This is a genomic window from Streptomyces sp. NPDC002835, from assembly GCF_053591995.1.
This window is the reverse complement of sequence record NZ_JBSFUW010000006.1, coordinates 226,500-284,004: the sequence shown is the minus strand read 5'-3', so window position 1 is coordinate 284,004 and position 57,505 is coordinate 226,500. Positions and strand designations below refer to the sequence as shown.

51 protein-coding genes and 1 pseudogene (2 of these 52 only partly in view) are annotated in these 57,505 nt (G+C 71.5%); 45 read left to right on the top strand and 7 right to left on the bottom strand.

Annotated features, from left to right (window positions below; genetic code table 11):
• From secD to ACWD01_RS09650, 4 genes are all read left to right on the top strand, one after another.
• Positions 1-613, top strand: the end of a protein-coding gene (gene secD, locus ACWD01_RS09665; RefSeq protein ID WP_451159852.1) for a protein translocase subunit SecD. 1,178 nt of this gene lie to the left of the window's left edge; 613 of the gene's 1,791 nt are visible here — the last part of the coding sequence; its start codon lies off the left edge, out of view; its stop codon occupies positions 611-613.
• A gap of 1 nt (position 614) precedes the next feature.
• Entirely contained in the window at positions 615-1,721 is a 1,107-nt protein-coding gene (gene secF / locus ACWD01_RS09660; protein WP_451159850.1) for a protein translocase subunit SecF, read from the top strand.
• Complete coding sequence (locus ACWD01_RS09655) at positions 1,718-2,263, top strand: adenine phosphoribosyltransferase (RefSeq protein ID WP_451159848.1); 546 nt, start codon at positions 1,718-1,720, stop codon at positions 2,261-2,263. Before secF ends, ACWD01_RS09655 begins: the two co-directional genes overlap by 4 nt.
• 339 nt (positions 2,264-2,602) lie before the next feature.
• Positions 2,603-4,963, top strand: a complete 2,361-nt coding sequence (locus tag ACWD01_RS09650) for a RelA/SpoT family protein (protein ID WP_451159884.1) — start codon at positions 2,603-2,605, stop codon at positions 4,961-4,963.
• A 78-nt stretch (positions 4,964-5,041) separates the two neighbouring features.
• Here the strand turns inward: ACWD01_RS09650 and ACWD01_RS09645 are convergent, their stop codons facing one another.
• Positions 5,042-6,271, bottom strand: coding sequence for a DUF349 domain-containing protein (locus ACWD01_RS09645; protein ID WP_451159847.1), 1,230 nt, complete (start codon positions 6,269-6,271; stop codon positions 5,042-5,044).
• A gap of 174 nt (positions 6,272-6,445) precedes the next feature.
• A complete protein-coding gene (locus tag ACWD01_RS09640) occupies positions 6,446-7,228 on the bottom strand; it encodes a peptidylprolyl isomerase (RefSeq protein WP_451159845.1) in 783 nt (260 codons plus the stop codon).
• Between the two features lie 182 nt (positions 7,229-7,410).
• On the opposite strand from ACWD01_RS09640, the gene ACWD01_RS09635 reads away from it, so the two are divergent.
• The 4 genes from ACWD01_RS09635 (at position 7,411) to ACWD01_RS09620 (ending at position 11,617) form a co-directional block, all read left to right on the top strand.
• The gene (locus ACWD01_RS09635; RefSeq protein ID WP_451159844.1) at positions 7,411-8,118 is read left to right on the top strand and encodes an MBL fold metallo-hydrolase; all 708 of its coding nucleotides are present in this window, start codon (positions 7,411-7,413) and stop codon (positions 8,116-8,118) included.
• Positions 8,119-8,129: 11 nt separating this feature from the next.
• Positions 8,130-9,389, top strand: coding sequence for a histidine--tRNA ligase (gene hisS / locus ACWD01_RS09630; protein WP_451159843.1), 1,260 nt, complete (start codon positions 8,130-8,132; stop codon positions 9,387-9,389).
• Positions 9,390-9,541: 152 nt separating this feature from the next.
• Complete coding sequence (locus ACWD01_RS09625; protein ID WP_451159841.1) at positions 9,542-10,186, top strand: vitamin K epoxide reductase family protein; 645 nt, start codon at positions 9,542-9,544, stop codon at positions 10,184-10,186.
• Between the two features lie 69 nt (positions 10,187-10,255).
• Positions 10,256-11,617 carry a replication-associated recombination protein A gene (locus ACWD01_RS09620; RefSeq protein WP_451159839.1) on the top strand — a complete coding sequence of 454 codons (1,362 nt, stop codon included), beginning with the start codon at positions 10,256-10,258 and terminating at the stop codon, positions 11,615-11,617.
• 6 nt (positions 11,618-11,623) lie between these two features.
• Here ACWD01_RS09620 and ACWD01_RS09615 read toward each other — a convergent pair whose 3' ends face one another.
• Entirely contained in the window at positions 11,624-12,319 is a 696-nt protein-coding gene (locus ACWD01_RS09615) for a DUF2470 domain-containing protein (RefSeq protein ID WP_451159837.1), read from the bottom strand.
• A gap of 188 nt (positions 12,320-12,507) precedes the next feature.
• Here ACWD01_RS09615 and rpsD point away from each other — a divergent pair, with 188 nt between their 5' ends.
• The gene (gene rpsD, locus ACWD01_RS09610; RefSeq protein ID WP_356898274.1) at positions 12,508-13,122 is read left to right on the top strand and encodes a 30S ribosomal protein S4; all 615 of its coding nucleotides are present in this window, start codon (positions 12,508-12,510) and stop codon (positions 13,120-13,122) included.
• Between the two features lie 26 nt (positions 13,123-13,148).
• Here the strand turns inward: rpsD and ACWD01_RS09605 are convergent, their stop codons facing one another.
• On the bottom strand, positions 13,149-15,299 hold the full coding sequence (locus ACWD01_RS09605) for an ATP-binding protein (RefSeq protein WP_451159835.1): 2,151 nt from the start codon (positions 15,297-15,299) through the stop codon (positions 13,149-13,151).
• Positions 15,300-15,457: 158 nt separating this feature from the next.
• Here ACWD01_RS09605 and ACWD01_RS09600 point away from each other — a divergent pair, with 158 nt between their 5' ends.
• The 15 genes from ACWD01_RS09600 (at position 15,458) to nusB (ending at position 29,711) form a co-directional block, all read left to right on the top strand.
• Positions 15,458-15,889, top strand: coding sequence for a DUF948 domain-containing protein (locus ACWD01_RS09600; RefSeq protein WP_451159833.1), 432 nt, complete (start codon positions 15,458-15,460; stop codon positions 15,887-15,889).
• A gap of 3 nt (positions 15,890-15,892) precedes the next feature.
• On the top strand, positions 15,893-16,312 hold the full coding sequence (locus ACWD01_RS09595; RefSeq protein ID WP_451159831.1) for a DUF6167 family protein: 420 nt from the start codon (positions 15,893-15,895) through the stop codon (positions 16,310-16,312).
• The gene (gene alaS / locus ACWD01_RS09590; RefSeq protein ID WP_451159829.1) at positions 16,312-18,981 is read left to right on the top strand and encodes an alanine--tRNA ligase; all 2,670 of its coding nucleotides are present in this window, start codon (positions 16,312-16,314) and stop codon (positions 18,979-18,981) included. Before ACWD01_RS09595 ends, alaS begins: the two co-directional genes overlap by 1 nt.
• A 17-nt stretch (positions 18,982-18,998) precedes the next feature.
• Positions 18,999-19,463: a Holliday junction resolvase RuvX gene (gene ruvX / locus ACWD01_RS09585; RefSeq protein WP_356898336.1), complete on the top strand. Its 465-nt coding sequence runs from the start codon at positions 18,999-19,001 to the stop codon at positions 19,461-19,463.
• 102 nt (positions 19,464-19,565) lie between these two features.
• The gene (mltG, locus tag ACWD01_RS09580) at positions 19,566-21,386 is read left to right on the top strand and encodes an endolytic transglycosylase MltG (protein ID WP_451159827.1); all 1,821 of its coding nucleotides are present in this window, start codon (positions 19,566-19,568) and stop codon (positions 21,384-21,386) included.
• The gene (locus ACWD01_RS09575; RefSeq protein WP_451159825.1) at positions 21,386-22,216 is read left to right on the top strand and encodes a shikimate dehydrogenase; all 831 of its coding nucleotides are present in this window, start codon (positions 21,386-21,388) and stop codon (positions 22,214-22,216) included. Before mltG ends, ACWD01_RS09575 begins: the two co-directional genes overlap by 1 nt.
• Positions 22,217-22,258: 42 nt before the next feature.
• A complete protein-coding gene (locus ACWD01_RS09570) occupies positions 22,259-22,588 on the top strand; it encodes a hypothetical protein (RefSeq protein WP_451159823.1) in 330 nt (109 codons plus the stop codon).
• Between the two features lie 138 nt (positions 22,589-22,726).
• Complete coding sequence (aroC, locus tag ACWD01_RS09565) at positions 22,727-23,911, top strand: chorismate synthase (protein WP_451159821.1); 1,185 nt, start codon at positions 22,727-22,729, stop codon at positions 23,909-23,911.
• 29 nt (positions 23,912-23,940) lie between these two features.
• Positions 23,941-24,423, top strand: coding sequence for a shikimate kinase (locus tag ACWD01_RS09560; protein WP_451159882.1), 483 nt, complete (start codon positions 23,941-23,943; stop codon positions 24,421-24,423).
• The gene (aroB, locus tag ACWD01_RS09555; RefSeq protein WP_451159819.1) at positions 24,420-25,514 is read left to right on the top strand and encodes a 3-dehydroquinate synthase; all 1,095 of its coding nucleotides are present in this window, start codon (positions 24,420-24,422) and stop codon (positions 25,512-25,514) included. The genes ACWD01_RS09560 and aroB overlap by 4 nt, the downstream gene beginning before the upstream one ends.
• Positions 25,511-25,951, top strand: coding sequence for a type II 3-dehydroquinate dehydratase (locus tag ACWD01_RS09550; protein WP_356898283.1), 441 nt, complete (start codon positions 25,511-25,513; stop codon positions 25,949-25,951). Before aroB ends, ACWD01_RS09550 begins: the two co-directional genes overlap by 4 nt.
• Positions 25,952-26,135: 184 nt before the next feature.
• Positions 26,136-26,942, top strand: a complete 807-nt coding sequence (locus ACWD01_RS09545; RefSeq protein ID WP_451159817.1) for a Pro-rich N-terminal domain-containing protein — start codon at positions 26,136-26,138, stop codon at positions 26,940-26,942.
• A 599-nt stretch (positions 26,943-27,541) separates the two neighbouring features.
• On the top strand, positions 27,542-28,651 hold the full coding sequence (locus ACWD01_RS09540) for an aminopeptidase P family protein (RefSeq protein ID WP_451159815.1): 1,110 nt from the start codon (positions 27,542-27,544) through the stop codon (positions 28,649-28,651).
• A 62-nt stretch (positions 28,652-28,713) separates the two neighbouring features.
• Positions 28,714-29,280, top strand: a complete 567-nt coding sequence (gene efp / locus ACWD01_RS09535; protein WP_356898286.1) for an elongation factor P — start codon at positions 28,714-28,716, stop codon at positions 29,278-29,280.
• Positions 29,281-29,282: 2 nt separating this feature from the next.
• The gene (nusB, locus tag ACWD01_RS09530; RefSeq protein WP_451159812.1) at positions 29,283-29,711 is read left to right on the top strand and encodes a transcription antitermination factor NusB; all 429 of its coding nucleotides are present in this window, start codon (positions 29,283-29,285) and stop codon (positions 29,709-29,711) included.
• Between the two features lie 207 nt (positions 29,712-29,918).
• Here the strand turns inward: nusB and bldD are convergent, their stop codons facing one another.
• Positions 29,919-30,419, bottom strand: coding sequence for a transcriptional regulator BldD (gene bldD, locus ACWD01_RS09525; protein ID WP_023542978.1), 501 nt, complete (start codon positions 30,417-30,419; stop codon positions 29,919-29,921).
• A 229-nt stretch (positions 30,420-30,648) separates the two neighbouring features.
• Between bldD and pyrR the strand changes: the two genes are divergently transcribed.
• The 14 genes from pyrR (at position 30,649) to ACWD01_RS09455 (ending at position 47,218) form a co-directional block, all read left to right on the top strand.
• Entirely contained in the window at positions 30,649-31,227 is a 579-nt protein-coding gene (gene pyrR, locus ACWD01_RS09520) for a bifunctional pyr operon transcriptional regulator/uracil phosphoribosyltransferase PyrR (RefSeq protein WP_451159810.1), read from the top strand.
• Between the two features lie 88 nt (positions 31,228-31,315).
• Complete coding sequence (locus ACWD01_RS09515; protein WP_451159808.1) at positions 31,316-32,296, top strand: aspartate carbamoyltransferase catalytic subunit; 981 nt, start codon at positions 31,316-31,318, stop codon at positions 32,294-32,296.
• Positions 32,297-32,300: 4 nt separating this feature from the next.
• The gene (locus ACWD01_RS09510; protein WP_451159806.1) at positions 32,301-33,614 is read left to right on the top strand and encodes a dihydroorotase; all 1,314 of its coding nucleotides are present in this window, start codon (positions 32,301-32,303) and stop codon (positions 33,612-33,614) included.
• Between the two features lie 17 nt (positions 33,615-33,631).
• Entirely contained in the window at positions 33,632-34,177 is a 546-nt protein-coding gene (locus ACWD01_RS09505; RefSeq protein ID WP_388453566.1) for a PH-like domain-containing protein, read from the top strand.
• On the top strand, positions 34,174-35,325 hold the full coding sequence (carA, locus tag ACWD01_RS09500) for a glutamine-hydrolyzing carbamoyl-phosphate synthase small subunit (protein ID WP_451159804.1): 1,152 nt from the start codon (positions 34,174-34,176) through the stop codon (positions 35,323-35,325). The genes ACWD01_RS09505 and carA overlap by 4 nt, the downstream gene beginning before the upstream one ends.
• A complete protein-coding gene (carB, locus tag ACWD01_RS09495) occupies positions 35,318-38,626 on the top strand; it encodes a carbamoyl-phosphate synthase large subunit (protein ID WP_451159802.1) in 3,309 nt (1,102 codons plus the stop codon). Before carA ends, carB begins: the two co-directional genes overlap by 8 nt.
• A 56-nt stretch (positions 38,627-38,682) precedes the next feature.
• Positions 38,683-39,792: a quinone-dependent dihydroorotate dehydrogenase gene (locus ACWD01_RS09490; RefSeq protein WP_451159800.1), complete on the top strand. Its 1,110-nt coding sequence runs from the start codon at positions 38,683-38,685 to the stop codon at positions 39,790-39,792.
• Complete coding sequence (gene pyrF, locus ACWD01_RS09485; protein ID WP_451159798.1) at positions 39,789-40,631, top strand: orotidine-5'-phosphate decarboxylase; 843 nt, start codon at positions 39,789-39,791, stop codon at positions 40,629-40,631. Before ACWD01_RS09490 ends, pyrF begins: the two co-directional genes overlap by 4 nt.
• 300 nt (positions 40,632-40,931) lie before the next feature.
• On the top strand, positions 40,932-41,255 hold the full coding sequence (locus ACWD01_RS09480) for an integration host factor (RefSeq protein WP_005319887.1): 324 nt from the start codon (positions 40,932-40,934) through the stop codon (positions 41,253-41,255).
• A gap of 38 nt (positions 41,256-41,293) precedes the next feature.
• Positions 41,294-41,857 carry a guanylate kinase gene (gene gmk / locus ACWD01_RS09475; protein ID WP_451159796.1) on the top strand — a complete coding sequence of 188 codons (564 nt, stop codon included), beginning with the start codon at positions 41,294-41,296 and terminating at the stop codon, positions 41,855-41,857.
• A 41-nt stretch (positions 41,858-41,898) separates the two neighbouring features.
• The gene (gene rpoZ / locus ACWD01_RS09470; RefSeq protein WP_005319902.1) at positions 41,899-42,171 is read left to right on the top strand and encodes a DNA-directed RNA polymerase subunit omega; all 273 of its coding nucleotides are present in this window, start codon (positions 41,899-41,901) and stop codon (positions 42,169-42,171) included.
• A 104-nt stretch (positions 42,172-42,275) separates the two neighbouring features.
• Complete coding sequence (coaBC, locus tag ACWD01_RS09465; RefSeq protein WP_451159793.1) at positions 42,276-43,502, top strand: bifunctional phosphopantothenoylcysteine decarboxylase/phosphopantothenate--cysteine ligase CoaBC; 1,227 nt, start codon at positions 42,276-42,278, stop codon at positions 43,500-43,502.
• A gap of 259 nt (positions 43,503-43,761) precedes the next feature.
• A complete protein-coding gene (gene metK, locus ACWD01_RS09460) occupies positions 43,762-44,970 on the top strand; it encodes a methionine adenosyltransferase (protein WP_451159791.1) in 1,209 nt (402 codons plus the stop codon).
• 124 nt (positions 44,971-45,094) lie between these two features.
• On the top strand, positions 45,095-47,218 hold the full coding sequence (locus tag ACWD01_RS09455) for a primosomal protein N' (RefSeq protein WP_451159789.1): 2,124 nt from the start codon (positions 45,095-45,097) through the stop codon (positions 47,216-47,218).
• 781 nt (positions 47,219-47,999) lie between these two features.
• Here the strand turns inward: ACWD01_RS09455 and ACWD01_RS09450 are convergent.
• Positions 48,000-48,506, bottom strand: coding sequence for a hypothetical protein (locus ACWD01_RS09450; RefSeq protein WP_451159787.1), 507 nt, complete (start codon positions 48,504-48,506; stop codon positions 48,000-48,002).
• Positions 48,507-48,704: 198 nt separating this feature from the next.
• On the opposite strand from ACWD01_RS09450, the gene fmt reads away from it, so the two are divergent.
• The 6 genes and pseudogenes from fmt to ACWD01_RS09420 all read left to right on the top strand — a co-directional run bounded on the left by fmt (position 48,705) and on the right by ACWD01_RS09420 (position 55,829).
• Complete coding sequence (fmt, locus tag ACWD01_RS09445) at positions 48,705-49,649, top strand: methionyl-tRNA formyltransferase (RefSeq protein ID WP_451159785.1); 945 nt, start codon at positions 48,705-48,707, stop codon at positions 49,647-49,649.
• Positions 49,650-49,681: 32 nt separating this feature from the next.
• Positions 49,682-51,115 carry an RsmB/NOP family class I SAM-dependent RNA methyltransferase gene (locus tag ACWD01_RS09440; RefSeq protein WP_451159783.1) on the top strand — a complete coding sequence of 478 codons (1,434 nt, stop codon included), beginning with the start codon at positions 49,682-49,684 and terminating at the stop codon, positions 51,113-51,115.
• Between the two features lie 214 nt (positions 51,116-51,329).
• Positions 51,330-52,016: a ribulose-phosphate 3-epimerase gene (gene rpe, locus ACWD01_RS09435; protein WP_451159781.1), complete on the top strand. Its 687-nt coding sequence runs from the start codon at positions 51,330-51,332 to the stop codon at positions 52,014-52,016.
• 113 nt (positions 52,017-52,129) lie between these two features.
• Positions 52,130-53,195, top strand: a pseudogene (locus ACWD01_RS09430) (sugar-binding transcriptional regulator).
• Between the two features lie 175 nt (positions 53,196-53,370).
• Positions 53,371-54,813 carry a GuaB1 family IMP dehydrogenase-related protein gene (locus ACWD01_RS09425; RefSeq protein ID WP_451159779.1) on the top strand — a complete coding sequence of 481 codons (1,443 nt, stop codon included), beginning with the start codon at positions 53,371-53,373 and terminating at the stop codon, positions 54,811-54,813.
• A 140-nt stretch (positions 54,814-54,953) separates the two neighbouring features.
• On the top strand, positions 54,954-55,829 hold the full coding sequence (locus tag ACWD01_RS09420) for an RNA polymerase sigma factor SigF (RefSeq protein WP_451159777.1): 876 nt from the start codon (positions 54,954-54,956) through the stop codon (positions 55,827-55,829).
• 200 nt (positions 55,830-56,029) lie between these two features.
• On the opposite strand, the gene ACWD01_RS09415 is transcribed toward ACWD01_RS09420, so the two are convergent.
• Entirely contained in the window at positions 56,030-56,437 is a 408-nt protein-coding gene (locus ACWD01_RS09415; protein ID WP_451159775.1) for an ATP-binding protein, read from the bottom strand.
• 402 nt (positions 56,438-56,839) lie between these two features.
• Here ACWD01_RS09415 and ACWD01_RS09410 point away from each other — a divergent pair, with 402 nt between their 5' ends.
• A protein-coding gene (locus ACWD01_RS09410; RefSeq protein ID WP_451159880.1) for an amino acid permease crosses the window boundary here: on the top strand, positions 56,840-57,505 show its 5' portion. The gene runs 816 nt beyond the window's last position; only the first 666 of its 1,482 coding nucleotides appear in the window; the start codon lies at positions 56,840-56,842; its stop codon lies beyond the right edge, outside the window.

The window sequence follows — 57,505 nt, the reverse complement described above, 5'->3', positions numbered from 1 at the left end:
TGGCGAGCAGCTCAAGGCCGGTCTGATCGCCGGTGCGATCGGTCTCGCCCTCGTCGTCATCTACCTGGTCGTCTACTACCGCGGCCTGTCGCTGATCGCTCTGCTCAGCCTCGGCGTCTCCGCGGTCCTGACGTACACGATCATGACCCTGCTCGGCCCGGCCATCGGCTTCGCGCTGAACCTGCCGGCCGTCTGCGGTGCGATCGTCGCCATCGGTATCACCGCCGACTCCTTCATCGTGTACTTCGAACGCATCCGCGACGAGATCCGGGAGGGCCGCACCCTGCGTCCCGCGGTCGAGCGCGCCTGGCCGCGTGCCCGCCGCACCGTCCTGGTCTCCGACTTCGTGTCGTTCCTCGCCGCCGCGGTGCTGTTCGTGGTCACCGTCGGCAAGGTCCAGGGCTTCGCGTTCACGCTGGGTCTCACCACCCTCCTCGACGTGGTCGTGGTGTTCTTCTTCACCAAGCCGGTGATGACGCTGCTCGCCCGCCGTCCGTTCTTCGCAGGCGGCCACCCGTGGTCCGGCCTCGACCCGAAGCGGCTCGGCGCCAAGCCGCCGCTGCGGCGCACCCGCCGCATGACCGCCCCGACGACCGACCCGAAGGAGGCGTGAGATGTCCCGACTCGGCAATCTCGGCGCCAGGCTCTACCAGGGCGAGGTCGGGTACGACTTCGTCGGCAAGCGCAAGGTCTGGTACGGCGTCTCCATCCTGATCACGATCACCGCGATCGTCGCCCTCGCCGTCCAGGGCCTGAACATGGGCATCGAGTTCAAGGGCGGTGCCGTCTTCACGACGCCGAAGGCGGACGTGAGCGTCAGCCAGGCCACGGAGGCGGCGGAGGAGATCTCCGAGCACATCCCGATCGTGCAGGAGCTCGGCACCGGCGGTCTGCGCATCCAGATCAGCGGTGTCGACACGGCCGAGGCCGACCGTGTCCAGAAGGAGCTCGCCCAGGCACTGGACGTCCCCGCCGGGCAGATCAACGCCGATCTGGTCGGACCCAGCTGGGGTGAGCAGATCGCCAACAAAGCCTGGACCGGCCTCGCCGTCTTCATGCTGCTCGTCGTGGTCTACCTGGCCATCGCCTTCGAATGGCGGATGGCCGTCGCGGCCCTGGTCGCGCTGATCCACGACATCACCATCACGGTCGGCATCTACTCCCTCGTCGGGTTCGAGGTCACCGTCGGTACGGTCATCGGTCTGCTGACGATCCTCGGTTACTCGCTGTACGACACGGTGGTCGTCTTCGACAGCCTCAAGGAGGGTCAGAAGGACATCACCAAGCAGACCCGCTTCACCTACAGCGAGATCGCCAACCGCTCCATCAACAGCACCCTGGTGCGGTCGATCAACACGACCGTCGTGGCGCTGCTGCCGGTCGCCGGTCTGCTGTTCATCGGCGGCGGCTTCCTCGGCGCGGGCATGCTCAACGACATCTCGCTGTCGCTGTTCGTCGGTCTCGCGGCCGGCGCCTACTCCTCGATCTTCATCGCCACTCCGCTCGTCGCCGACCTCAAGGAACTCGACCCGCAGATGAAGGCCCTGAAGAAGCGGGTGCTCGCCAAGCGCGCGGCCGCGGGGGCCAAGGGCGACGACGGGCAGGACGCGGCGGACGACCAGGACGGGCCCGCCGACGGGACGCCCGCGGCGGCCGCCGCCGGAGCCGTCGTCGGACCGCGCGGCCGCGGCCGGGGCCGTCCCACCGGCAGGCGCCGATGACTGTCAACACCACACAGGAGCTGCTGCTCAGCCGCATCCGGGACGTCGCGGACCATCCGAAGCAGGGCGTGGTGTTCAAGGACATCACGCCGCTGCTCGCGGACCCGGTCGCGTTCACGGCGCTGACGGACGCGCTGAGCGAGTTCTGCGTCCGCCACGGCGCGACGAAGATCGTCGGCCTCGAGGCGCGCGGCTTCATCCTCGCCGCCCCGGTGGCCGTGAAGTCGGGTGTCGGCTTCATCCCGGTGCGCAAGGCGGGCAAGCTCCCCGGAGCGACGCTCTCCCAGGCCTACGAGCTGGAGTACGGCACCGCCGAGATCGAGGTGCACGCCGAGGACCTCAGCGCGGGCGACCGTGTCGTGGTCATCGACGACGTGCTCGCCACCGGCGGCACCGCGGAGGCGTCCCTGGAGCTCATCCGCCGGGCCGGGGCCGACGTCGTCGGCGTCGTGGTCCTGATGGAACTGGGATTCCTGGGCGGCCGGGCCCGGCTCGCCCCCGCGCTGGACGGCACGCCGCTGGAGGCCCTGATCACCCTGTGACACCGCTGTGAGCTGCGGATTCACCGCCGTACTCGCAGATCGTCGCGCCACGGACGGGCGCCCGGGAACACCCGGGCGCCCGTCTCGCGTTGTGAGAGGCCCCCGTCCCCGCGCGATCGCGGACGCCGGGGTCGATATCATGGCCTTTCCGGGCCTGACCTGGGGACCCGGAACCTCCCCCGGACTCCGTCCGGGGGGACCCCCAGAGGAGCGCCCTTGCCAGACGAGGCCCAGCCCGCCGCCGCGCAGCCCGACCAGCAGGCCGACAAGGCCGCGGCATCCCCTGTCACGCCCGAGCCGAAGCGGACCGAGGGGCCGGCCCCCGCCGCGCCCGAGCGAGTGAGCCAGGCACCCGTCACCGCTCCGAAGCCGCTCCCGGCCGGCCCGGCACGCACCGGCGGGTCCTCGAACCGCGTGCGCGCCCGCCTTGCGCGCCTGGGCGTGCAGCGCTCCTCGCCGTACAACCCGGTCCTCGAACCGCTGCTGCGGATCGTGCGCAGCAACGACCCCAAGATCGAGACGTCCACGCTCCGCCAGGTCGAGAAGGCCTACCAGGTCGCGGAGCGCTGGCACCGCGGCCAGAAGCGCAAGAGCGGCGACCCGTACATCACCCACCCGCTCGCCGTCACCACCATCCTCGCCGAGCTCGGCATGGACCCGGCGACCCTGATGGCCGGGCTGCTGCACGACACGGTCGAGGACACCGAGTACGGCCTCGACCAGCTGCGCCGTGACTTCGGCGACTCCGTGGCGCTCCTCGTCGACGGCGTCACCAAGCTCGACAAGGTCAAGTTCGGCGAGGCCGCGCAGGCCGAGACCGTGCGCAAGATGGTCGTCGCCATGGCCAAGGACCCGCGCGTCCTGGTCATCAAGCTGGCCGACCGGCTGCACAACATGCGCACCATGCGCTACCTGCAGCGGGAGAAGCAGGAGAAGAAGGCCCGCGAGACCCTCGAGATCTACGCACCCCTGGCCCACCGGCTGGGCATGAACACCATCAAATGGGAGCTCGAGGACCTCGCCTTCGCGATCCTCTACCCCAAGATGTACGACGAGATCGTCCGCCTCGTCGCCGAGCGCGCGCCCAAGCGCGACGAGTACCTCGCCATAGTGACCGACGAGGTCCAGTCCGACCTGCGTGCCGCGCGCATCAAGGCCACCGTCACCGGCCGGCCGAAGCACTACTACAGCGTCTACCAGAAGATGATCGTCCGCGGCCGGGACTTCGCGGAGATCTACGACCTGGTGGGCATCCGTGTCCTCGTCGACACGGTCCGCGACTGCTACGCCGCCCTCGGCACCGTGCACGCGCGATGGAATCCGGTCCCCGGCCGGTTCAAGGACTACATCGCGATGCCGAAGTTCAACATGTACCAGTCACTGCACACGACGGTCATCGGTCCCAACGGCAAGCCCGTCGAACTGCAGATCCGCACCTTCGACATGCACCGCCGCGCCGAGTACGGCATCGCCGCGCACTGGAAGTACAAGCAGGAGACCGTCGCCGGCGCCTCCAAGATCCGCACCGACGTGCCCAGGGCGGGCAAGGGCACCGCCGGCCAGGACACCGTCAACGACATGGCGTGGCTGCGGCAGCTCCTCGACTGGCAGAAGGAGACGGAGGACCCGGGCGAGTTCCTGGAGTCGCTGCGCTTCGACCTCTCGCGCAACGAGGTATTCGTCTTCACGCCCAAGGGCGACGTCATAGCGCTCCCCGCGGGCGCCACCCCCGTCGACTTCGCCTACGCGGTGCACACCGAGGTGGGCCACCGCACGATAGGCGCACGCGTCAACGGGCGGCTCGTGCCGCTCGAGTCCACCCTCGACAACGGCGACCTGGTGGAGGTCTTCACCTCCAAGGCCGAGGGCGCGGGGCCGTCCCGCGACTGGCTCGGCTTCGTCAAGTCGCCGCGGGCCCGCAACAAGATCCGCGCCTGGTTCTCCAAGGAGCGCCGGGACGAGGCCATCGAGCAGGGCAAGGACTCCATCGCGCGGGCCATGCGCAAGCAGAACCTGCCGATCCAGCGCATCCTCACCGGCGACTCCCTGGTCACCCTCGCGCACGAGATGCGCTACCCGGACATCTCGTCGCTGTACGCGGCGATCGGCGAGGGCCATGTCGCCGCGCAGGGTGTCGTGCAGAAGCTGGTGCAGGCCCTCGGCGGCGAGGAGGCCGCCAACGAGGACATCGCCGAGTCCACCCCGCCGTCCCACGGCCGCGGCAAGCGCCGCAAGAGCGCCGACCCCGGCGTGGTGGTCAAGGGCGTCGAGGACGTCTGGGTCAAGCTCGCCCGCTGCTGTACGCCGGTGCCGGGCGATCCGATCATCGGCTTCGTCACCCGCGGCAGCGGTGTGTCGGTGCACCGCGCGGACTGCGTCAACGTCGACTCGCTCTCGCAGCAGCCCGAACGGATCCTCGACGTCGAGTGGGCCCCGACCCAGTCGTCGGTCTTCCTGGTCGCCATCCAGGTCGAGGCGCTGGACCGCTCGCGGCTGCTCTCCGACGTGACCCGGGTCCTGTCCGACCAGCACGTCAACATCCTGTCGGCGGCCGTGCAGACCTCCCGCGACCGGGTGGCCACCTCGCGCTTCACCTTCGAGATGGGCGACCCCAAGCACCTGGGCCACGTCCTCAAGGCCGTCCGGGGCGTGGAGGGCGTGTACGACGTCTACCGCGTGACCTCGGCCCGCCGGCCGTAGCCGGAGCCGTACCCGGAGCACGGAAAGGGGCCCGGTATGCGAGCGATCGCGTACCGGGCCCCTCTCGTACGGCCTGCCTCAGCCGCCGAACTCCTGGAGACCCTTCAGCGCCTGGTCAAGCAGCGCCTGACGGCCCTCGAGCTCCTTGGCGAGCTTGTCCGCCCTGGCGTTGTTGCCCGAGGCGCGGGCAGCGTCGATCTGGCCCCGCAGCTTGTCGACGGCCGCCTGCAGCTGACCGGTCAGCCCTTCGGCACGCGCACGCGCCTCCGGGTTCGTCCGGCGCCACTCGTTCTCCTCGGACTCCTGCAGAGCCCGCTCCACCGCCTGCATCCGGCCCTCGACCTTGGGCCGGGCGTCGCGCGGCACATGACCGATGGCCTCCCAGCGCTCGTTGATCGAACGGAAGGCGGCACGGGCGGCCTTCAGATCGGTCACCGGCACCAGCTTCTCGGCCTCCGCGGCGAGCTCCTCCTTCAGCTTGAGGTTCTCCGCCTGCTCCGCGTCACGCTCGGCGAACACACCGCTGCGCGCCGCGAAGAAGACGTCCTGGGCGCCGCGGAAACGGTTCCACAGATCGTCCTCCGCCTCGCGCTGCGCACGGCCCGCGGCCTTCCACTGCGCCATGAGGTCCCGGTAACGGGCCGCGGTGGGGCCCCAGTCCGTCGAACCGGAGAGTGCCTCGGCCTCCGTGACCAGCCGCTCCTTGAGCCGGCGGGCCTCCTCGCGCTGCGCGTCCAGCGACGCGAAGTGCGCCTTGCGGCGCTTGGAGAAGGCGGACCGCGCGTGGGAGAAGCGGTGCCACAGCTCGTCGTCGGACTTCCGGTCGAGCCTGGGCAGGCCCTTCCACGTGTCCACCAGCGCGCGCAGCCGCTCGCCGGCCGACCGCCACTGCTCGCTCTGCGCCAGCTCCTCCGCCTCGGCGACCAGGGCCTCCTTGGCCTTGCGCGCCTCGTCGGTCTGCTTCGCCCTCTGGGCCTTGCGCTCCTCGCGGCGCTTCTCGACCGTCTCCACCAGCGCGTCGAGCCGCACCCGAAGCGCCTGGAGGTCGCCCACCGCGTGGTGCTCGTCCACCTGCTGACGCAGATGGTCGATGGCGGCCCGGGCGTCCTTGGCCGACAGATCGGTCGTCTTCACCCGCCGCTCGAGGAGGCCGATCTCGACCACCAGGCCCTCGTACTTGCGCTCGAAATAGGCCAGAGCCTCCTCGGGAGTCCCGGCCTGCCACGAGCCGACGACCTGCTCGCCCTCGGCAGTACGCACGTACACGGTGCCCGTCTCGTCGACGCGGCCCCACGGGTCGCTGCTCACAGCGCCTCCTCAACCTGATGCCGACGAGGGTCCATCCCCCCGGGCATCGTCCACAGTTTCCCGGACGGGCCTCGCCCGCCCTCCACAGCGCGCGTCAGCACACGCTGCACAACGCCCAATCTAGGCGACCGGCCGCCCGGCTGTCCGCACTCAGCGCGACCGAAATCGTCTCGCTCACACCTTCGTGACCGTGGCCTTCTCGACCGCGACGGCCTTCTTCGGCGGCCCGTCGGCGCCGCCGCCCTCGACTCCGGCCTTCGCCACGTCCTTCACGGCCTTCAGGCCCTTGTCGTCCATGGTCCCGAACGGTGTGTAGGCCGGCGGGAGTTTGGTGTCCTTGTAGACGAGGAAGAACTGGCTGCCGCCCGTGCCCGGCTGGCCGGTGTTCGCCATCGCGACCGTGCCCGCCGGGAACGTGACGCTGCCGTCCGCGCCCGGCTTGCCGAGAGAGTCGAGATTCTCGTCGGGGATCGTGTAGCCCGGACCGCCGGTGCCGTCGCCCTTCGGGTCGCCGCACTGCAGCACGAAGATGTTCTCCGTGGTCAGCCGGTGACACTTCGTACCGTCGAAGTAGCCCTTGTCCGCCAGCGACTTGAACGAGTTCACCGTGTGCGGCGTCTTCGCGGCGTCCATGGCGATCGTGATGTCGCCCTGGCCGGTCTTGACCGAGAACGAGTACTTCGCCTTCTTGTCGATCGACATCGCGGGCTCGGGGTTGGTGCTCTCCGAGGCGGAAGGGGTCGGCGAGGGGTCGGCCGACGCGGAGTCGTCCTTCTTGTCGTCCCCGGTGAGGCCCATGGCGTAGACGCCGCCACCGGCGCAGAGCACCACCGCCACCGCTGCCGCGATGGCCGAGTTGCGCACCTTGGCCTTCCTGCGCGCCTGCTCCCGACGCTGCTGCTGGCGCTCGAACTTCTCCCGGGCGAGCTGCCGCCGCCGCTGATCGCTGCTGACCACCGGGTCTTCTCCTTGTGCGTCTTGTCCGTCTGGATACGTCGCGTCGTACTCGCGTAGCGGTAACCGCCGAGCTTGCCCCGTACCGTATACGGGTTGGCTGTGCGATACGCAGCGCCGGTAGGCTCTGATCTGCTGCATTCCACCGCATCCGCTGTCCGACGACGACCGAACTGAGGACGATCGTGCTTATTGCCGGGTTCCCCGCCGGGGCCTGGGGGACCAACTGCTACCTGGTCGCCCCCGCCGCAGGCGAGGAGTGCGTCATCATCGACCCCGGCCACCAGGCCGCTCAGGGTGTCGAGGAGACGCTGAAGAAGCATCGGCTGAAGCCCGTCGCCGTCGTTCTCACCCACGGCCACATCGACCACGTGGCCTCCGTCGTCCCCGTGTGCGGCGCCCATGACGTGCCCGCCTGGATCCACCCCGACGACCGCTACATGATGAGCGACCCGGAGAAGGCCCTCGGGCGCTCCATCGGGATGCCCCTCATGGGCGAGCTCACCGTGGGAGAACCCGACGACGTCAAGGAGCTCACGGACGGCGCCGCGCTGCGCCTGGCCGGCCTCGATTTCTCCGTCTCCCATGCGCCCGGCCATACCAAGGGGTCGGTGACCTTCACGATGCCCGAGTCCGCGGACGTCCCGTCCGTCTTCTTCTCGGGCGACCTGCTGTTCGCCGGCTCCATCGGACGCACGGACCTGCCCGGCGGCGACATGGACGAGATGCTCGGGTCGCTGGCACGGGTGTGCCTGCCGCTCGACGACTCGACCGTGGTGCTGTCCGGCCACGGCCCCCAGACGACCATCGGCCGCGAGCGCGCCACCAACCCGTATCTGCGGGAAGTGGCCGCCGGCCTCGGGAGCGTGGACGCGCCCCGACGAGGAATGTGACGAGAGATTCCGTGAGCACCTTCAAGGCCCCCAAGGGCACCTTCGACCTGCTTCCGCCGTCGTCCGCGACGTACCTGGCGGTGCGCGAGGCCATCGCCGCGCCGCTGAGGACCTCCGGCTACGGATACATCGAGACCCCCGGTTTCGAGGACGTGGGCCTCTTCTCGCGCGGCGTCGGTGAGTCCACCGACATCGTGACGAAGGAGATGTACACGCTCACCACCAAGGGCGGCACCGAGCTCGCGCTGCGCCCCGAAGGCACGGCCTCCGTGCTGCGCGCGGCGCTGGAGGGCAGCCTGCACAAGCAGGGCCTGCCGGTGAAGCTCTGGTACTCCGGCTCGTACTACCGCTACGAGCGCCCGCAGAAGGGCCGGTACAGGCACTTCTCCCAGGTAGGCGCCGAGGCGATCGGCGCCGAGGACCCGGCCCTGGACGCCGAGCTGATCATCCTGGCCGACCAGGCGTACCGCTCGCTGGGGCTGCGTGAGTTCCGCATCCTGCTCAACTCGCTCGGGGACAGCACCTGCCGTCCCGTCTACCGCGAGGCGCTCCAGTCGTTCCTGCGCGACCTGGACCTCGACGAGGACACCCGCCGCCGTATCGAGATCAACCCGCTGCGGGTCCTCGACGACAAGCGCGACGCCGTGCAGAAGCAGCTCACGGGCGCCCCGATGCTCCGCGACTATCTCTGCGACGCGTGCAAGGCGTACCACGAGGAGGTGCGGGCCCTGCTGATCGCTGCGGGCGTCTCCTTCGAGGACGACGAGAAGCTGGTGCGCGGCCTCGACTACTACACGCGCACGACGTTCGAGTTCGTCCACGACGGTCTCGGCTCGCAGTCCGCGGTGGGCGGCGGCGGCCGCTACGACGGCCTGTCCGAGATGATCGGCGGCCCCGTGCTGCCGTCCGTCGGCTGGGCGCTGGGCGTGGACCGTACGGTGCTGGCGCTGGAGGCGGAGGGCATCGAGCTCGACATCCCCGCCGCCACCAGCGTGTACGCGGTGCCGATCGGCGAGGAGGCGCGGCGGCTGCTGTTCGGCGTCGTGAACGAGCTGCGCAGGGCGGGCGTCGCGACCGACTTCTCGTACGGCGGGAAGGGCCTCAAGGCCGCGATGAAGGCGGCCAACCGCAGCGGCGCGCGCTACGCGGTCGTGGTCGGGGAGCGGGACCTCGCGGAGGGCGTGGCGCAGCTGAAGGACATGGAGTCCGGTGAGCAGCAGGCCGTCGCGCTCGACGGGATCGTGGACGAGCTGCGCTCGCGTCTCGGCTGAGACGGTCCGGGCCGGACGGTGCGCCGTCCGGCCCGTACCCACGCGTGGGCGGGGCCGGCACCTCGGGCATTGTCCACAGCCGACGGCCGGTGCCGCTGTCTCTGCGGCACAATGACTCTGCCCGACCGACCACCGAGCGACGGAACAGGGATATGACGACTGCAGCAGTTGACGGCGTGTCCTCCGGCCACGGCGACCCCGGCGTCCGCCGCGTCGGCGGCAGCCGCGCGCTCGCCTGGCTGCTCGTCGTCACCGGCGCGGCCGGGGTGCTGGCCGCGTGGATCATCACGATCGACAAGTTCAAGATCCTCGAGGCGAAGATCGCCGGCACCACGTTCACCCCGGGATGCAGCCTCAACCCGGTGGTCTCCTGCGGCAGTGTCATGGAGAGCGACCAGGCCGCGGTCTTCGGCTTCCCCAACCCGATGCTCGGGCTGGTGACCTACGCCGTCGTGGTCTGCGTCGGCATGAGCCTGCTCGCCGGCGCCCGGTTCTCCCGCTGGTACTGGCTGACCCTCAACGCGGGCACCCTCTTCGGCGTCGGCTTCTGCACCTGGCTGATGCAGCAGTCGCTGTACGAGATCAACGCGCTGTGCCTGTGGTGCTGCCTGGCATGGGTCGCCACGATCTTCATGTTCTGGTACGTGACCTCGCACAACGTCCGCCAGGGACTGCTGCCCGCGCCGGCCTGGCTGCGCGGCTTCCTGGACGAGTTCACCTGGGTCCTGCCCGTCCTGCACACCGGGGTGATCGGCATGCTGATCCTGACCCGCTGGTGGGACTTCTGGACCGGCTGACCGTGCCGGTGACCGGGACCTCCGGCCGGGGCTCCGGCGCTGTCAGTGGGCTGGCATAGGCTTCACAGCGTGGAGCCCGACCTCTTTACCGCCGCAGCAGAAGAACGCCAGGAGAAGGACCCGACCAGCAGCCCGCTGGCGGTCCGGATGCGTCCGCGCACCCTCGACGAGGTGGTCGGCCAGCGGCATCTGCTGGGGCTCGGATCACCGCTGCGCCGCCTGGTCGGCGAGAGCGGCGGCGGGGGAGGCCCGGCCGGCGTCTCGTCCGTGATCCTCTGGGGCCCGCCCGGCACCGGCAAGACGACGCTGGCGTATGTGGTCTCCAAGGCGACCAACAAGCGCTTCGTGGAGCTCTCCGCGATCACCGCGGGCGTCAAGGAGGTCCGGGCCGTCATCGAGGGCGCCAAGCGCGCCGCGGGCGGCTTCGGCAAGGAGACCGTCCTCTTCCTCGACGAGATCCACCGCTTCTCCAAGGCCCAGCAGGACTCGCTGCTGCCCGCGGTCGAGAACCGCTGGGTGACGCTGATCGCCGCCACCACGGAGAATCCGTACTTCTCGGTGATCTCGCCGCTGCTCTCCCGTTCGCTGCTGCTGACGCTGGAGCCGCTGACCGACGACGACATCCGGGACCTGCTGAGCCGTGCGCTGACCGACGAGCGGGGCCTCGGCGGCGCCGTCTCGCTGGCCGAGGACGCCCTGGCGCATCTGCTGCGGATCGCGGGCGGCGACGCCCGCCGGGCGCTGACCGCGCTGGAGGCCGCCGCGGGCGCGGCCATCGACAAGGGCGAGGACGCCATCAGCCTCCAGACCGTGGAGGAGACCGTCGACCGGGCGGCGGTGAAGTACGACCGGGACGGCGACCAGCACTACGACGTCGCCAGCGCGCTCATCAAGTCGATCCGCGGCTCCGACGTGGACGCGGCGCTGCACTATCTGGCGCGGATGATCGAGGCGGGCGAGGACCCGCGGTTCATCGCCCGGCGGCTGATGATCTCGGCGAGCGAGGACATCGGTCTGGCCGATCCGACCGCCCTGCCGACAGCGGTGGCGGCGGCCCAGGCCGTGGCCATGATCGGTTTCCCCGAGGCCGCGCTGACCCTCAGCCACGCCACCATCGCCCTCGCGCTCGCCCCCAAGTCGAACGCGGCGACGACGGCGATCTCCGCCGCCCGGCAGGACGTACGGGGCGGCCTGGCCGGCCCGGTCCCGCCGCATCTGCGCGACGGCCACTACAAGGGGGCCGCAAAGCTGGGCCACGCCCAGGGGTACGTCTATCCGCACGACGTCCCCGGCGGCATCGCGGCCCAGCAGTACGCGCCGGACGCCGTCCACGGCAGGCGCTACTACGAGCCGACGCGCTACGGCGCGGAGGCGCGGTACGCGGACGTGGTGGAGAAGGTGCGCGAGCGCCTGCGCGGCGAGACGGACTGAGCGGCCTCAGGGCGACGCCGCCTCGAACAGGGCGTGCATCGCGCGGCGCAGCTCCGTGACGTCTCCCACGGGCGAGGGGAAGTCGAAGCGGGTGTCGAAGCAGCGCCCGCCGGTGAACCGCACCCGCAGCCCGAACCGGTCCAGTGCCAGCGGCACCGCCCGCCGGCCGTCCGCGACGGCCCGCGCCTCCCGCTCGCCGGCCTGTGCGGCGAGCGCCTGCACCTGGTCGCCGTGTGCCGAGGCCAAGTGCTGCAGAAGCTCGGTCTCGTGGGCCACGAGGGGATCGGCCGAGGCGTCGGCGAACGCCTCCGGCTCCACGGGGGAGGCGCCCCACAGGTCGTCCACGCCCGCCTCCCCGACCTCCAGGCGCAGCATCATGGACCCGGGTTCGGTCGCGAGGCCGGGCGCACTGGTGAGCCAGCCGGAGATCAGGGCGCGCCCCCGGACACGGTCCGGCACGGCGACCGGCGCCACGTCGACGATCTCCAGCACGGCGGAGAGCTCGTCGGCCTGGGCGTGGGTGGCGGCCCGTACGGCGGGGGAGTCGACGGGGAACAGCAGGAAGACCTCGCCGTCGGCGCCGACGGTCCGCGCCCGCGGGCTGAGCTGCTCCGGCCGGGCCCCTTCGAGGCCGGGCACGAGCAGCCAGCTTGAGCATGTACTCTGTACGAGAGTTCGTGTGCGCTCGGCTGCTGACGGCATCCGAGTGATTTCAAGCCCGCTGGGACGCGGCTGACCATGAGCTGATCGGACCTCCGTCACCTCCACGCTCGCAGAAGCGTCGGTGTTCTTCGTGCTGTCCGTGATGCGCTTGGTGTTCCCAGGGCGAGACATGCGATCTCCTTGAGTAAGGTGAGCCTAACCTAACCTACAACGGAGGTCTGGAGAACGTGCCTAACCAGTCGCGTCCCAAGGTCAAGAAGTCGCGTGCGCTCGGTATTGCGCTGACGCCGAAGGCTGTCAAGTACTTCGAAGCCCGCCCCTACCCGCCGGGCGAGCACGGCCGTGGCCGCAAGCAGAACTCGGACTACAAGGTCCGTCTGCTCGAGAAGCAGCGCCTGCGCGCGCAGTACGACATCAGCGAGAAGCAGATGGCCCGCGCCTACGACCGCGCCCGCAAGGCCGAGGGCAAGACGGGCGAGGCCCTGGTCATCGAGCTCGAGCGTCGCCTCGACGCCCTGGTCCTGCGTTCGGGCATCGCCCGCACCATCTACCAGGCCCGTCAGATGGTCGTCCACGGCCACATCGAGGTCAACGGCGGCAAGGTCAACAAGCCGTCGTTCCGTGTCCGTCCCGACGACGTCGTGATGGTCCGCGAGCGCTCCCGCGAGAAGACCCTGTTCCAGGTGGCCCGCGAGGGTGGCTTCGCCCCCGACGGTGAGACCCCGCGCTACCTGCAGGTCAACCTCAAGGCCCTGGCGTTCCGCCTGGACCGTGACCCGCAGCGCAAGGAAGTTCCGGTCATCTGCGACGAGCAGCTGGTCGTCGAGTACTACGCCCGCTGATCAGGCGCCGTACCGCCCACAGCGCGTCAGCCCGCCGCCTCCCCGCCGTTTCCGGCGGGGGAGCCGGCGGGCTCCCGCGTTTCCGGGGGCTGCACCCGCTGCGGCCCCACCGGCCGGGGCCGCGGCTGCTGCGGCGCGGCCAGGGCGCGCCGCACCGCCGCGTCGACACCGAGGCCGGCCCCCTCCCGTACGCAGGCCGCGTACCGCTCGGCCCCCAGCAGCGCGACGGCCCGCTCCTCGCACAGCTTCCGGGGCACGCCGAAGTGGCGGGATCCGAACGGCGCCAGGCCCACCGAGGCCCACATCGGGGCGGCCGCCCCCTGGAGCACCGCCGCCTCCGCCGGGCCCCCCTCGCTCGCCGTGACCAGGGCCAGCAGTTCCAGCGCGAGCACCAGCCCCACCAGGTCGTTGAACCGGTGGTCGATCGTGAGGCACTCGCGCAGCAGCGCACGCGCCCGCCCGTGCTCGTCCGCCGCCCAGGCCGCGTAGGCCAGCACGTACAGCGCGTACGCGCGGGTCCAGCGCTCGCCGTGCTCCTCGCAGACCCGGCCGACCTCCTCGCACAGGGCCACCGCATCGTCGAGCCGGCCCTGGAAGACGAACGCCATGGCCAGTTCTACCCGGCCCATCAGGACGTTGCTGTTGAGTTCGCCCACCGCCTCGTACGACACGAGCGCCGAGCGCAGCAGCTCCTCGGCGCGGGGCATCTCGCCGGAGAGCAGCGCCAGGCAGCCCTTGCGGTGCGTCGCGTAGGCGGCGGCGAGGCGGTTGCCCGTGCGGTCCGCCCCCTCGGCGCACTCGTGCAGCACGCCGGCGCCCGCCGCGAAGTCGCCCTGGAGGACGGCCACATAGCCCAGCACCCACAGCGCTTTGAGCCGGGCGTCCTCGTGGCCAGGGTCCGACTCCTGGTCCAGGCAACGGTCCAGCCAGTGTCTGCCCTCGGCCAGCCGGCCGCAGCCGACCCAGTAGAACCAGAGCGTGCCCGCCAGATGCCGGCCCAGATGGGCCTCCCGCGGGTCGTCCAGGCACAGTTCCAGCGCCGCCCGCAGATCCGGGAGCGCGCTGTCCGCGCAGGCCGCCACCTCGGCCTGGCGGGGGCTGAACCATTCGAGCTCGCACCAGGTGGCGAGCCCCATGTACCAGTCGCGGTGACGCCGGCGCAGCCGTTCCGCGTCGCCGATGGCCTCCAGCCACTCGGCCCCGTACGCGCGGACCGTGTCCAGCAGCCGGTAGCGCAGCCCGGCGGGCGACTCCTCGCGGCGGACCACGGACTGGGCGACCAGCTCCGCCAGGACGTCCAGGACGCTCTCGACGGGCAGTTCGGGGCCGCTGCAGATGTACTCCACCGCGTCCAGGTCGAACTGCCCGGCGAAGACGGACAGCCGCGCCCACAGCAGCCGCTCCTGGGGCGTGCAGAGTTCATGGCTCCAGCCGATGGCGGTGCGCAGGGTTTGGTGGCGCGGCAGCGCGCTCCGGCAGCCGCCGGTGAGCACGTCGAAACGGTCGTCGAGCCGGCGCAGCAGCTGGTCGACGCAGAGCGCGGGCATGCGCCCGGCGGCGAGTTCGAGTGCCAGCGGGATGCCCTCGAGCCGGCGGCACAGTTCGCGTACCGGGTCCGGGTCGGGATCGACGCCCTCGAAGCCCGGCGCCACCGCCGCGGCGCGGGCCCTGAAGAGCTCCACGGCGTCGTCCTCGGACATCGGGTCCAGTTCGAAGACCTGCTCCCCGTCGAGCCGCAGCCGTCTGCGGCCCGCCGCGAGCACCCGCACGCCGGGCGCGTGGCGCAGCAGGTCGCCCACGAGCTCCGCGCACTCCTCGACGAGATGCTCGAAGCCGTCCAGCACGAGCAGCAGGCCGCTGTCGGAGAGTTCGTCCAGCAGGACGTCGCGCGGTGGCCGGCTGGTGTGGTCGGTGATGCCGAGGGACTCGGCGAGGGCGTGGGTGAGCAGGCCGGGGTCGCGCAGCGGCGACAGCTCGCAGAGCCGGACCCCGTCGGCGTACCGATTCTGCAGAGCCGCCGCGGCGTGCGAGACCAGGCGTGACTTGCCTACGCCGCCCACTCCGACGACGGTGACCAGCCGGGAGTCGTCGAGGGCTCCGAAGAGCGCGGTCAACTCGCGGCTGCGGCCCATGAAGCGGTTCAGTTCCGCGGGAAGACTGTGATGACGGCGTCGCATAGAACACGCAGCGTACTCAGGCGTAAGCACTGGGTACAATCGGTCCGGGGCGACTCTCCCCTGTGCACCGGTAATGCGGTACGGCCCGCCGTCGAGGGCGCGATAGGCTCGGAGGACGATTTCCCGAGTACCCGAAGACGAGCAGAGAGCGGTGCGCAGTGACCGGTGGAGAGGTTGCCGGGATTCTGGTGGCCGTCTTCTGGGCGATCTTGGTCTCCTTCCTCGCCGTGGTGCTGGTGAGGCTGGCCCAGACGCTCAGGGCGACCACCGAACTCGTGGCGGACGTGACCGAACAGGCCGTGCCCCTGCTGGCCGACGCCTCGGCGACGGTCCGCTCCGCGCAGACCCAGCTCGAACGGGTGGACGCCATCGCGACGGACGTCCAGGAGGTCACCTCCAACGCCTCCGCGCTCTCCACGACGGTCGCCTCCACCTTCGGCGGCCCGCTGGTCAAGGTCGCCGCGTTCGGATACGGCGTCCGCCGCGCCATGAGCCGCAAGGACGACGACAAGCCGGCCAGGCCGTCGCGCCGCTCTGTGATCGTCGGCCGTACCGTGCCGGGTGCCCGGCGCAAGGACCGGAAGGGCTGAGGCATGTTCCGCCGCACGTTCTGGTTCACCGCCGGCGCGGCAGCCGGTGTGTGGGCCACCACCAAGGTCAACCGTAAGCTCAAGCAGCTCACCCCGGAGAGCCTCGCCGCGCAGGCCGCGAACAAGGCGGTCGACGCCGGCCACCGGCTCAAGGACTTCGCCCTCGACGTCAGGTCGGGCATGGTCCAGCGTGAGGACGAACTCGCCGAGGTGCTGGGGCTGCGCGCGCCCGTGGAGCCCGGGCTGCCGGCACAGCGGGGCAAGTCGGCGATCGGGCGGGGTGAGCCCGCGCAGATCACCTACCTGCACAGCAAGACGTCACACCACAAGCCTGCCAAGCACGACAGGCGCTCGAACACCGAGCCCTCGCACGGCGAAGAGCCGTACGACGAGCACACGTACAACCGGAATGAGGACCACTGATGGAGTCGGCTGAAATCCGCCGCCGCTGGCTGAGCTTCTTCGAGGAGCGCGGGCACACCGTCGTCCCTTCGGCGTCGGTCATCGCGGACGACCCGACTCTGCTCCTCGTTCCCGCGGGCATGGTCCCCTTCAAGCCGTACTTCCTGGGTGAGGTCAAGCCGCCCGCCCCGCGCGTGACCAGCGTGCAGAAGTGCGTGCGCACGCCGGACATCGAAGAGGTCGGCAAGACCACCCGGCACGGCACGTTCTTCCAGATGTGCGGCAACTTCTCCTTCGGCGACTACTTCAAGGAAGGCGCCATCAAGTACGCCTGGGAGCTGCTCACCAGCCCCCAGGACAAGGGTGGTTACGGCCTGGAGCCCGAGAAGCTCTGGATCACCGTCTATCTGGACGACGACGAGGCCGAGCGGATCTGGCGCGAGGAGGTCGGCGTCCCGGCCGAGCGCATCCAGCGCCTGGGCAAGGCCGACAACTACTGGTCCATGGGCGTCCCCGGCCCCTGCGGCCCGTGCTCCGAGATCAACTACGACCGCGGTCCGGAGTTCGGCGAAGAGGGCGGCCCCGCCGTCAACGACGAGCGCTACGTGGAGATCTGGAACCTGGTCTTCATGCAGTACGAGCGCGGCGCCGGCGAGGGCAAGGACGACTTCCCCATCCTCGGCGACCTGCCCAGCAAGAACATCGACACCGGTCTCGGTCTCGAGCGCCTCGCCATGATCCTGCAGGGCGTGCAGAACATGTACGAGACCGACACCCTGCGCGTCGTCATGGACAAGGCCACCGAGCTGACCGGCGTCCGCTACAGCGCCGACCACGGCTCCGACGTCTCCCTGCGCGTGGTCGCCGACCACATCCGCACGTCCACGATGCTCATCGGCGACGGCGTCACCCCCGGCAACGAGGGCCGCGGTTATGTGCTGCGCCGCATCATGCGCCGCGCCATCCGCAACATGCGCCTCATGGGCGCCACCGGCCCGGTCGTCAAGGACCTCGTCGACGTCGTGGTCGACACCATGGGGCAGCAGTACCCGGAGCTGATCACCGACCGCAAGCGGATCGAGACCGTCGCCCTCGCCGAGGAGGCCGCGTTCCTCAAGGCCATCAAGGGCGGCACCAACATCCTCGACACCGCCGTCACCGAGACCAAGGCCAAGGGCGGCACCGTCCTCTCCGGCGACAAGGCGTTCCTGCTCCACGACACCTGGGGCTTCCCGATCGACCTCACCCTCGAGATGGCCGCCGAGCAGGGCCTGTCCGTGGACGAGGACGGCTTCCGCCGCCTGATGAAGGAGCAGCGGGACCGGGCCAAGGCCGACGCCAGGGCCAAGAAGACCGGCCACGCCAACCTCTCCGCCTACCGCGAGGTCGCCGACGCCTCCGGCAACACCGAGTTCACCGGCTACACCTCCACCGAGGGCGAGTCCACCGTCGTCGGCCTGCTGGTCGACGGCGTCTCCTCCCCGGCCGCCTCCGAGGGCGACGAGGTCGAGGTCGTCCTCGACCGCACCCCGTTCTATGCCGAGGGCGGCGGCCAACTCGCCGACCAGGGCCGGATCAGGCTCCACTCGGGCGCCGTGATCCAGGTCCGCGACGTGCAGCAACCGGTACCGGGCGTCAGCGTCCACAAGGGCGTCGTCCAGGTCGGCGAGGTCACCGTCGGCGCCTCCGCGTACGCCGCCATCGACGTACGCCGCCGCCGGGCCATCGCCCGCGCCCACAGCGCCACCCACCTCACCCACCAGGCGCTGCGCGACGCCCTCGGGCCGACGGCCGCCCAGGCCGGCTCGGAGAACTCCCCGGGCCGCTTCCGCTTCGACTTCGGCTCGCCGAACGCCGTCCCCGGCACGGTCCTCACCGACGTCGAGCAGAAGATCAACGAGATCCTCGCCCGCGAACTCGACGTGCACGCCGAGGTCATGGGCATCGACGAGGCCCGGAAGCAGGGCGCCATCGCCGAGTTCGGCGAGAAGTACGGCGAGCGGGTGCGCGTCGTGACCATCGGCGACTTCTCCAAGGAGCTGTGCGGCGGCACGCACGTCCACAACACCGCCCAGCTGGGCCTGGTGAAGCTGCTCGGCGAGTCGTCCATCGGCTCCGGCGTCCGCCGCGTCGAGGCCCTCGTCGGTGTCGACGCGTACAACTTCCTGGCCAAGGAGCACACGGTCGTCGCCCAGCTCCAGGAGCTGGTCAAGGGCCGCTCCGAGGAGCTGCCGGAGAAGATCGCCGCCATGCTCGGCAAGCTGAAGGACGCCGAGAAGGAGATCGAGAAGTTCCGGGCGGAGAAGGTGCTCGGCGCCGCCGCCGGTCTCGCCCAGGGTGCCAAGGACGTCCGCGGCGTCGCCCTGGTCACGGGCACGGTCCCGGACGGCACGTCCGCCGACGACCTGCGCAAGCTGGTGCTCGACGTGCGCGGTCGCATCCCGGGCGACCGCCCGGCCGTCGTCGCCGTGTTCACCACCGCCAACGGGCGTCCGCTGACCGTCATCGCCACCAACGAGGCCGCCCGCGAGCGCGGTCTCAAGGCCGGCGACCTGGTCCGCACCGCCGCCAAGACCCTCGGCGGCGGCGGCGGCGGCAAGCCGGACGTCGCCCAGGGCGGCGGCCAGAACCCGGACGCCATCGGCGACGCCGTGGCCGCCGTCGAGCGCCTCGTCGCCGAGACCGCGTGACCGAGGACAGGCCGCAGATGCGCCGCGGACGCCGACTCGCGATCGACGTCGGGGACGCCCGGATCGGGGTCGCCTCGTGTGACCCCGACGGGCTCCTCGCCACCCCGGTGGAGACCGTGCCGGGACGCGACGTCCCGGCCGCCCACCGGCGGCTGCGCCAACTGGTCGAGGAGTACGAGCCGATCGAGATCGTGGTCGGCCTGCCCCGCTCGCTCAGCGGGCGGGAAGGGCCGGCGGCGAAGAAGATCCGTGGCTTTGCCCGGACGCTCGCCCAGGGCGTCAAACCGGTGCCGGTGCGACTGGTCGACGAGAGGATGACCACAGTGACGGCCACTCAGGGCCTGCGCGCTTCGGGCGTGAAGTCCAAAAAGGGCCGGTCCTTCATCGACCAGGCTGCCGCTGTGGTGATCCTTCAGAACGCTCTGGAGTCCGAACGGGCGTCAGGCACTGCCCCGGGAGAAGGCGTCGAACCGATTGTCTGATCGCGATACGGTAACGTTCCGCGCGATGCGGCGGTGTTCGAACAGTCGCCGCACAGAGAAGAGGCGGATCGTTTCGCGCCGTCTCGCGGCCCTAGGGGATCGATGACTGAGTATGGCCGGGGCCCCGGCTCCGAACCGTGGCGTCCCGAGGACCCCTACTACGGGGACCAGGGATGGGGGGGACAGCAGCCCACGGCCGGTCACTCTCAGTACGGCGACCATGACCAGCAGCAGTACCCGCAACAGGGACAGCAGCAGGATGCCTATCCGCAGGAGCAGTACGCGCAGGGCCAGTACACCCGGGAGCAGTACGCGCAGGAGCAGTACACCCAGGGCCAGTACGCGCAGGAGCAGTACGGCGACCAGCAGCAGTACGGGAACCAGCAGGGCGGCCAGCAGTACGGCGGCCAGCAGCAGGCCGGCCGGGAGTACCAGGACCCGTACCAGCAGCCCGGCGGCCAGCAGCAGTACCAGGACTCGTACCAGCAGCAGCAGTACAACGGCGGCTGGGAGACCGGGCAGCAGCAGGCGGTGCCGTACGGCGACGACCCGTCGGCCACGTACGGCGGCCAGCCGGCCGGCTACGCCCCGCAGCAGCAGGGCGACTACTACGGCACGCCCGAGGCGTATCCGCCGCCGCAGCCCCCGGGCCGGCGCCGGGCCGAGCCGGAACCGGCCACCGACTGGGAGGCCGAGGCCCAGAAGGAGGAGACTCACCCCTTCTTCACCGGCAACGACGCCGACGCCGACGACGCCGGCCGTGACGACTACGACGACGACTCCCGCGACCCGCGAGGGGGCGGCGGCCGTGACCGGCGCGGCAACGGGAAGAGCAAGAAGAAGGGCGGCCGCAACGGCGTCGCCTGCCTGGTGGTCGCCACGGTCCTGCTGGGCGGCCTCGGGGCCGTCGGCTACTACGGATACACCTTCTTCCAGGACCAGTTCGGGGAGCCCGAGGACTTCCAGGGCACCGGCATCGCCACCACCGTCGAGGTGACGATCCCGAAGGGCGCCACCGGCAGCGAGATCGGCAACATCCTCAAGCAGCACGGTGTGGTCAAGAGCGTCGACGCCTTCGTGTCCGCCCAGACCAAGAATCCCAAGGGCGGCAGCATCCAGGACGGCGTCTACCTCCTGAAGAAGGAGCAGTCGGCGAAGAGCGCGGTCGAGTCGATGCTGGACCCGGCCAGCCACAACAACCTGATCACTGCCGAGGGCTGGCGGAACGCGAAGGTCTACGAGCTGATCGACAAGCGCCTCGGACTCAAGGCGGGCACCACCGAGAAGGTCGCGGAGGAGAAGGCGGACAGCCTCGGCCTGCCCGACTGGGCCAAGAACCACAAGGATGTCAAGGACCCCCTGGAAGGCTTCCTCTTCCCCGCCGCGTACCCCGTCTCCAAGGGCGACAAGCCCGAGTCGGTCCTCAAGAAGATGGTCGCGCGCGCCAACGCGGAGTACGAGAAGGCCGGTCTCGAGTCGAAGGCCGAGGGACTCGGCCTCGAGAGTCCCTGGGAGCTGCTCACCCTCGCCAGCCTGGTCCAGGTCGAGGGCAAGACGCACGACGACTTCCGCAAGATGTCCGAAGTCATCTACAACCGTCTCAAGCCCTCCAACACCGAGACGAACCAGAAGCTCCAGTTCGACTCGGCGTTCAACTACCTCATGGGCCAGAGCGAGATCGACATCTCAGAGGACGAGATCAACAGCAATCAGGACCCGTACAACACGTACACCCAGAAGGGCCTGACACCGGGGCCGATCAGCAACCCGGGCAACGAGGCGCTGACCGCCGCCCTCAACCCGACGGACGACGGCTGGCTGTACTTCGTGGCGACGGACGGCATGAACAAGACCGAGTTCGCGAAGACGCTCGCCGAGCACCAGAAGCTGGTGGACAAGTTCAACGACTCGCGGGGCAACTGATGTCGTCTTCCCGTCACCGCGCGGCGGTCCTCGGATCGCCCATCGCGCACTCCCTCTCCCCGGTGCTGCACCGCGCCGCCTACGCCGCGCTCGGCCTGACCGACTGGTCCTACGACCGGTTCGAGGTCGACGAGGCGGCGCTGCCGGGGTTCGTCGCCGGGCTGGACGCGTCCTGGGCCGGTCTGTCGCTGACCATGCCGCTGAAGCGGGCGATCATCCCGCTGCTCGACGGGATCAGTGACACGGCGGCCGCCGTCGAGGCCGTCAACACGGTGGTGTTCACCGAGGACGGCCGCCGGCTGGGCGACAACACCGACATCCCCGGGATGGTCGCGGCGCTGCGGGAACGCGGCGTCGAGAAGGTCGACTCCGCCGCCGTCCTCGGCGCCGGCGCGACCGCGTCCTCCGCGCTCGCCGCCCTCGCCCGCGTCTGCACCGGCCCCGTCACCGCGTACGTGCGCAGCGAGGCCCGGGCCGCCGAGATGCGCGGCTGGGGCGAGCGCCTCGGGGTCGACGTGCGCACCGCGGACTGGGCGGACGCGGCCCACGCCCTGCGCGCCCCTCTCGTCGTCGCCACGACGCCCGCCGGCACGACGGACGCCCTCGCGACCGACGTGCCCGCCACCCCGGGCACGCTCTTCGACGTGGTGTACGACCCGTGGCCGACGGCCCTGGCCGCGGCCTGGTCCCGCAACGGCGGCGGGGTCGTCGGCGGACTCGACCTCCTCGTACACCAGGCGGTGTTCCAGGTCGAGCAGATGACGGGCCGCTCACCGGCGCCGCTGCACGAGATGCGGACCGCGGGCGAACACGCGCTCGCCACTCGTTAGGATCTTCCTCTGGTTCCGACAGAACACTGGGGGAGAGCAGTCATGGAAACCGGTCAGCCGCAGGCGTCGATCCTGAAGAACGTCTTCGAAGGACTCATCCAGTTCCTGCCGGACTGGCTGGAGATCCCGCTGCTGTGCCTGCTCCTCGCGGCGGTCCTGTTCGGCTGGATCCAGTCGATCCGGCGCAAGATCGCCCGACGCCGGGCCGCCCGGCCCCCGCAGCCCGTCCCCCCGCCGCCGGCCGGTCAGGGGGGCGGTGCCGACCACCTCGGGCCGTACGCCCCCGCCGCCGCCCCGCCCGCCCCGCACCCGCCCAGCGGGGCCGACTTCCTCGGCGCGTACGCCCCTCAGCAGCGCCGGGACGGCGACTGACCGGATTGCACAGGCCGTCCGCCTGCTGGACCGGCGGCCGAACGGCGGCCCCGGACGTGGGAGGATCGGATCAGGCGGGCCAGGGCCGCGCACCCGGTCGCGCCGTCGCAGTTCGAGGCGCGAGCATGAGGAGCACCGTTGAGCAGGTTGCGTTGGCTGACCGCGGGCGAGTCGCACGGACCCGCACTGGTGGCGACGCTGGAGGGTCTTCCCGCCGGTGTGCCGATCACCACCGACATGGTGGCGGACCATCTCGCCCGGCGGCGCCTCGGCTACGGGCGCGGCGCCCGGATGAAGTTCGAGCGTGACGAGGTCACCTTCATCGGCGGGGTGCGCCACGGTCTGACCATGGGCTCGCCGGTGGCCGTCATGGTCGGCAACACCGAGTGGCCGAAGTGGGAGAAGGTCATGGCGGCCGACCCCGTCGACCCCGAAGAGCTGGCCCAGCTGGCCCGTAACGCGCCGCTGACCCGGCCCCGGCCCGGCCACGCCGACCTCGCCGGCATGCAGAAGTACGCGCTGGACGAGGCCCGCCCGATCCTGGAGCGCGCGAGCGCCCGGGAGACCGCCGCGCGGGTCGCACTCGGCGCGGTGGCCCGGTCGTACCTGAAGGAGACGACGGGCATCGAGATCGTCTCCCACGTGGTGGAGCTGGCCAAGGCCAGGGCCCCGTACGGGGTGCTCCCCGTCCCCGCCGACGAGGAACGCCTCGACGCCGACCCGGTGCGCTGCCTCGACGCCGACGCGAGCAAGGCGATGGTCGCCGAGATCGACCAGGCCCACAAGGACGGCGACACCCTCGGCGGCGTGGTCGAGGTCCTGGCGTACAACGTGCCCGTCGGCCTCGGCTCGCACGTCCACTGGGACCGCAGGCTCGACGCGCGCCTCGCGGCCGCGCTCATGGGCATCCAGGCCATCAAGGGCGTCGAGGTCGGCGACGGCTTCGAGCTGGCCCGCGTGCCCGGCTCCCAGGCGCACGACGAGATCGTCTCCACCGACGAGGGGATCCGCCGCACCACCGGCCGCTCCGGCGGCACGGAGGGCGGCATGTCCACCGGTGAACTGCTGCGCGTGCGCGCCGCGATGAAGCCGATCGCGACCGTGCCGCGCGCGCTGAAGACCATCGACGTCGAGACGGGCGAGGCCGCGGCGGCCCACCACCAGCGTTCCGACGTCTGCGCCGTGCCCGCCGCGGGCATCGTGGCGGAGGCGATGGTGGCCCTCGTCCTCGCGGACGCGGTCGCCGAGAAGTTCGGCGGCGACAGCGTCACCGAGACCCGCCGCAACGTCCGCGCGTACCTCGACAACCTCCACATCCGGTGAGCGCCCCCCAGATCGTCCTGATCGGGCCGATGGGCTCGGGCAAGTCCACGGTCGGCGAGCTGCTCGCCGACCGGCTGGGCACGGCCTTCCGGGACACCGACGCGGACATCGTCGCCGCCGAGGGACGCGAGATCTCGGACATCTTCGTCGAGGACGGCGAGGACCACTTCCGCGCCCTCGAACGCGCGGCCGTGCGCAAGGCCGTCGCCGAGCACACGGGCGTGCTCGCCCTCGGCGGCGGCGCGATCCTCGACGACGGGACGCGCGAACTGCTCGCCGGCCTGCCCGTCGTCTACCTGTCGATGGACGTGGAGGAGGCGGTGAGGCGCGTCGGCCTCAACGCCGCCAGGCCGCTGCTCGCCGTCAACCCGCGCCGCCAGTGGCGCGAGCTGATGGACGCCCGCCGCCACCTCTACACCGAAGTGGCCCGCGTGGTCGTGGCAACCGACGACCGCACCCCCGAAGAGGTCGCGCAGGCGGTCCTCGACGCACTGGAGCTGAAGGACGCATGACTGAGCAGGCAATGACCCGTATCCAGGTCGGCGGCACGGCCGGCTCCGACCCGTACGAGGTGCTGGTCGGCCGGCAGCTGCTCGGCGAACTGCCGGGCCTGATCGGGACGCGCGCCCGGCGGGTGGCCGTCATCCACCCGGAGGCGCTCGCGGAGACCGGTGAGGCGCTGCGTGCCGACATCGCGGACCAGGGCTACGAGGCCGTCGCGATCCAGGTGCCGAACGCGGAGGAGGCCAAGACCGCCGAGGTCGCCGCCTACTGCTGGAAGGCTCTCGGCCAGACCGGTTTCACCCGCACCGACGTCATCGTCGGCGTCGGCGGCGGCGCGACGACCGACCTCGCGGGCTTCGTCGCGGCGACCTGGCTGCGCGGCGTGCGCTGGATCGCCGTGCCCACCACCGTGCTCGCCATGGTCGACGCGGCCGTCGGCGGCAAGACCGGCATCAACACCGCCGAGGGCAAGAACCTCGTCGGTGCGTTCCACCCGCCGGCCGGTGTGCTGTGCGACCTGGCCGCGCTGGACTCGCTGCCGGTCAACGACTACGTCAGCGGCATGGCGGAGATCATCAAGGCCGGCTTCATCGCCGACCCGGTCATCCTCGACCTCGTCGAGGCCGACCCGCAGGGCGCCCGTACGCCCGCGGGGCCGCACACCGCCGAGCTGATCGTGCGCTCCATCCAGGTCAAGGCCGACGTCGTCTCCAGCGACCTGAAGGAGGCCGGCCTCCGCGAGATCCTCAACTACGGGCACACCCTCGCCCACGCCATCGAGAAGAACGAGCGCTACAAGTGGCGGCACGGCGCCGCCGTCTCCGTCGGCATGGTCTTCGCCGCCGAACTCGGCCGCCTGGCCGGGCGGTTGGACGACGCCACCGCCGACCGGCACCGCAGCGTCCTCGAATCCGTGGGCCTGCCGCTCACCTACCGCGGTGACCAGTGGCCCAAGCTGCTGGAGACCATGAAGGTCGACAAGAAGTCCCGCGGCAACGTGCTGCGCTTCGTCGTGCTCGACGGCCTCGGCAAGCCGACCGTGCTGGAGGGCCCCGACCCGGCGGTCCTGCTCGCGGCCTACGGGGAGGTCTCGGCGTGAGCCGCAGGGTCCTGGTGCTCAACGGGCCGAACCTCGGCCGCCTCGGCTCCCGCGAGCCCGACGTCTACGGCGCGACCTCCTACGCCGGCCTGGTCGACACCTGCCAGGCCCTGGGCAAGGAGCTCGGCTTCGACGTGGACGTGCGGGAGACGAACGACGAGGGCGAGATGATCCGCTGGCTCCACGAAGCGGCGGACGCCTCGCTTCCGGTCGTTCTCAACCCCGGCGCCTTCACGCACTATTCGTACGGGATGCGCGACGCCGCCGCCCAGCGCACGGCCCCGCTCATCGAGGTCCACATCTCCAACCCGTACACCCGCGAGGCCTTCCGCCACACCTCGGTCGTCGCGGCGGTGGCCAGCGGCACGGTCGCCGGCTTCGGTATCGGCTCCTACCGCCTCGCGCTGCGCGCGCTCGCGGAGGAACTCGGCGGCTGACGTGCCGCCCGGTGCCGTGCCGCCTCCGCACAGGGCACTTCACGCCGTTCCCGGCCGTTGACGCTACGGCGGCCGGGCCGACGGCACGTCCGAACGGCGCCAGGAAGGTACCGTTCGGTAGCACGACGGCCTCCGGCCGTTCGATTCGATCCAACGTCAGTCGCACGAGACGGAGTGGCACCGGATGCAGCACGCAGTGGGGGCTCCGCTGCCGCCGCCCCACGGACCGGGGCAGGGACCGGCCGGATGGATACACAGCGCACAGCACCCGGGCCCCGGCCCGGGACTGCCCCCGCCGCCCCCCGCGGGACCGCCCGCGCCGGGCTGGGCCGGGCCGGCGCAGCCCGCCCATGAGTCGACCGGCCACATCCAGCTCCCGCCCGGCGGGCCCGTCCCCATACCCGCGCCGCCCCCGGCGGACAGCGGCACCGGCGCGGCCATGCTGGCGGTCCTCCTCATCGGACCGGCCGGCGCGGGCAAGACCACGGTGGCCCGCCACTGGGCCAACACCCGGCGGGTGCCCACGGCGCACATCAGCCTCGACGACGTACGGGAATGGGTCTGCTCCGGCTTCGCCGACCCCCAGTCGGGCTGGAACGACAACTCCGAGGCCCAGTACCGCCTCGCCCGCCGCACCTGCGGCTTCGCCGCCCGGAACTTCCTGGCGAACGGCATCTCCTGCATCCTCGACGACGCCGTCTTCCCCGACCGCCCCGCCGTCGGCCTCGGCGGCTGGAAGCGCCACGTCGGCCCCGGCCTGCTGCCCGTGGTCCTCCTGCCGGGCCTCGAGATCGTCCTCGAACGCAACGCGGAGCGGAGCGGCAACCGGCGCCTGTCCGACGAGGAGGTCGCCGGGATCCACGGGCGGATGGCGGGCTGGTACGGGTCGGGCCTGCCGATCATCGACAACTCCAAGTACGACGTCGAGACGACGGCGCGCGTCCTGGACGACGTCCTGGCCCGCGCGATCGCCAGCCCTCCGACCTGGTAGCGAGCCGGAGTTTTCCCCACCCCGCCCCTTCCCGCTGTACCGGATGTGCTGCTCCGCCGCGTGGGGGCAGGCCCCGGGCCCCGTGCCGCCCTCCGGGCGGCGGGCTCGGGCTTCGCCCGGACCCGGTACCACGCTTCGCGCGGCGGGCTCAAACTCCCCCTACGGCCTGGCGGCCGCGGGTGGGGGCACCTCCCACACCGCCAGGCGTAGGGGGAGTACCCCCAGGCCGGGCTGGATTTCGCTCCGCGAAATCAGCCTCGCCGGCGTTTGAGGCGCGGGGTTCGAGGCGGAGCCCCGACAGGACCGGCAAGTTTCAGCCCCGCCGGGTGCTCAAGCCGCGGGATCCGGCACGGAACAGGGCACATCCAGCCCCGCTGGGGGCACCTCCCACGGCCGCCAGGCCGTAGGGGGAGTTTGAGGCGCCGGGTTCGGGGCGGAGCCCCGACAGGGCCGCCATACCCAGCCTCGCCGGCGATTGAGGTGCGGGTGTGCGGGGGCGGAGCCCCCGGGCAGCCCCCCGGTGGGGGAACAGCCCGACGCGCGGACCCGCTCGGCCGTGTCACCGGGCCCCCGGCCCCCCGCACTCGTACGCTCGGAGAATGTCTGAGGTGTATGGGGTCCGTCGCGGCCGGCTGCGGGACCGGTGTGCCGCGACCGGCAGCGCGGCAGCCCTGATCTCCCGGCCCGCCAACGTCCGCTATCTCGCGGGCGGCGCCCCGCCCGGCGCCGTACTGCTTCTCGCGCCCGGCGACGACGTGCTGCTCTGTCCACGCACGCCCGCCGCCACCGCCGGCGCCGATGGCCGCCCGGACGACGGGCTGCGCCTTGTCGCCCTGCCGACGTCCGCCGGCGACGCCGCCGTCGCGGCCGCGGAGCTGGCCCGCACGGACGGCGTGGAGTCCCTCGCGGTCGAGGAGCACCATCTGACGGTCACCAGACACCGCGCGCTCCGCTCCGTCGCGCCCCGGCTGCGCCTCGCCGATCTCGGGCTCGCGGTCGAGCAGCAGCGGATCGTCAAGGACGAGGACGAGATCGCCTGCCTGCGCATCGCGGCGGAGATCACCGACCAGGCGCTGGGCGAACTGCTCGAGTCCATCCTCGTGGGCCGCACCGAGCGGCATCTCGCGCTCGAGCTGGAGCGCCGGCTCGTTGACCACGGCGCCGACGGCCCCGCGTTCCCGACCTCCGTCGCCACCGGCCCGAACTCGGGCCTCGTGGGCCACCGCCCGGGCGACCGCCGGGTCGAGGAGGGAGATTTCCTCTCCGTGAGCCTCGGCGCGAACTACCGCGGCTACCGCTGCGAGATCGGCCGTACCTTTGTGATCGGCACGTCCCCGGCGGACTGGCAGATCGAGCTCTACGATCTCGTCTTCGCCGCTCAGCGGGCCGGCCGGGAGGCTCTGCTGCCCGGTACCGCGTACCGCGAGGTCGACCACGCGGCCCGGCAGATCCTGGACGCCGCGGGCCACGGGGAGGACCTCGCGCCGCGTACCGGCCACGGTGTCGGACTCGAAATCGACGAGGACCCGCAGCTGGCCCCTGCGGCCATGGGTAAACTGGACGCTTGTGTGCCGGTCACCGTCGAACCGGGGGTCCACCTCCCGGGCCGGGGCGGGGTCCGGATCGATGACACGCTCGTCGTGCGCCAGGAGGCGGACGGCGGACCCGAGCTACTCACCATCACGACCAAGGAGCTGCTCGCGCTGTAGCGGAGCTGCGGTGCGAACGCCTTGGTCGTCCACCCAGCGTCAGTCCAGGAGATTCCGCAACCGTGGCTTCCACGAACGACCTCAAGAACGGCATGGTGCTCAAGCTCGACGGAGGCCAGCTCTGGTCCGTCGTCGAGTTCCAGCACGTCAAGCCCGGCAAGGGCCCGGCCTTCGTGCGCACCAAGCTCAAGAACGTGCTCTCCGGCAAGGTCGTCGACAAGACCTTCAACGCCGGCGTGAAGGTCGAGACGGCCACCGTCGACCGGCGCGACATGCAGTTCTCCTACATGGACGGCGAGTACTTCGTCTTCATGGACATGCAGACGTACGACCAGCTGATGGTCGACCGCAAGCAGGTCGGAGACACCGCGAACTTCCTCATCGAGGGCTTCACCGCCAGCGTCGCCCAGCACGAGGGCGAGGTGCTCTACGTCGAGCTGCCGGCCGCCGTCGAGCTCACCATCCAGCACACCGACCCCGGTGTGCAGGGCGACCGTTCCACCGGTGGCTCCAAGCCCGCCACCCTGGAGACCGGCTACGAGATCCAGGTCCCGCTCTTCATCACGACGGGCGAGAAGATCAAGGTCGACACCCGTTCCGGCGACTACCTCGGCAGGGTGAACAGCTAACCGTGGCTGCCCGTAACAAGGCCCGCAAGCGTGCCTTCCAGATCCTCTTCGAGGCCGACCAGCGCGGGGCGACCGTGCAGACGGTCCTCGCGGACTGGGTCCGGCACGCCCGTACCGACGAGCGGCAGCCGCCGGTCGCCGAGTACACGATGGACCTCGTCGAGGGGTACGCGCAGTACGCGGACCGTATCGACGATCTCATCGCCACCTACGCCGTCGGCTGGACGATCGACCGCATGCCGGTCGTCGACCGGAACATCCTCCGGCTCGGGGCCTACGAGCTCGTCTGGAAGGACGAGACTCCGGACGCGGTCGTCATCGACGAGGCGGTTCAGCTCGCCAAGGAGTTCTCCACGGACGAGTCCCCGGCGTTCGTGAACGGCATGCTCGGCCGTTTCAAGGACCTCAAGCCGAGCCTGCGCCGCGACTGACGCGGCGCCGCTCCGGTTTCGACGGGCCCGGTCCGGAAGACGCACCGTCTTCCGGACCGGGCCCGTCGCGTTCGCCCACCCACGTCCGGTGCCTCCAAGCGCTTGGCAGGTCCCAGTACCGGTGGTACGACAGAGGGCGGGACCGGTGCGAACGGGTCCCGCCCTCCGCGGCGTGACGTTTTTTCAGTTCAGGCGTACAGCCGGGCGTCAGCCCTCGTCGTGCGCCACCGCGCGACGCGCGTCCGCGTCCAGCACGCCCCAGCTGATGAGCTGCTCGGTCAGGACCGACGGCGACTGGTCGTAGATCACGGCGAGCGTGCGCAGGTCGTCCTGGCGGATCGACAGCACCTTGCCGTTGTAGTCGCCGCGCTGCGACTGGATCGTCGCCGCGTACCGCTGGAGGGGGCCCGCCTTCTCCTGGGGGACGTGCGCCAGGCGCTCCAGGTCCAGGACGAGCTTCGGCGGCGGCTCGGCGGCCCCGCCCGGCGTCGTGCCCGGGAGCAGCTCCTGGACCGGGACGCCGTAGAAGTCCGCCAGCTCGGCGAGGCGCTGCACGGTCACGGCGCGGTCGCCGCGCTCGTACGAGCCGACCACCACGGCCTTCCAGCGGCCCTGGGACTTCTCTTCCACGCCATGGAGGGACAGTCCCTGCTGGGTGCGGATGGCGCGGAGCTTGGCCCCGAGCTGCTTTGCGTATTCGCTGGACATATAGCTCCCCGGACGCTGTGACAACGTGCGGCTCCGCCGCGCGACTGGTAACTCACTGTGAGGTTACGCAGCGTGACTTGGATGAGTCAAGCCGAATGGTCCGGACCGGTTTCGGCCGGCGGCCGGTGGACCCGGATCAGTACACCCATCAAGCCCTGGTAACGTGGAGGGCGCAATTCCGACGTCCTTTAAGGTCCGTCCCGTGAGGCGGAGAAGGAGGTCCTTTTTCATGGACGCTTCCAGCAGTTCCGATGCCGCCCGGCCCGTTCTCGAGGGCCCCGACATCGCGCGGGTACTGACCCGTATCGCCCACGAGATCGTCGAGCGCGCCAAGGGCGCCGACGACGTGGTCCTCCTCGGCATCCCCACCCGCGGTGTCTGCCTGGCCCGCCGGCTGGCCGAAAAGCTCGAGACCATCACCGGCCGGAAGATCCCGGTCGGCTCGCTCGACATCACCATGTACCGGGACGACCTGCGGCTCAAGCCCGCCCGCGCGCTGGCCCGCACCGAGATCCCCGGCGACGGCATCGACGGCCGTCTCGTCGTTCTCGTCGACGACGTCCTCTTCTCCGGCCGCACCATCCGGGCCGCCCTGGACGCCCTCGGCGACCTCGGCCGCCCCCGGGCCGTGCAGCTCGCCGTCCTGGTCGACCGCGGCCACCGCGAGCTGCCCATCCGCGCCGACTACGTCGGCAAGAACCTCCCCACGTCCCTGCGCGAGACGGTCAAGGTCCTGCTCGACGAGGAGGACGGTCGCGACACCGTGCTGCTCGGCGTGCGCGAGACCGCTCCGGCCGGCGAGCGGTAGCACCCGTACGTCCCACCCCTTCGTACGGCGTGCACCTCCGTGCGCCCGCATGTCTCGAAAACCTCCACAGACCTGGAGAAACCCCCTGATGATGCGCCACCTCATCTCGGCCGCCGATCTCACGCGCGACGAAGCCGTCCTCATCCTCGACACCGCGGAGGAAATGGCCCGGGTCGCCGACCGGCCGATCAAGAAGCTGCCCGCCCTGCGCGGCCGTACCGTCTGCAACCTCTTCTTCGAGGACTCCACCCGGACCCGGATCTCCTTCGAGGCGGCGGAGAAGCGGCTCTCCGCCGACGTCATCAACTTCGCGGCCAAGGGTTCGAGCGTCTCCAAGGGGGAGTCCCTGAAGGACACCGCGCAGACGCTGGAGGCGATGGGCGTCGACGCCGTCGTCATCCGGCACGGCGCGTCCGGCGCCCCCTACCGCCTCGCCAACTCCGGCTGGATCGACGCCCCCGTCATCAACGCAGGCGACGGTACCCACCAGCACCCCACCCAGGCCCTGCTCGACGCCTTCACCATGCGCCGCCGCCTCGTCGGCAGGGACCTCGGCCTCGGCCAGGACCTGGCGGGCCGGCGCATCACGATCGTCGGCGACATCCTGCACAGCCGGGTCGCCCGCTCCAACGTCGACCTGCTGCACACCCTCGGCGCCGAGGTCACCCTCGTCGCCCCGCCGACCCTCGTGCCGGTCGGCGTGGAGACCTGGCCCTGCCACGTCTCGTACGACCTGGACTCCACCCTGACCAAGTCCGACGCCGTGATGATGCTGCGCGTCCAGCGCGAGCGGATGAACGCCGCCTTCTTCCCGACCGAGCGCGAGTACTCGCGGCGCTACGGCCTGGACGGCGAGCGGATGGCGAGGATGCCGGAGCACGCGATCGTGATGCACCCCGGCCCGATGGTCCGCGGCATGGAGATCACCGCGGACGTCGCCGACTCCGACCGCTGCACGGTCATCGAGCAGGTCGCCAACGGCGTCTCCATCCGCATGGCCGTGCTGTACCTGCTGCTCGGCGGCAACGAGTCCGACGTCCCCACCACCACCCGTACCGAGGAGAAGTAAGTCCATGAGCAAGATCCTGATCCGCGGTGCGAAGGTGCTCGGTGGCGAGGTCCAGGACGTCCTGATCGACGGCGGGACCATCGCGCAGACCGGTACCGGGCTGTCCGCGGAGGGCGACCGTCGTGCCGGAGGCGCGTCCGAGATCCGCGTCATCGAGGCCGAGGGGCAGATTCTGCTGCCGGGCCTCGTGGACCTGCACACCCATCTGCGCGAGCCCGGCCGCGAGGACTCGGAGACCGTCCTCACCGGCACCCGCGCCGCCGCGAGCGGCGGCTTCACGGCCGTGTTCGCCATGGCCAACACCTTCCCCGTCGCCGACACTGCCGGCGTGGTCGAGCAGGTCTACCGGCTCGGCAAGGAGTCCGGCTACTGCGACGTGCAGCCCATCGGCGCCGTCACCGTGGGCCTCGAGGGCAAGAAGCTCGCCGAACTCGGCGCCATGCACGAGTCCGCGGCCGGCGTCACCGTCTTCTCCGACGACGGCAAGTGCGTCGACGACGCGGTGATGATGCGCCGGGCCCTGGAGTACGTGAAGGCGTTCGGCGGCGTCGTCGCCCAGCACGCGCAGGAGCCGCGGCTCACCGAGGGCGCCCAGATGAACGAGGGCATCGTCTCCGCCGAGCTGGGACTCGGCGGCTGGCCCGCCGTCGCCGAGGAGTCGATCATCGCCCGCGACGTGCTGCTCGCCGAGCACGTCGGCTCGCGCGTCCACATCTGCCACCTCTCCACCGCCGGGTCCGTCGAGATCGTCCGCTGGGCCAAGTCCCGCGGAATCGACGTCACCGCCGAGGTCACCCCGCACCACCTGCTGCTGACCGACGAGCTGGTCCGCTCCTACAACCCGGTCTACAAGGTCAACCCGCCGCTGCGCACCGAGCGGGACGTCATGGCGCTGCGTGAGGCCCTGGCCGACGGCACGATCGACATCGTCGCCACCGACCACGCCCCGCACCCGCACGAGGACAAGGACTGCGAGTGGGCCGCGGCCGCCATGGGCATGGTCGGCCTGGAGACCGCGCTCTCCGTCGTCCAGCAGACGATGGTCGAGACGGGACTGCTCGACTGGGCGGGCGTCGCCGACCGGATGTCGTTCAAGCCCGCGCGGATCGGACAGGCCAAGGGGCACGGCCGGCCCGTCTCGGCTGGTGAGCCCGCGAACCTCACTCTGGTCGATCCGGCATACCGTGGCCCGGTGGACCCCGCGGGCTTCGCCTCCCGCAGCCGCAACACCCCCTACGAGGGCCGTGAGCTGCCGGGACGCGTCACTCACACCTTCCTGCGGGGCCGGGCGACGCTCGTGGACGGGAAGCTGGCGTGACACCTGTACTGATCACCATGGCCGCGGAACAGAAGTCGGCGGAGGTGACCGACTGGGCCGCCCGCATCGGCTGGGTCGTCGGCCTGCTGCTCTTCGTCGTCTTCGTCTACTGGCTGATGCGCCAGGGCTGGAAGTGGCGCGGCAGCCTCCAGTCGGACCTGCCGGAGCTGCCCACCGCGCCCGCGGAGCCCGGCGAGGCGAAACTGACGATGACGGGCCGGTACCACGGCTCCACCACCGCCGGGCAGTGGCTGGACCGGATCGTCGCCCACGGGCTGGGCACCCGCAGCCGCGCGGAGCTCACCCTGACGGACCAGGGCCTGGTCGTGGAGCGCCCCGGTGCGCAGGACTTCTTCGTACCGGCGGCGGCGCTGCGTGAGGCCCGGCTCGACAAGGGCATCGCGGGCAAGGTCCTCGCGGAGGGCGGTCTGCTGATCGTCACCTGGGCGCACGGCGACAAACTGATCGACTCCGGCTTCCGCTCCGACCACGCGGCCGGGCAGAGCGAGTGGGTCGACACCCTCACGAACATGATCAAGACGACGGAAGGCACCGCACGATGACGATCTCCACCCGGGGAGCCGCCAAAGCTCCCGCCGTACTCGTCCTGGAGGACGGCCGCACCTTCCGCGGCCGTGCCTACGGGGCCGTGGGGGAGACCTTCGGCGAGGCGGTGTTCAACACCGGCATGACCGGCTACCAGGAGACCCTCACGGACCCCTCGTACCACCGCCAGGTGGTCGTGATGACCGCGCCGCACGTCGGCAACACGGGCGTCAACGACGAGGACGACGAGTCGAGGCAGATCTGGGTCGCCGGCTATGTCGTGCGCGACCCCGCCCGTATCCCCTCGAACTGGCGCTCGCGCCGCACCCTCGACGACGAGCTGGAGACCCAGGGCGTCGTCGGCATCAGCGGCATCGACACCCGCGCCCTCACCCGCCACCTGCGCGAGCGGGGCGCGATGCGCGTCGGCATCTTCTCCGGCGAGGCGCTGGCCGACGACGCGACGCTGCTCGCCCGCGTCCAGCAGGCCCCCGAGATGAAGGGCGCCGACCTCTCCGCAGAGGTCGCCACCACCGAGGCGTACGTCGTCCCGGCGATCGGGCCCAAGAAGTTCACCGTCGCCGCGCTCGACCTCGGCATCAAGGGCATGACCCCGCACCGCATGGCGGAGCGCGGCATAGAGGTCCACGTGCTGCCCGCCACCGCGACCGCCGACGACGTCTACGCGGTGAACCCGGACGGCGTCTTCCTCTCCAACGGCCCCGGCGACCCCGCCACCGCCGACCTGACCGTCATCAAGGCGGTCCTCGGGCGGAAGACACCGCTGTTCGGCATCTGCTTCGGCAACCAGCTCCTCGGCCGCGCCCTCGGCTTCGGCACGTACAAGCTGAAGTACGGCCACCGCGGCATCAACCAGCCCGTGCAGGACCGCACCACCGGCAAGGTCGAGGTCACCGCGCACAACCACGGGTTCGCCGTCGAGGCCCCCCTCGACAAGGTGTCCGAGACCCCCTACGGCCGCGCCGAGGTCTCCCACGTCTGCCTCAACGACAACGTGGTGGAGGGCCTCCAGCTGCTCGACCAGCCGGCCTTCAGCGTCCAGTACCACCCGGAGGCGGCCGCGGGCCCGCACGACGCCGCGTACCTCTTCGACCGCTTCACGACTCTGATGAGCACCGCCCAGATGGAGGCCGAGCGTGCCTAAGCGCACCGATATCCAGTCCGTCCTGGTCATCGGCTCCGGCCCGATCGTCATCGGCCAGGCCGCCGAGTTCGACTACTCCGGCACCCAGGCCTGCCGCGTCCTCAAGGCAGAGGGCCTGCGGGTCATCCTGGTCAACTCCAACCCGGCGACGATCATGACCGACCCGGAGATCGCCGACGCCACGTACGTCGAGCCGATCACCCCCGAGTTCGTCGAGAAGATCATCGCCAAGGAGCGCCCCGACGCGCTGCTGCCGACCCTCGGCGGCCAGACCGCCCTCAACACCGCCATCTCCATGCACGAGCAGGGGGTGCTGGAGAAGTACGGCGTCGAGCTGATCGGCGCCAACGTCGAGGCCATCAACAAGGGCGAGGACCGCGACCTGTTCAAGGGCGTCGTCGAGGCCGTCAAGGCCAAGATCGGTTACGGCGAGTCCGCCCGGTCCGTGATCTGCCACTCCATGGACGACGTCCTCAAGGGCGTCGAGACGCTCGGCGGCTACCCCGTCGTCGTCCGCCCCTCCTTCACCATGGGCGGCGCCGGCTCCGGCTTCGCCCACGACGAGGACGAGCTGCGCCGGATCGCCGGCCAGGGCCTGACCCTCTCGCCGACCACCGAGGTGCTCCTCGAGGAGTCCATCCTCGGCTGGAAGGAGTACGAGCTGGAGCTGATGCGCGACAAGAACGACAACGTCGTGGTCGTCTGCTCCATCGAGAACTTCGACCCGATGGGCGTCCACACCGGCGACTCGATCACCGTCGCCCCGGCGATGACGCTCACCGACCGCGAGTACCAGCGGCTGCGCGACATCGGCATCGCGATCATCCGCGAGGTCGGCGTCGACACCGGCGGCTGCAACATCCAGTTCGCGGTCGACCCCGTGGACGGCCGGATCATCGTCATCGAGATGAACCCGCGCGTCTCCCGGTCCTCCGCCCTCGCGTCCAAGGCCACCGGCTTCCCGATCGCCAAGATCGCCGCGAAGCTCGCCGTCGGCTACACCCTGGACGAGATCCCGAACGACATCACCGAGAAGACCCCGGCGTCCTTCGAGCCCACGCTCGACTACGTCGTGGTCAAGGCCCCCCGGTTCGCCTTCGAGAAGTTCCCGTCCGCCGACTCCACGCTGACCACGACCATGAAGTCGGTCGGCGAGGCCATGGCGATCGGACGGAACTTCACCGAGGCCCTGCAGAAGGCCCTGCGCTCCCTGGAGAAGAAGGGCAGCCAGTTCTCCTTCACGGGCGAGCCCGGGGACAAGGACGAGCTACTGCGGGAGGCCGTACGGCCCACCGACGGCCGGATCAACACGGTCATGCAGGCCATCCGCGCGGGCGCGAGCCCCGAGGAGGTCTTCGACGCCACCAGGATCGACCCCTGGTTCGTCGACCAACTCTTCCTGATCAAGGAGCATGCGGACGAGCTCGCCGCCGTCGAGAAGCTCGACCCCCAGGTGCTCGCCGAGGCCAAGCGCCACGGCTTCTCCGACGCCCAGATCGCCGAGATCCGCGGGCTGCGCGAGGACGTCGTCCGCGAGGTCCGGCACGCGCTCGGCATCCGCCCCGTCTACAAGACGGTCGACACCTGCGCCGCCGAGTTCGCCGCCCGCACCCCGTACTTCTACTCGTCCTACGACGAGGAGTCCGAGGTCGCGCCGCGTGCCAAGCCCGCCGTGATCATCCTCGGCTCCGGTCCGAACCGCATCGGCCAGGGCATCGAGTTCGACTACTCCTGCGTCCACGCCTCCTTCGCGCTGCACGACGCCGGGTACGAGACCGTGATGGTCAACTGCAACCCGGAGACCGTCTCCACGGACTACGACACCTCCGACCGCCTGTACTTCGAGCCGCTGACGCTCGAGGACGTGCTGGAGATCGTGCACGCCGAGTCGCTGGCCGGCCCGATCGCCGGCGTCGTCGTCCAGCTCGGCGGCCAGACCCCGCTGGGCCTCGCCCAGGCGCTCAAGGACAACGGCGTCCCGGTCGTCGGCACCCCGCCGGAGGCCATCCACGCCGCGGAGGACCGCGGCGCCTTCGGCCAGGTCCTCGCCGACGCCGGGCTGCCCGCGCCCAAGCACGGCACCGCCACCACCTTCGCCGGCGCCAAGGCCATCGCCGACGAGATCGGCTACCCGGTCCTGGTCCGCCCGTCGTACGTGCTCGGCGGCCGCGGCATGGAGATCGTCTACGACGAGACGCGCCTCGAGGCGTACATCGCCGAGTCGACCGAGATCTCCCCGACCCGCCCGGTCCTCGTGGACCGCTTCCTCGACGACGCCATCGAGATCGACGTCGACGCGCTCTACGACGGCCACGAGCTCTACCTCGGCGGCGTCATGGAGCACATCGAGGAGGCCGGCATCCACTCCGGCGACTCGGCCTGCGCCCTGCCCCCGATCACGCTCGGCGGCTTCGACATCAAGCGCCTGCGCATCTCGACCGAGGCCATCGCCAAGGGCGTCGGCGTCCGCGGCCTGATCAACATCCAGTTCGCGATGGCCGGCGACATCCTCTACGTGCTAGAGGCCAACCCGCGCGCCTCCCGCACCGTTCCCTTCACCTCGAAGGCGACCGCGGTGCCGCTGGCGAAGGCCGCCGCCCGCATCTCGCTCGGCGCCACCATCGCCGAACTGCGCGAGGAGGGACTGCTGCCGAAGAACGGCGACGGCGGCACCCTGCCGCTCGACGCGCCGATCTCCGTCAAGGAGGCCGTCATGCCGTGGTCGCGCTTCCGCGACGTCCACGGCCGCGGTGTGGACACCGTGCTGGGCCCGGAGATGCGCTCCACCGGCGAGGTCATGGGCATCGACTCGGTCTTCGGCACGGCGTACGCCAAGTCGCAGGCCGGCGCGTACGGCCCGCTGCCGACCAGCGGCCGCGCGTTCGTCTCCGTCGCCAACCGCGACAAGCGCTCGATGATCTTCCCGGCCCGCGAGCTGGTCGCCCACGGCTTCGAGCTGATGGCCACCTCCGGCACCGCGGAGGTCCTCAAGCGCAACGGCATCAACGCCACCGTCGTGCGCAAGCAGTCGGAGGGAGAGGGCCCGAACGGCGAGAAGACCATCGTCCAGCTGATCCACGACGGCGAGGTCGACCTCATCGTCAACACCCCCTACGGCACCGGCGGCCGCCTCGACGGCTACGACATCCGCACCGCGGCCGTCGCCCGCGGCGTCCCGTGCCTGACGACGGTTCAGGCGCTCGCCGCCGCCGTCCAGGGCATCGACGCGCTCAACCGCGGCGACGTCGGCGTCCGTTCGCTGCAGGAACACGCGGAACACCTGACCGCGGCCCGCGACTAGCAACGACGAGGGGGACACCGGAAACGGTGTCCCCCTCCTCATGAGGACACCACTTCATGTACAAGCTCTTCTTCAATCTGGTCTTCAAGCGGATGGACCCGGAGCAGGCGCACCACCTCGCCTTCCGCTGGATCCGGCTCGCGGTCCGCGTCCCCGTGCTGCGCACCTTCGTCGCCGCCGCGCTCGCCCCCCGGTACAAGGAGCTGCGCACCGAGGCGTTCGGCCTGCGGATGCACGGCCCGTTCGGGCTCGCGGCCGGCTTCGACAAGAACGCCGTCGCCGTCGACGGCATGTCCATGCTCGGCTTCGACCACGTCGAGATCGGCACGGTCACCGCGCGGCCCCAGCCGGGCAACCCCAAGAAGCGCCTCTTCCGGCTCGTCCCCGACCGCGCGCTGATCAACCGGATGGGCTTCAACAACGAGGGCTCGGCCGCCGTCGCCGAACGACTCGCGGCCCGCCGGGAGATCTTCCGCACCGTCGTCGGCGTCAACATCGGCAAGACCAAGGTCGTCCCGGAGGAGGAAGCGGTCGTCGACTACGTCACCTCGACCGAGCGACTGGCCGCCCACGCCGACTACCTCGTCGTCAACGTCTCCTCGCCCAACACCCCCGGACTGCGCAACCTCCAGGCCACCGAGTCGCTGCGCCCCCTGCTGACCGCCGTACGCGAGGCCGCCGACCGCACGGTCACGGACCGGCGCGTCCCGCTGCTGGTCAAGATCGCACCCGACCTCGCGGACGAGGACGTCGACGCCGTCGCCGACCTCGCCCTGGAGCTGGGCCTCGACGGCATCATCGCCACCAACACCACGATCGCGCGGGAGGGCCTCGGCCTGAAGTCCCCGGCCGCGCTGGTGAAGGAGACCGGCGGCCTGTCCGGCGCACCCGTCAAGCAGCGCTCCCTGGAGGTCCTGCGCCGCCTGTACGCCCGCGTCGGCGACCGGATCACCCTCGTCGGCGTCGGCGGCGTCGAGACCGCGGAGGACGCCTGGCAGCGCATTCTCGCCGGCGCCACCCTCGTCCAGGGCTACAGCGCCTTCGTCTACGAGGGCCCCTGCTACGCCCGCGCCATCCACAAGGGCCTCGCCGCGCGCCTCGCGGCCAGCCCGTACGCCACCCTCGCCGAGGCCGTCGGCGCCGAGACGCGAAAGGCCAGCGCATGACCCTCCCGGAGACCTTCGGCGCACGGCTGCGCCACGCCATGGACACCCGTGGCCCGCTGTGCGTCGGCATCGACCCGCACGCCTCGCTGCTCACCGCGTGGGGCCTGAACGACGACGTGGCCGGTCTCGAGCGGTTCACCCGCACGACCGTCGAGGCGCTGGCCGACCGGGTCGCCGTGCTCAAGCCGCAGTCCGCGTTCTTCGAGCGCTTCGGCTCGCGCGGCATCGCCGTGCTGGAGAAGGCCGTGGAAGAGGCGCGCGCGGCCGGCGCCCTGGTGCTGATGGACGCCAAGCGGGGTGACATCGGCTCGACCATGGGCGCGTACGCGGAGACGTATCTGCGCAAGGACTCCCCGCTCTTCTCCGACGCGGTCACCGTCTCCCCGTACCTGGGCTTCGGCTCCCTGCGGCCCGCGCTCGACCAGGCCGTGCTGAGCGGCTGCGGCGTCTTCGTCCTCGCCCTGACCTCCAACCCGGAGGGCGCGGAGGTCCAGCGCTCCACCGCGGCCGGCGGCAAATCGCTGGCGCAGGTGATGCTCGACCACATGGCCGCGGAGAACGCCGGCGCGCAGCCGCTCGGCTCGGTCGGCGCGGTCGTGGGCGCGACGCTCGGCGACACCGGGGCCGACCTCGCCATCAACGGCCCGCTGCTCGCCCCCGGCATCGGGGCGCAGGGCGCGACACCGGCCGACCTCCCGCGGGTCTTCGGCGCGGCGGTGCGCAACGTGGTGCCGAGCGTGAGCCGCGGCGTCCTGAAGCACGGACCGGACGCGGCGGGGCTGCGGTCGGCGGCGGAGCGGTTCGCCGACGAGGTCCGCGCGGCGGTCGCGGACGCGTAGCGGCTGCCGGGAAGGGGTGCGGGGCGGCCCGGGGAGGGGTGGCGGGACCTCATCGGAGGGGGTCTTGACATTTTCTTCACGCAAAACTCGGTCGGTTTGCCCGGAATGTCCTGGTCGGTCGATGCTGACCAGGACTTTTCGTCTGTTCTCGCTGACTGGAGCGGTGATGGCCGCTAGTCTCCGTCGAAGAGAGAACGTGCAGGGCAGACGCACTGCGTTGCTCGTTGCTCGCCTGGTGTGGGGCGACTAGGTTCCTCACCGGTCCGTATCCGACAGTTCGACATCCGAGGTGACGTAGGCGTGGCTCTTCCGCCCCTTACCCCTGAACAGCGCGCAGCCGCGCTCGAAAAGGCCGCCGCGGCTCGCCGGGAGCGGGCCGAGGTCAAGAATCGACTCAAGCACTCCGGCGCCTCGCTCCACGAGGTCATCAAGCAGGGCCAGGAGAACGACGTCATCGGCAAGATGAAGGTCTCCGCCCTCCTCGAGTCCCTCCCGGGCGTGGGCAAGGTCCGCGCCAAGCAGATCATGGAGAGGCTCGGCATCTCAGAGAGCCGCCGGGTGCGAGGTCTCGGCTCCAACCAGATCGCCTCCCTGGAGCGCGAGTTCGGCGGTGGCGCCGCCTGACGTTCCCGGGCACTCCCGAGAACCTGGATAATCGCTGCATGGCAGCAGAAGTACGTCCGCGGCTGACCGTGCTCTCCGGCCCCTCAGGGGTCGGCAAGAGCACGGTCGTCGCTCATATGCGCAAGGTCCACCCCGACGTCTGGCTCTCGGTGTCGGCGACCACCCGGAAGCCGCGGCCCGGCGAGAAGCACGGTGTCCAGTATTTCTTCGTCAGCGACGAGGAGTTCGACAAGCTGGTCGCGGGCGACGAGCTGCTGGAGTGGGCCGAGTTCGCGGGCAATCGCTACGGCACGCCCCGCCGCGCGGTCGTCGACCGCATCGAGGCGGGCGAGCCCGTACTGCTGGAGATCGACCTCCAGGGCGCCCGGCAGGTCAAGGAGTCCATGCCGGAGTCCCAGCTGGTCTTCCTGGCCCCGCCGAGCTGGGAGGAACTGGTCCGCCGCCTCACCGGCCGCGGCACCGAGTCCCCCGAGGTCATCGAGCGCCGGCTGACGGTCGCCCGGGTCGAGCTGGCGGCCGAGTCCGAGTTCGACACCACCCTGGTCAACACCTCCGTCGAGGACGTGGCGCGTGAGCTGCTAGCCTTGATGGCAGTTGTTTGATCTTTTGTCCGATCTTTCTGCAATTCTTCGGAAGGCATAGCGTGTCCTCTTCCATCACCGCGCCCGAGGGCATCATCAACCCTCCGATCGACGAGCTGCTCGAGGCGACCGACTCGAAGTACAGCCTCGTGATCTACGCCGCCAAGCGCGCGCGTCAGATCAACGCGTACTACTCGCAGCTCGGTGAGGGCCTGCTCGAGTACGTCGGGCCCCTCGTGGACACCCACGTCCACGAGAAGCCGCTCTCGATCGCCCTGCGTGAGATCAACGCCGGTCTGCTGACCTCCGAGGCCATCGAGGGCCCGGCCCAGTAGTCGCGAGAAGTCCTTCACCCCAGGCCCGGCGCAGCAGCTGCCGGGCCTGTGGTGTGTCATGAAGTGGTGTGTCGTGAAGGGGTGGCCGAGTGCGGGGAGACGCAGTGGATCAGACAGTGGGCCGGGCGGCGGACCGGCCGAAGGTCGTTCTCGGGGTCAGTGGCGGCATCGCCGCCTACAAGGCGTGCGAACTGCTGCGCAGACTGACCGAGTCCGGCCATGACGTCCGGGTCGTGCCGACCGCGTCGGCCCTGAACTTCGTCGGCGCGGCGACCTGGTCGGCCCTCTCCGGCCACCCCGTCTCCACCGAGGTGTGGTCCGACGTCCACGAGGTCCCGCACGTACGCATCGGCCAGCACGCCGACCTCGTCGTCGTCGCCCCCGCCACCGCCGACCTGCTCGCCAAGGCCGCCCACGGCCTCGCCGACGACCTGCTGACCAACACCCTGCTCACCGCCCGCTGCCCGGTCGTCTTCGCCCCGGCGATGCACACCGAGATGTGGGAGCACCCCGCCACCCAGGAGAACGTCGCCACGCTGCGCCGCCGCGGGGCCGTCGTCGTCGAACCCGCCGTCGGCCGGCTCACCGGCGCCGACACCGGCAAGGGCCGGCTGCCGGACCCGGACGAGATCTTCGAGATCTGCCGGCGGGTCCTCGCCCGCGGCGTCCTCGCCCCCGACCTGGCCGGCCGCCATGTCGTCGTCAGCGCTGGCGGCACCCGCGAACCTCTCGACCCGGTCCGCTACCTGGGCAACCGCTCCTCCGGCAAGCAGGGCTACGCACTGGCGCGCACGGCGGCCGCCCGCGGCGCCCGCGTCACCCTGGTCGAGGCGAACACCGGGATGCCGGACCCGGCAGGCGTCGACGTCGTCCACGTCGGCACCGCCGTACAGCTCCGTGAGGCCGTGCTCAAGGCCGCCGCGGACGCCGACGCCGTCGTCATGGCGGCCGCCGTCGCGGACTTCCGCCCCGCCGAGTACGCCACCGGCAAGATCAAGAAGAAGGACGGCGTCGAGGCGCCGGCCGTCACCCTGGTCCGCAATCCCGACATCCTCGCCGAGATCTCGGCGGAACGGGCGCGCGCCGGCCAGGTGATCGTCGGCTTCGCCGCGGAGACCGACGACGTGCTCGCAGGCGGCCGCGACAAACTGCGCCGCAAGGGCTGCGACCTGCTCGTCGTCAACGAGGTGGGGGAGCGCAAGACCTTCGGCTCCGCGGAGAACGAGGCCGTCGTGCTGGCCGCCGACGGCGGCGAGACCCAGGTGCCGCACGGCCCCAAGGAAGCGCTCGCCGACATCGTCTGGGACCTGGTCGCACCGCGGCTGCCCTGAGCAGCCCGCCCGGAGCGGGTTTCCCGCGGTCGACGGCCCGGCCGCGGGAAACCGGCGAAATATGACGGGTACCCGGCCTCACCCGCTATCGTCGTACCGACCACGGCCTTGATCCCAGGTCAGCGGACTCCCAGCCTGCGAGACGGGTTGTCCGCTGCCGGAGTCCGACCGATAAACTGGTCGCGGAACGTCGCGGGGCGCAGCCCCCTGCCGGTCCGCCAATGATCAGCCAGCAGCCGCTGCAACCCCAGGGAGCGATGTGTCCCGCCGTCTCTTCACCTCGGAGTCCGTGACCGAGGGTCACCCCGACAAGATCGCCGATCAGATCAGCGACACCATTCTCGACGCCCTTCTGCGGGAGGACCCGACGTCCCGGGTAGCCGTGGAGACCTTGATCACCACCGGCCTGGTGCACGTCGCCGGTGAAGTGACCACCAAGGCGTACGCCGACATTCCCACGCTCGTGCGGAACAAGATCCTCGAGATCGGCTACGACTCCTCGAAGAAGGGCTTCGACGGCGCCTCCTGTGGCGTCTCCGTCTCCATCGGCGCCCAGTCGCCGGACATCGCGCAGGGCGTCGACACCGCCTACGAGAAGCGGGTCGAGGGCGACGAGGACGAGCTCGACAAGCAGGGCGCCGGCGACCAGGGCCTGATGTTCGGGTACGCGTGCGACGAGACGCCCGAGCTGATGCCGCTGCCGATCAACCTCGCGCACCGGCTCTCCCGCCGGCTGTCCGAGGTCCGCAAGAACGGGACCATCCCCTACCTGCGCCCGGACGGCAAGACGCAGGTCACCATCGAGTACGACGGCGACAAGGCCGTCCGCCTCGACACCGTGGTCGTCTCCTCGCAGCACGCCTCGGACATCGACCTCGACTCGCTGCTCGCGCCCGACATCCGCGAGTTCGTCGTCGAGCACGTGCTCAAGCAGCTCGTCGAGGACGGCATCAAGCTGGACACCGACGGCTACCGCCTCCTGGTGAACCCGACCGGCCGCTTCGAGATCGGCGGCCCCATGGGCGACGCCGGGCTGACCGGCCGCAAGATCATCATCGACACCTACGGCGGCATGGCCCGCCACGGCGGCGGCGCGTTCTCCGGCAAGGACCCGTCCAAGGTCGACCGCTCCGCCGCGTACGCGATGCGCTGGGTCGCCAAGAACGTGGTGGCCGCCGGTCTCGCCGCGCGCTGCGAGGTCCAGGTCGCGTACGCGATCGGCAAGGCCGAGCCGGTGGGCCTGTTCGTCGAGACCTTCGGCACCGCGACCGTCGAGGTCGAGAAGATCGAGCAGGCCATCGCCCAGGTCTTCGACCTGCGCCCGGCCGCGATCATCCGCGACCTCGACCTGCTGCGCCCGATCTACGCCCAGACCGCGGCGTACGGCCACTTCGGCCGCGAGCTCCCCGACTTCACCTGGGAGCGCACCGACCGCGTCGACGCGCTGCGCGCGGCGGCGGGCAACTAGTCCGCACGGCAAACACACATCGCTCAGGGCCCCGGACCGGTATCGGTCCGGGGCCCTGGTGTCGGCGGGCAGGGACGTACCACCGGCGGGCGGCGTTGTCAGTGGTCTCTGGCAGGATCTTTCTGTGAGCAGCGAAGACAGGCAGCCCTCGGAGCCCGCAGGTGACGGGCCGGAGCAGCTTGCGCTCATCCGCGAGAGCGTCCGCAGGGCGAAGGTGCCCAAGGCCAAGCCGCGTACCTGGCGCGGGGCCGCGCTCGCCAAGGAGCTCCCCGTCGCACGGGTCATGGTCAACAAGGGCGTCCTCCACCTCGACCAGTTCTTCGACTACGCCGTCCCGGAGGAGCTCGACGCCGACGCCCGCCCCGGGGTGCGGGTGCGGGTGCGCTTCGGCGCCGGGGGGCACCGGGTCCGCGACGGGCGCCGCGAGGGCGGCGGACTCGTCGACGGCTTCCTCATCGAGCGCCGCGCCGAGTCCGACTACTCGGGCGCGCTCGCCGCGCTCGCCTACGTCGTGTCCCCGGAGCCGGTGCTCAGCCCGGAGATCCTCGGCCTCGCCCGCGCCGTCGCCGACCGCTACGCGGGCAGCCTCGCCGACGTGCTCCAGCTCGCCGTCCCGCCCAGGAACGGCCGCGCAGAGGCCAAACCCTCGCCCGAGCCCCTGCCACCGCCCCCGGCGCCCGACCCCGGCACCTGGGCGCGGTACGGGCGGGGCCCCGCCTTCATCGAATCACTTGCGGCCGGCGGCGCGCCGCGTGCCGTGTGGACCGCGCTGCCCGGGCCGCACTGGCCCGACGAACTGGCCCGCGCCGTCGCCGCCACCCTCGCCTCCGGGCGCGGCGCGGTCGTCGTCGTCCCCGACGGGCGGCGCGCCGCCCGGGTCGACGCCGCGCTCACCGCGCTGCTCGGCGATGGACACCACGCCCTGCTGACCGCCGAGTCCGGGCCCGAGAAGCGGTACCGCCAGTGGCTCGCCGTGCGCCGGGGATCAGTCCGCGCGGTCGTCGGCACGAGAGCCGCGATGTTCGCGCCCGTGCGGGACCCGGGGCTCGTCGTCGTCTGGGACGACGGCGACTCCAGCCACAGCGACGACAACGCGCCCTTCCCGCACGTCCGCGAGGTCCTCGAACTGCGGGCCACCCACGACAGATGCGCGTTCCTGCTCGGCAGCACCAGCTGCACCGTCGAGGCCGCCCAGCTCGTCGAGAGCGGCTGGGCGGCGCCTCTCGTCGCCGACCGCGCCCAGGTCCGGGACGCCGCACCCCTGGTCCGCACCGTCGGCGACCACGACCTGGCCCGCGACGAGGCCGCCCGCGCCGCGCGCCTGCCCAGCATCGCCTGGCAGGCCGTCCGTGACGGGCTCGCGCACGGCCCCGTGCTCGTACAGGTCCCGCGGCGTGGCTACGCCCCCCGGCTCGCCTGCGAGCGCTGCCGCACGCCCGCCCGCTGCCGCCAGTGCGCCGGCCCGCTCGAAGCACCCGACGAACACGCCCTCCGGTGCGGCTGGTGCGGCCGCGACGAACCCGCCTGGCACTGCGCCGCCTGCGGGTCCACCCGGCTGCGCGCCCAGATCGTGGGCGCCCGGCGCACCGCCGAGGAACTCGGCCGCGCGTTCCCCGCCGTGCCCGTACGCACCTCCGGGCGCGACCACATCCTCGACTCCGTGCCCGCGCGGCCCGCGCTCGTCGTCTCCACGCCCGGCGCCGAGCCCGTCGCCGACGGCGGATACGCGGCCGCCCTCCTCCTCGACGGCTGGGCCATGCTCGGCCGGCCCGACCTGCGGGCCGGCGAGGAGGCGCTGCGCCGCTGGATCGCGGCGGGTGCGCTGGTGCGGCCGCAGACCGAGGGCGGCGTCGTGGTCGTCGTCGCCGAGCCGACGCTCCGTCCCGTCCAGGCGCTCGTGCGCTGGGACCCGGTCGGGCACGCCCTGCGCGAACTCGCCGAGCGCGCCGAGCTCGGCTTCCCGCCGGTATCCCGGATGGCGGAGGTGACGGGGCGGGCCTCCACCGTGACCGCCTTCCTGGCGGGCGCGGAGCTTCCGGAGGAGGCGGAGGTACTGGGGCCGGTGGCCCTGCCGGTGCGGGCGGGCCGGCCGCCGGCGGGCGAGCCGGTGGAGCGGGCATTGGTCCGCGTGCCCCCGGGCAAGGGCGCGGCCCTGGCCACCGCGCTCAAGTCGGCCCAGGCCACCCGCCTGGCGCGGGGCGGCCCGGACCAGATCCGCCTCCGCATCGACCCCCCGGACATCGGCTGACCCTCCCGTCTTCCGGCCGTGCCCCGGGGGCGTGGCGTCCCGTGGGCTTGACCGGTCGGGCTTGCTTCCCCGTGGGGCGCCGGCGGTGGCCGGGTCTATGGGTGCGGCGCCCCTGTGGGGGCGCTGTCCGGTGGTGGGTGCGGAGGCCCCGCCCCCCTCCCGCCGTCCCGGCCGGTGGCCGCCCCACCGGCCAGTGGCACAGTGCCGCCGGGGTTGGTGCGAGCCGGCGACTGCCCGCCCGGGCAGCAGCGTTGTCCCCACCACCGAGGGAGTGGAGCGCCGGTGTGGGGCCGTCGGGTCGGGGCGGCTGTCCCCGCGTCCCTTCGGGTTCGGGGCCCGCACGGCTGCTGCCCACCCCGGGCGCGACCCCTCGGGTCTCGGGCGGAGGCCCGGTACACGGCCCGTACGGGGGTTGCCCCCTGTCGGGGTCTGGGGCGGAGCCCCGGTTTCGGGAGCGGAGGGGCGGGCGGGGGACGTCTCGCCCGCACGTGCCCACCGGCCGGAGCGAAACGGCCGGCCCCGGGCAGGGGTCGCGCAGGGGGTCGTGTCCGGGACGTAAAGCGTCGCAGCTCGCGCGGAGCGCGGTGAGGACAGCAGTCCCGGACACGACCGCCGGAGCGGCACCCGGACACCGAACGACCGGGCCCGGGCCCCACCCGAGGAACGCAACCAGGGCCGGGCCCCGCCCGGGAAACGTGTCCGGGCGGGGCCCGGCCCACGGGCCCGGACCCGGGTGCGCTCAGGAGCGTGGGACCCGGTCGGCCGCCCGCTCGAGGGCCCGTCAGCCGTTGCGGGGGCCCGGGAACGCGCCCGGGCGGGACTCCGTCGGCTGGGGTGGCATCGAACGCGCCGCCGGCACCGCGGCCAGACCGGGCGGCGGGAGCGTGCGGGTCGCGGCGGGCGCCTCCGCCTCCGTGGCGGACGCGGCTGAAGCGGCGGCCTGCCGACGCGACCCGTACCGGCGGTGCACCGCCTGCTTGGTGACCCCGAGCGCCGAGCCGACCGCGTCCCAGGAGAAGCCGAGGGAGCGGTCGAAGTCCACGGCCGCGGTCACGAGCGTTTCGACGCTGTCCCGCAGCTCCTGCGCGAGGCGGACGGTCGGGGCGGGGGCCCTGCCGTAGACGACGAACCCCGTGGAGGGGCCGGAGCGGCGTGGGCGGTAGACGTTCCCCAGCTGGGCGGTGAGCGTGCGCAACGCGTCCACCTGCCGGCGGACCCGCTCGATGTCCCGCACCAACAGGTGCAGACTGGCCCGGGCTTGGGCGTCGTGGGTTGCGTGGTCGGCCATTGACAAGCCTCTCGAACCGGCGATTAAAAGGGTCAATCTCTCTTGACCAACGCGTCGGCGGCCGGTCTGGTCACGCTTCGGGGCGTATTGCCTGTGCGCGGGGCGCACGGTCTCCCGTACGCCCCCTGCCGCCGGGGCTCATAGACTGGTGTGCTGCTCGTCACCGCACGCACCAGCCTGAGAGGCAGTCAGCCACCGATGAAGCTCGTCTTCGCAGGTACACCCGAGGTCGCCGTCCCCGCCCTGGACGCTCTGATCGCCTCCGACCGGCACGAGGTCGCCGCGGTCGTCACCCGGCCCGACGCGCCCGCGGGCCGCGGCCGGCGGCTGGTCGCCAGCCCGGTCGCCCAGCGCGCGGAGGACGCCGGGATCGAGGTGCTGAAGCCGGCGAAGCCGCGGGACGAGGAGTTCCTGGCCCGGCTGCGCGAGATCGCTCCCGACTGCTGCCCGGTCGTCGCCTACGGCGCGCTGCTGCCGAAGGTGGCGCTGGACGTGCCGGCGCGGGGCTGGGTGAATCTGCACTTCTCGCTGCTGCCGGCCTGGCGCGGCGCCGCCCCCGTGCAGCACGCGATCCTGGCCGGGGACGAGATGACCGGCGCCTCCACGTTCCTGATCGAGGAGGGACTGGACTCCGGCCCGGTCTACGGCGTGGTCACGGAACCCGTCCGCCCGACGGACACCAGCGGCGACCTGCTGACCCGGCTGGCGTTCGCCGGCGCCGGGCTGCTCGCGGCGACCATGGACGGCATCGAGGACGGCACGCTGCACGCCGTACCGCAGCCGGCCGACGGCGTCACGCTCGCGCCGAAGATCAACGTTGAGGACGCCCACGTCGACTGGTCCGCCCCCGCGCTCCGCGTCGACCGGGTCGTCCGGGGCTGCACACCGGCGCCGGGCGCCTGGACCGTCTTCCGCGGGGAGCGGCTCAAGCTCGTCCAGGTCGGTCTGCTGCCGGACCGCAAGGACCTCGCGCCCGGCGAGCTCGACGCGGGCAAGAACCATGTCCATGTCGGCACCGGGTCGCACGCCGTGGAGCTCGTCTGGGTGCAGCCGCAGGGCAAGAAGCCGATGCGCGCGGCCGACTGGGCGCGCGGTGTGCGGATCGCCCCTGGCGAGAGCGTCGGCGCACCGGTCGTAGGCTGAGAGGGATCAGTCCTTCGAACGCGGAGCACCTTGTGAGTGAGCAGTCCCGTCAGCGTCCCCCCAAGCAGCACCGGCGCCCCAAGAAGGATCCCGTGCGGATCCTCGCCTTCGAGGTGCTGAGGGCCGTCGACGAGAGGGACGCGTACGCCAACCTCGTCCTGCCGCCGCTGCTGCGGAAGGCGCGGGAGAAGGAGGGCTTCGACGCGCGGGACGCGGCGCTGGCCACGGAGCTGGTGTACGGGACGCTGCGCCGCCAGGGCACCTATGACGCGATCATCGCGACCTGCATCGACCGGCCGCTGCGCGAGGTCGACCCGCCCGTGCTGGACGTCCTCGCGCTCGGCGCCCACCAGCTGCTGGGCACCCGCATCCCGACCCACGCCGCGGTCTCCGCGAGCGTGGAGCTGGCGCGGGTGGTGCTCGGCGACGGGCGCGCGAAGTTCGTGAACGCCGTGCTCCGCAAGATCTCGCAGGACGATCTGGACGCCTGGCTGGAGCGGGTCGCCCCGCCGTACGACGAGGACGCCGAGGACCATCTCGCGGTCGTCCACTCGCACCCCCGGTGGGTCGTCTCGGCGCTGTGGGACTCGCTCGGCGGAGGCCGCGCGGGCATCGAGGACCTGCTGGAGGCCGACAACGAGAGGCCGGAGGTCACGCTGGTCGCCCGGCCCGGGCGGTCGACCCCCGACGAGCTGCTCGACGTGCTCGGCGAGGACTCCGGCCTGCCCGGCCGCTGGTCCCCGTACGCCGTGCGGCTGGCCGAGGGCGGCGAGCCGGGCGCCATCGCGGCCGTACGGGACGGTCGGGCGGGCGTCCAGGACGAGGGCAGCCAGCTCGTGGCGATCGCCCTGGCGAACGCGCCGCTGGAGGGCCGTGACGAGCGTTGGCTCGACGGGTGCGCCGGTCCGGGCGGCAAGGCGGCGCTTCTCGGCGCGCTCGCCGCGGGCCGCGGCGCCTCGCTGCTGGCCTCGGAGAAGCAGCCGCACCGGGCGAGGCTGGTCGAGCGGGCGCTCGCCGGCAATCCGGGCCCGTACCAGGTGATCGCGGCCGACGGCACGCGCCCGCCGTGGCGCGAGGGCTCCTTCGACCGGGTGCTCGTCGACGTCCCGTGCACGGGTCTGGGCGCGCTCCGCCGGCGTCCGGAGGCCCGCTGGCGCCGGCGTCCGGAGGACCTGGACGGCTTCGCCCCGCTCCAGCGGGAGCTGCTGCGGGAGGCGCTGAAGGCCGTCCGGGTGGGCGGCGTGGTCGGCTACGCGACCTGCTCCCCGCACCTGGCGGAGACCCGCGTCGTCGTGGACGACGTGCTCCGTGGCCGCGGCGGCCCCGCGGCCGAGGCTGAGCTGCTGGACGCCCGCCCGCTGATGCCCGGCGTCCCGGCGCTCGGCGACGGCCCAGACGTACAGCTGTGGCCGCATCTGCACGGCACGGACGCCATGTATCTGGCACTTCTGCGCCGCACCGGCTGAGGCCAGGGGGCGCGGCGGGCCCGCGGAGGCCGCGCCGCCGGTCAACCGCCGCCGTCAACCGCCGGCGGCGGTTTCGGTTCGGTCGCCAGATCGCGGAGGCCGGGAGCGAAATCGCCGGGATTGGGGTGGCCTGGTGTGGTCCGGTCCTCGCTTGGTCCGGACCGATTGCGGTCCCGGCTCCGGGAAGCGGCCGAGGGCATGGCAGTCTTGGCGCATGGCCGTTCAGATCAATCCCAGCATTCTCTCCGCGGACTTCTCCCGCCTGGCGGAAGAGGCCAAGGCCGTCGAGGGCGCCGACTGGCTGCACGTCGACGTGATGGACAACCACTTCGTGCCCAATCTGACGCTGGGCGTGCCGGTGGTCGAGTCGCTCGCCAAAGCGACGGACACCCCGCTGGACTGCCATCTGATGATCGAGGACCCGGACCGCTGGGCCCCTCAGTACGTCGAGGCCGGGGCGGGATCGGTCACGTTCCACGTCGAGGCCGCCGCCGCTCCCGTACGGCTGGCGCGGGAGATCCGGGCCAAGGGCGCGCGGGCCTCGATGGCGCTCAAGCCCGCGACGCCGATCGAGCCGTACGAGGACCTGCTGCCGGAGCTCGACATGCTCCTGATCATGACGGTGGAGCCCGGCTTCGGCGGTCAGGCGTTCCTCGACATCATGCTGCCGAAGATCCGCCGCACCCGTGAGCTCGTCTCCAAGCACGGCCTTCAGCTCTGGCTGCAGGTCGACGGCGGGGTGTCGGCGTCGACCATCGAGCGGTGCGCGGAGGCCGGCGCCGATGTGTTCGTGGCCGGCTCCGCGGTCTACGGGGCCGAGGATCCCGCCGCGGCGGTGCGGCAGCTGCGTGACCGGGCGGCCGCGGTGACCGCCGCCGCGCCCTGGGCGTGCGCCCACTGAGGGCGGCGGTGCTTGTTCAACGGATGTTGGCCCGGCAGGGCTGATCAGGAAGGGACGGATCTGACAGGATGGCAGATCCGGAGTGTGTGCAGCGATAGGCAAGTGTGTACGGCATGAACAGCAGTGGAGGAGATCGCGGTGTCTGCTAGGTCGGCGGGACGATCTGCCCTGCGGATGGGACCCGCCGAGCTTGTGCAGGCGGCGGCCATGGCCCGTCGCTTCTACCTCGAGGGCAAGTCCAAGATCCAGATCGCTGAGGAGTTCGGCGTCAGCCGTTTCAAGGTCGCGAGGGTCCTGGAGACGGCGCTCGAACGCGATCTCGTCCGGATCGAGATCCGCGTCCCCGCGGAGCTGGACGCGGAACGCTCCGACGCACTGCGCGCCCACTACGGTCTGCGGCACGCGGTCGTCGTCGAGTCCCCGGCAGAGGGATCGGACGAGTCGCCCGACCCGGAGAACCTGGGCGAGGTCGCCGCCGACCTGCTCGGGGAGCTCGTGGACGAGGGTGACGTACTGGGCCTGGCCTGGGGCCGCTCCACCATCCACATGGCGGCCGCCCTCGACCGGCTGCCGCCGTGCACCGTCGTCCAGCTCACCGGCGTGTACGACGCGGGCACCGCCGAGCGCGGCTCGGTGGAGGCGGTACGAAGAGCCGCCCAGGTCTCGGGCGGCGAGGCCCACCCCATCTACGCCCCGATGCTGCTGCCCGACCCCGCGACCGCGGCGGCCCTGCGCCACCAGACCGGCATCGCCCGGGCCTTCGAGTACTTCGACAAGGTCACCGTCGCCTGTGTCTCGATCGGCTCCTGGGAGCCCGGCATCTCCACCGTCCACGACATGCTCTCGGACGAGGAGCGCGCCCACTACGCCTCGCTCGGCGTGGCCGCGGAGATGTCCGCCCACCTCTTCGACGCCCACGGCCGCCGCGTCGGCCGCGACCTCGGCGAGCGCTGCATCACCGTCGAGGCCGACCGGCTCCGCCGCATCCCCGAGGTCGTCGCCATCGCGGGCGGCCCCCGCAAGGCCGACGCCATCGCCGCCGTGCTACGTTCCGGCCTGGTCACCAGCCTGGTGACGGACACGGCCGCCGCCGACCAGCTCCTCGCCGCGTCCCCGAACCCGCGCCCGGCCCTCGAGCGGGCCGACCCGGACGACCAGGGCATCGCGTCCGGCCGCTAGCCAGCGGCGCGCCGCCGGCGCGGGGCGTTTGTGTGATCGGACCAAGCCATCCCTGCTGACCTGGACGATTGTCCCGGCACGGTCAGAGGCGTCGGCATGGGAGAATGAAGTACGTGCGATTTCCTCCGGCCGCATCGTCGGGGGGCCGACTCCGATCGACTGGGATGTTAAGCACGTGCGTTTCCTCAATGACATCAAGCCGCCGTACGACCTCACGTACGACGATGTGTTCATGGTGCCGAGCCGCTCGGCCGTCGGCTCGCGGCAGGGCGTGGACCTCTCCTCCCCGGACGGGACCGGCACGACCGTGCCGCTGGTCGTGGCCAACATGACGGCCATCGCGGGCCGCCGGATGGCAGAGACCGTCGCCCGCCGCGGCGGCCTCGTCGTCATCCCCCAGGACATCCCGATCGAGGTCGTCACCGACGTCATCACCTGGGTGAAGAGCCGCCACCACGTGCTGGACACCCCGATCGTCCTCGAACCCCACCAGACCGTCGCCGACGCGCTGTCCCTGCTGTCGAAGCGGGCGCACGGCGCCGGCGTCGTCGTGGACGAGGAGCGCCGTCCCGTGGGCATCGTCACCGACCACGACCTGGCCGGGGTCGACCGCTTCACGCAGCTCTCCGAGGTCATGTCGAAGGACCTGCTGCTGCTCGACGCGGACATCGACCCCCGCGAGGCGTTCAACACCCTCGACGGCGCCAACCGGCGCTACGCCCCCGCCGTCGACGGCGAGGGCCGGCTGGCCGGCGTGCTCACCCGCAAGGGCGCGCTCCGCGCCACCCTCTACACGCCCGCCGTCGACGCCCGTGGCAGGCTGCGCATCGCCGCCGCCGTCGGCATCAACGGCGACGTCGCGGGCAAGGCCAAGCAGCTGCTCGACGCGGGCGTGGACACGCTCGTCGTCGACACGGCGCACGGCCACCAGGAGTCGATGATCAGCGCGGTCAGGGCCGTGCGCGCGCTCGACCCGCAGGTGCCGATCGTCGCGGGGAACATCGTCGCCGCCGAGGGCGTGCGCGACCTGATCGAGGCCGGCGCGGACATCGTCAAGGTCGGCGTGGGCCCCGGCGCCATGTGCACCACCCGCATGATGACCGGCGTCGGCCGGCCGCAGTTCTCCGCCGTCCTGGAGTGCGCCGCGGAGGCGAAGAAGTTCGGCAAGCACGTCTGGGCCGACGGCGGCGTCCGCCACCCGCGCGACGTGGCCATGGCGCTGGCCGCCGGCGCGTCCAACGTCATGATCGGCTCCTGGTTCGCCGGGACGTACGAGTCCCCCGGCGACCTCCAGCAGGCCCCCGACGGGCGGCTCTACAAGGAGTCCTTCGGCATGGCGTCCAAGCGCGCCGTGCGCAACCGGACCAGCGAGGAGTCCGCGTACGACCGGGCCCGCAAGGGTCTCTTCGAGGAGGGCATCTCGCACTCCCGGATGTTCCTCGACCCGACCCGGCCCGGCGTCGAGGACCTGATCGACTCGATCATCGCGGGCGTCCGCTCCTCGTGCACCTACGCCGGAGCGGGCTCCCTCGAGGAGTTCGCGGAGAAGGCGATCGTCGGCATCCAGAGCGCCGCCGGCTACGCGGAGGGCAAGCCCCTGCACGCCAGCTGGAACTGACCCCGCGTCACGTCGTCCGGCCCCTCGCACCCGTGGGGGCCGGACGTCGTTGTTTTCGGTCAACTGCGCTTTCCGCGCATGTGGCTGGGGAACCGGGGTAAGCGCTCCTTCGCACTGACATCGGAGCAGGGGAGGACGAAGTGTCCACGGCGAGCACGGTCCCGACCGAACTCACGCAGCCCGGAGTGCAGCGCCCCGACATGGCGGCGCTGGACCTCCCGGCGGTGGAGAACCCGGGGGAGGTTGCACCCAAGGACGCACGTGAGATTTCGAAAGCCTTCTTCGTGCGGCTGGCTTCCCTCGAGGAGGGCACCCACGAGTACCAGTACGTGCGCAACACCCTCATCGAGTTGAATCTGGCCCTGGTCAAGTACGCGGCGGGCCGCTTCCGCAACCGCGCGGAACAGATGGAGGACATCGTCCAGGTCGGCACGATCGGCCTGATCAAGGCGATCGACCGGTTCGAGCTGACCCGCGAGGTGGAGTTCGCGACGTTCGCCGTCCCGTACATCGTCGGAGAGATCAAGCGGTTCTTCCGCGACACGAGCTGGGCCGTGCACGTGCCGCGCCGGCTCCAGGAGCTGCGGATCGACCTGGCCAAGGCGGTGGACGAGCTCTCCCAGAAGCTGGACCACACACCCACCACCGCGGAACTCGCGGAGCACCTCGGGATGGACGAGGAAGAGGTCATCGAGGGCGTCGTCGCGAGCAACGGCTACACGGCCGGTTCCATCGACATGCCCATGGACGACGCGTCGGACCACGCGGCGGTGCCGCTGTCCGACCGGCTCGGTGAGCCCGACGCCGAGCTGGAGACCGCGGAGAACGTGCAGGCGCTCAAGCCCCTGATCGAGGAGCTCGACGACCGCGACCGGCGGATCCTGCAGATGAGGTTCGGCGAGGAGATGACGCAGTCGGAGATCGGCGACGAGCTCGGCGTGTCACAGATGCATGTGTCCCGGCTGCTGTCGCGGATCACCGGGCGGCTGCGTGAGGGGCTGCTCGTCGTGGAGTGACCGTGGGGCCCCGCTGTCCGCAGCGGACTTCTTCCTGAGCCGGCCCCCGGCGGCGGACGCCGGAGGCCGGCTCGGGAGGCCTGAACCGATGCCCCCCACGGGCAGAAGCGGCGTCCTGCCGGGCAGGACGCCGCTTCTGCCGGCTGTCGGGTACCTCGTACGTGCGTGCGCCGCGACGACGTTCCTGCCGTGACGTTCCTTCAGTAGCCGGCGCCCGACGGCGCCGGGCGTACCCATGTCGCCCGGATGCTCTTGCCGCAGGGATACTGGCGGACCTCGACACGGCCCGCGAGCCGCTGCACCATGTGCCAGCCGAATCCGCCGCCGCCCGCGAAGTCCGGCTCCCGGGCGACCGGCGCCTGCGGGCTGGAGTCGTCCATCTGCACGAGCAGCATGTCGTGCCCCGCCGTCAGCCGCAGCCGCCACCATCCGGCCGTGTGGCGCACCGCGTTGGTGACGAGTTCGGAGACGACCAGCAGCACCGCGTCCGGGTCCACCCACGGGCAGTGCTGCAGCAGAAACTCCGCGGTCGCCGTACGGGCGCCCGCGCTGTGCCTGCTCTCCTCGTGCGGTGATTCCTCGATCACCACCTGGGGCTGTGCGTTCATCACGGCTCGCATACCCAGAAGTCGCAGAAGTATCAACCTCACGAACAGGTCGTGTCCCGTGGAGCCGCCGGCGGGGTCCCTGCGCCGCCCCGCCGCGTCCCGCATCGAACCGGCACGGGCCCGCCCGCACCTCAGCCGGCCGACTTCGTCGCCCGTGAGGCTTTCGTTCACCTCGGCGCAACGTTTCCCCATACCTCCGCCCCGTGCGCAATGATCGTCCGTAGTTGCGCAACAATGGTGCATTACGGGCTGAGTCTTCGAAACATAGGCTCAGGCCCCGTACCAGGAGTGGCGGTGACCGTCAGCTCGGCGGTCTCGCCTTCGCACGGGCTTCTCTCGTGTGCCGACGGACACAGCCGGCTTTCGCCGCCGCCGACCCCGCAGCAGATGAAGGAGCCCGACGTGCTGGACCCCGGCGCAGCGCCACCCGCGACAGAACCATCGTCCGCCCCCGGCTCGGGCGCGCGCGCAGCGGGCGTCCTTGCCCGGCTGGCCCGGCGCAAGCCCGTCGAGCAGCTCGTCGCCGAGAGCGGCCAGGGCGAGGGCGGCGCGCTGCGCCGCTCGCTCTCGATGTGGCAGCTGACCATGATCAGCATCGGTGCCACGCTGGGCACCGGCATCTTCGTCGTCCTCGGCGAGGCCGTGCCCGAGGCCGGTCCCGCCGTGACGCTGGCCTTCGTCTTCGCGGGTCTCACGGCGCTGTTCTCGGCGCTGTCGTACGCGGAGCTGGCCGGCACGATCCCCGTCTCCGGCTCGTCCTACTCGTACGCCTACGCCACCCTCGGCGAACTCGTCGCCTGGATCTGCGGCTGGTGCCTGCTGCTGGAGTACGGCGTCTCCGTCGCCGCCGTCGCGGTCGGCTGGGGTGACTACCTGAACGAACTCCTCGACGGCACGATCGGTGTCACGCTTCCCGCCGCGCTCTCCGCGCCCCCCGGTGACGGCGGCCTGTTCAACCTGCCGGCCCTGATCGTCGTGATGCTGGCGATGGTGTTCCTGCTGGGCGGCGCGAAGGAGTCCGCCCGCGCCAACACGATCATGGTCATGGTGAAGATCGCCGCACTGGTG

What these genes read in the sequence shown, in the direction of transcription:
- gmk (WP_451159796.1), top strand. Translation starts at nt 41,294, where the DNA reads ATGGCAGCAGAAGTACGTCCGCGGCTGACCGTGCTCTCCGGCCCCTCA.
- ACWD01_RS09570 (WP_451159823.1), top strand. Translation starts at nt 22,259, where the DNA reads ATGGAAACCGGTCAGCCGCAGGCGTCGATCCTGAAGAACGTCTTCGAA.
- ACWD01_RS09490 (WP_451159800.1), top strand. Translation starts at nt 38,683, where the DNA reads ATGTACAAGCTCTTCTTCAATCTGGTCTTCAAGCGGATGGACCCGGAG.
- aroB (WP_451159819.1), top strand. Translation starts at nt 24,420, where the DNA reads ATGACTGAGCAGGCAATGACCCGTATCCAGGTCGGCGGCACGGCCGGC.
- ACWD01_RS09575 (WP_451159825.1), top strand. Translation starts at nt 21,386, where the DNA reads ATGTCGTCTTCCCGTCACCGCGCGGCGGTCCTCGGATCGCCCATCGCG.
- pyrF (WP_451159798.1), top strand. Translation starts at nt 39,789, where the DNA reads ATGACCCTCCCGGAGACCTTCGGCGCACGGCTGCGCCACGCCATGGAC.
- ruvX (WP_356898336.1), top strand. Translation starts at nt 18,999, where the DNA reads ATGCGCCGCGGACGCCGACTCGCGATCGACGTCGGGGACGCCCGGATC.
- ACWD01_RS09450 (WP_451159787.1), bottom strand. Translation starts at nt 48,506, where the DNA reads ATGGCCGACCACGCAACCCACGACGCCCAAGCCCGGGCCAGTCTGCAC.
- ACWD01_RS09540 (WP_451159815.1), top strand. Translation starts at nt 27,542, where the DNA reads ATGTCTGAGGTGTATGGGGTCCGTCGCGGCCGGCTGCGGGACCGGTGT.
- ACWD01_RS09605 (WP_451159835.1), bottom strand. Translation starts at nt 15,299, where the DNA reads ATGCGACGCCGTCATCACAGTCTTCCCGCGGAACTGAACCGCTTCATG.
- pyrR (WP_451159810.1), top strand. Translation starts at nt 30,649, where the DNA reads ATGGACGCTTCCAGCAGTTCCGATGCCGCCCGGCCCGTTCTCGAGGGC.
- ACWD01_RS09595 (WP_451159831.1), top strand. Translation starts at nt 15,893, where the DNA reads ATGTTCCGCCGCACGTTCTGGTTCACCGCCGGCGCGGCAGCCGGTGTG.
- ACWD01_RS09515 (WP_451159808.1), top strand. Translation starts at nt 31,316, where the DNA reads ATGATGCGCCACCTCATCTCGGCCGCCGATCTCACGCGCGACGAAGCC.
- ACWD01_RS09545 (WP_451159817.1), top strand. Translation starts at nt 26,136, where the DNA reads ATGCAGCACGCAGTGGGGGCTCCGCTGCCGCCGCCCCACGGACCGGGG.
- ACWD01_RS09615 (WP_451159837.1), bottom strand. Translation starts at nt 12,319, where the DNA reads ATGCCGTCAGCAGCCGAGCGCACACGAACTCTCGTACAGAGTACATGC.
- ACWD01_RS09560 (WP_451159882.1), top strand. Translation starts at nt 23,941, where the DNA reads ATGGGCTCGGGCAAGTCCACGGTCGGCGAGCTGCTCGCCGACCGGCTG.
- ACWD01_RS09505 (WP_388453566.1), top strand. Translation starts at nt 33,632, where the DNA reads ATGGCCGCGGAACAGAAGTCGGCGGAGGTGACCGACTGGGCCGCCCGC.
- fmt (WP_451159785.1), top strand. Translation starts at nt 48,705, where the DNA reads ATGAAGCTCGTCTTCGCAGGTACACCCGAGGTCGCCGTCCCCGCCCTG.
- ACWD01_RS09415 (WP_451159775.1), bottom strand. Translation starts at nt 56,437, where the DNA reads ATGAACGCACAGCCCCAGGTGGTGATCGAGGAATCACCGCACGAGGAG.
- ACWD01_RS09655 (WP_451159848.1), top strand. Translation starts at nt 1,718, where the DNA reads ATGACTGTCAACACCACACAGGAGCTGCTGCTCAGCCGCATCCGGGAC.
- alaS (WP_451159829.1), top strand. Translation starts at nt 16,312, where the DNA reads ATGGAGTCGGCTGAAATCCGCCGCCGCTGGCTGAGCTTCTTCGAGGAG.
- carA (WP_451159804.1), top strand. Translation starts at nt 34,174, where the DNA reads ATGACGATCTCCACCCGGGGAGCCGCCAAAGCTCCCGCCGTACTCGTC.
- mltG (WP_451159827.1), top strand. Translation starts at nt 19,566, where the DNA reads ATGACTGAGTATGGCCGGGGCCCCGGCTCCGAACCGTGGCGTCCCGAG.
- rpe (WP_451159781.1), top strand. Translation starts at nt 51,330, where the DNA reads ATGGCCGTTCAGATCAATCCCAGCATTCTCTCCGCGGACTTCTCCCGC.
- ACWD01_RS09510 (WP_451159806.1), top strand. Translation starts at nt 32,301, where the DNA reads ATGAGCAAGATCCTGATCCGCGGTGCGAAGGTGCTCGGTGGCGAGGTC.
- ACWD01_RS09625 (WP_451159841.1), top strand. Translation starts at nt 9,542, where the DNA reads ATGACGACTGCAGCAGTTGACGGCGTGTCCTCCGGCCACGGCGACCCC.
- secF (WP_451159850.1), top strand. Translation starts at nt 615, where the DNA reads ATGTCCCGACTCGGCAATCTCGGCGCCAGGCTCTACCAGGGCGAGGTC.
- bldD (WP_023542978.1), bottom strand. Translation starts at nt 30,419, where the DNA reads ATGTCCAGCGAATACGCAAAGCAGCTCGGGGCCAAGCTCCGCGCCATC.